53 protein-coding genes and 1 pseudogene (2 of these 54 running past the window's edge) are annotated in these 57,671 nt (G+C 45.5%); 37 read left to right on the plus strand and 17 right to left on the minus strand.

All coding sequences use genetic code 11. The features are described from left to right. On the minus strand, positions 1-710 hold the 5' portion of the coding sequence (locus tag NX903_RS01055; protein ID WP_003234750.1) for a DUF4352 domain-containing protein. Its footprint begins 355 nt before the window's first position; only the first 710 of its 1,065 coding nucleotides appear in the window; its start codon is at positions 708-710; the stop codon falls past the left edge of the window. After that, positions 711-863: a hypothetical protein gene (locus NX903_RS01060; RefSeq protein ID WP_021481864.1), complete on the minus strand. Its 153-nt coding sequence runs from the start codon at positions 861-863 to the stop codon at positions 711-713. 173 nt (positions 864-1,036) lie between these two features. On the opposite strand from NX903_RS01060, the gene NX903_RS01065 reads away from it, so the two are divergent. Together NX903_RS01065 and NX903_RS01070 are read left to right on the plus strand one after the other, a co-directional pair. Next, on the plus strand, positions 1,037-2,455 hold the full coding sequence (locus NX903_RS01065; RefSeq protein ID WP_086343414.1) for a YcdB/YcdC domain-containing protein: 1,419 nt from the start codon (positions 1,037-1,039) through the stop codon (positions 2,453-2,455). Positions 2,456-2,641: 186 nt separating this feature from the next. After that, a complete protein-coding gene (locus NX903_RS01070) occupies positions 2,642-4,003 on the plus strand; it encodes a YcdB/YcdC domain-containing protein (RefSeq protein WP_086344563.1) in 1,362 nt (453 codons plus the stop codon). 7 nt (positions 4,004-4,010) lie between these two features. On the opposite strand, the gene cwlK is transcribed toward NX903_RS01070, so the two are convergent. After that, entirely contained in the window at positions 4,011-4,514 is a 504-nt protein-coding gene (gene cwlK, locus NX903_RS01075; protein WP_042977282.1) for a peptidoglycan L-alanyl-D-glutamate endopeptidase CwlK, read from the minus strand. A 122-nt stretch (positions 4,515-4,636) separates the two neighbouring features. Here cwlK and rapJ point away from each other — a divergent pair, with 122 nt between their 5' ends. The 6 genes from rapJ to znuB all read left to right on the plus strand — a co-directional run bounded on the left by rapJ (position 4,637) and on the right by znuB (position 11,049). Further along, on the plus strand, positions 4,637-5,758 hold the full coding sequence (gene rapJ, locus NX903_RS01080; RefSeq protein ID WP_015715201.1) for a response regulator aspartate phosphatase RapJ: 1,122 nt from the start codon (positions 4,637-4,639) through the stop codon (positions 5,756-5,758). Positions 5,759-5,864: 106 nt separating this feature from the next. Next, positions 5,865-6,641, plus strand: a complete 777-nt coding sequence (locus NX903_RS01085) for an SDR family oxidoreductase (protein ID WP_015382686.1) — start codon at positions 5,865-5,867, stop codon at positions 6,639-6,641. Between the two features lie 24 nt (positions 6,642-6,665). Next, positions 6,666-8,351 carry a glycoside hydrolase family 13 protein gene (locus tag NX903_RS01090; RefSeq protein ID WP_086343415.1) on the plus strand — a complete coding sequence of 562 codons (1,686 nt, stop codon included), beginning with the start codon at positions 6,666-6,668 and terminating at the stop codon, positions 8,349-8,351. Positions 8,352-8,538: 187 nt separating this feature from the next. After that, entirely contained in the window at positions 8,539-9,498 is a 960-nt protein-coding gene (locus NX903_RS01095; RefSeq protein WP_086343416.1) for a metal ABC transporter substrate-binding protein, read from the plus strand. A gap of 55 nt (positions 9,499-9,553) precedes the next feature. Continuing rightward, complete coding sequence (gene znuC / locus NX903_RS01100; protein WP_014475714.1) at positions 9,554-10,249, plus strand: zinc ABC transporter ATP-binding protein ZnuC; 696 nt, start codon at positions 9,554-9,556, stop codon at positions 10,247-10,249. Beyond that, positions 10,207-11,049, plus strand: a complete 843-nt coding sequence (gene znuB / locus NX903_RS01105) for a zinc ABC transporter permease ZnuB (RefSeq protein WP_003246340.1) — start codon at positions 10,207-10,209, stop codon at positions 11,047-11,049. The genes znuC and znuB overlap by 43 nt, the downstream gene beginning before the upstream one ends. A gap of 37 nt (positions 11,050-11,086) precedes the next feature. On the opposite strand, the gene NX903_RS01110 is transcribed toward znuB, so the two are convergent. Continuing rightward, the gene (locus tag NX903_RS01110) at positions 11,087-12,082 is read right to left on the minus strand and encodes an LLM class flavin-dependent oxidoreductase (protein ID WP_086343417.1); all 996 of its coding nucleotides are present in this window, start codon (positions 12,080-12,082) and stop codon (positions 11,087-11,089) included. Positions 12,083-12,365: 283 nt separating this feature from the next. On the opposite strand from NX903_RS01110, the gene NX903_RS01115 reads away from it, so the two are divergent. From NX903_RS01115 to niaP, 7 genes are all read left to right on the plus strand, one after another. After that, positions 12,366-12,965 carry a TerD family protein gene (locus NX903_RS01115; protein ID WP_086343418.1) on the plus strand — a complete coding sequence of 200 codons (600 nt, stop codon included), beginning with the start codon at positions 12,366-12,368 and terminating at the stop codon, positions 12,963-12,965. 21 nt (positions 12,966-12,986) lie between these two features. Then, the gene (locus NX903_RS01120) at positions 12,987-13,568 is read left to right on the plus strand and encodes a TerD family protein (RefSeq protein WP_003234723.1); all 582 of its coding nucleotides are present in this window, start codon (positions 12,987-12,989) and stop codon (positions 13,566-13,568) included. A 34-nt stretch (positions 13,569-13,602) separates the two neighbouring features. Next, complete coding sequence (locus NX903_RS01125) at positions 13,603-14,181, plus strand: TerD family protein (RefSeq protein WP_003241242.1); 579 nt, start codon at positions 13,603-13,605, stop codon at positions 14,179-14,181. Positions 14,182-14,232: 51 nt separating this feature from the next. Beyond that, positions 14,233-15,006 (plus strand): TerC family protein, encoded by a 774-nt coding sequence (locus NX903_RS01130; protein ID WP_003246458.1) that lies wholly within the window; start codon positions 14,233-14,235, stop codon positions 15,004-15,006. An 83-nt stretch (positions 15,007-15,089) separates the two neighbouring features. Further along, positions 15,090-16,703 (plus strand): YceG family protein, encoded by a 1,614-nt coding sequence (locus NX903_RS01135; protein ID WP_086343419.1) that lies wholly within the window; start codon positions 15,090-15,092, stop codon positions 16,701-16,703. A 15-nt stretch (positions 16,704-16,718) separates the two neighbouring features. Further along, complete coding sequence (locus NX903_RS01140; RefSeq protein WP_003234715.1) at positions 16,719-17,810, plus strand: toxic anion resistance protein; 1,092 nt, start codon at positions 16,719-16,721, stop codon at positions 17,808-17,810. A 121-nt stretch (positions 17,811-17,931) separates the two neighbouring features. After that, positions 17,932-19,134: a niacin permease NiaP gene (gene niaP / locus NX903_RS01145; RefSeq protein WP_086343420.1), complete on the plus strand. Its 1,203-nt coding sequence runs from the start codon at positions 17,932-17,934 to the stop codon at positions 19,132-19,134. Between the two features lie 286 nt (positions 19,135-19,420). Here niaP and NX903_RS01150 read toward each other — a convergent pair whose 3' ends face one another. After that, a complete protein-coding gene (locus NX903_RS01150) occupies positions 19,421-20,593 on the minus strand; it encodes an MFS transporter (RefSeq protein WP_086343421.1) in 1,173 nt (390 codons plus the stop codon). A 68-nt stretch (positions 20,594-20,661) separates the two neighbouring features. Further along, complete coding sequence (locus NX903_RS01155) at positions 20,662-20,964, minus strand: ArsR/SmtB family transcription factor (RefSeq protein WP_076458377.1); 303 nt, start codon at positions 20,962-20,964, stop codon at positions 20,662-20,664. 289 nt (positions 20,965-21,253) lie between these two features. On the opposite strand from NX903_RS01155, the gene opuAA reads away from it, so the two are divergent. The 3 genes from opuAA to opuAC are packed head-to-tail and all read left to right on the plus strand — an operon-like array spanning position 21,254 to position 24,241. Next, entirely contained in the window at positions 21,254-22,510 is a 1,257-nt protein-coding gene (opuAA, locus tag NX903_RS01160) for a glycine/proline betaine ABC transporter ATP-binding protein OpuAA (RefSeq protein ID WP_024571578.1), read from the plus strand. A gap of 1 nt (position 22,511) precedes the next feature. After that, entirely contained in the window at positions 22,512-23,360 is an 849-nt protein-coding gene (gene opuAB / locus NX903_RS01165; protein ID WP_003234703.1) for a glycine/proline betaine ABC transporter permease subunit OpuAB, read from the plus strand. After that, entirely contained in the window at positions 23,360-24,241 is an 882-nt protein-coding gene (gene opuAC, locus NX903_RS01170) for a glycine/proline betaine ABC transporter substrate-binding protein OpuAC (RefSeq protein WP_086343422.1), read from the plus strand. The genes opuAB and opuAC overlap by 1 nt, the downstream gene beginning before the upstream one ends. 37 nt (positions 24,242-24,278) lie before the next feature. Here the strand turns inward: opuAC and NX903_RS01175 are convergent, their stop codons facing one another. Continuing rightward, entirely contained in the window at positions 24,279-25,430 is a 1,152-nt protein-coding gene (locus tag NX903_RS01175) for a M20 peptidase aminoacylase family protein (RefSeq protein WP_032724871.1), read from the minus strand. 149 nt (positions 25,431-25,579) lie between these two features. Between NX903_RS01175 and NX903_RS01180 the strand changes: the two genes are divergently transcribed. The 5 genes and pseudogenes from NX903_RS01180 to NX903_RS01200 all read left to right on the plus strand — a co-directional run bounded on the left by NX903_RS01180 (position 25,580) and on the right by NX903_RS01200 (position 32,657). Beyond that, entirely contained in the window at positions 25,580-27,013 is a 1,434-nt protein-coding gene (locus NX903_RS01180) for a YfcC family protein (protein ID WP_086343423.1), read from the plus strand. Between the two features lie 115 nt (positions 27,014-27,128). Further along, positions 27,129-27,730: pseudogene (locus NX903_RS01185) on the plus strand (DUF6773 family protein). A gap of 148 nt (positions 27,731-27,878) precedes the next feature. After that, positions 27,879-29,858 carry an alpha-amylase gene (gene amyE, locus NX903_RS01190; protein WP_086343425.1) on the plus strand — a complete coding sequence of 660 codons (1,980 nt, stop codon included), beginning with the start codon at positions 27,879-27,881 and terminating at the stop codon, positions 29,856-29,858. Positions 29,859-30,034: 176 nt separating this feature from the next. Next, positions 30,035-31,000 (plus strand): L-lactate dehydrogenase, encoded by a 966-nt coding sequence (locus NX903_RS01195; RefSeq protein ID WP_003234685.1) that lies wholly within the window; start codon positions 30,035-30,037, stop codon positions 30,998-31,000. Positions 31,001-31,031: 31 nt separating this feature from the next. Continuing rightward, positions 31,032-32,657 carry an L-lactate permease gene (locus NX903_RS01200; protein WP_038427334.1) on the plus strand — a complete coding sequence of 542 codons (1,626 nt, stop codon included), beginning with the start codon at positions 31,032-31,034 and terminating at the stop codon, positions 32,655-32,657. Positions 32,658-32,700: 43 nt separating this feature from the next. Here the strand turns inward: NX903_RS01200 and bmr3 are convergent, their stop codons facing one another. Continuing rightward, entirely contained in the window at positions 32,701-34,239 is a 1,539-nt protein-coding gene (bmr3, locus tag NX903_RS01205; protein ID WP_049140249.1) for a multidrug efflux MFS transporter Bmr3, read from the minus strand. Between the two features lie 112 nt (positions 34,240-34,351). Here bmr3 and NX903_RS01210 point away from each other — a divergent pair, with 112 nt between their 5' ends. The 3 genes from NX903_RS01210 to NX903_RS01220 all read left to right on the plus strand — a co-directional run bounded on the left by NX903_RS01210 (position 34,352) and on the right by NX903_RS01220 (position 36,350). Continuing rightward, positions 34,352-34,816, plus strand: a complete 465-nt coding sequence (locus tag NX903_RS01210) for a MarR family transcriptional regulator (RefSeq protein WP_003246360.1) — start codon at positions 34,352-34,354, stop codon at positions 34,814-34,816. A 73-nt stretch (positions 34,817-34,889) separates the two neighbouring features. Beyond that, positions 34,890-35,519, plus strand: coding sequence for a LysE family translocator (locus tag NX903_RS01215; protein WP_003246469.1), 630 nt, complete (start codon positions 34,890-34,892; stop codon positions 35,517-35,519). Between the two features lie 69 nt (positions 35,520-35,588). Continuing rightward, positions 35,589-36,350: a YqcI/YcgG family protein gene (locus NX903_RS01220; protein WP_032724882.1), complete on the plus strand. Its 762-nt coding sequence runs from the start codon at positions 35,589-35,591 to the stop codon at positions 36,348-36,350. A 1-nt stretch (position 36,351) separates the two neighbouring features. On the opposite strand, the gene NX903_RS01225 is transcribed toward NX903_RS01220, so the two are convergent. Further along, positions 36,352-37,692: an amino acid permease gene (locus NX903_RS01225; RefSeq protein ID WP_086343426.1), complete on the minus strand. Its 1,341-nt coding sequence runs from the start codon at positions 37,690-37,692 to the stop codon at positions 36,352-36,354. Between the two features lie 129 nt (positions 37,693-37,821). Between NX903_RS01225 and NX903_RS01230 the strand changes: the two genes are divergently transcribed. Together NX903_RS01230 and nadE are read left to right on the plus strand one after the other, a co-directional pair. Continuing rightward, positions 37,822-38,418 (plus strand): DUF1989 domain-containing protein, encoded by a 597-nt coding sequence (locus NX903_RS01230; protein ID WP_003246345.1) that lies wholly within the window; start codon positions 37,822-37,824, stop codon positions 38,416-38,418. Between the two features lie 129 nt (positions 38,419-38,547). Next, a complete protein-coding gene (gene nadE, locus NX903_RS01235; protein ID WP_003246440.1) occupies positions 38,548-39,366 on the plus strand; it encodes an ammonia-dependent NAD(+) synthetase in 819 nt (272 codons plus the stop codon). Positions 39,367-39,415: 49 nt separating this feature from the next. On the opposite strand, the gene tmrB is transcribed toward nadE, so the two are convergent. Next, on the minus strand, positions 39,416-40,009 hold the full coding sequence (gene tmrB / locus NX903_RS01240; RefSeq protein ID WP_029317205.1) for a tunicamycin resistance ATP-binding TmrB: 594 nt from the start codon (positions 40,007-40,009) through the stop codon (positions 39,416-39,418). Between the two features lie 277 nt (positions 40,010-40,286). Here tmrB and NX903_RS01245 point away from each other — a divergent pair, with 277 nt between their 5' ends. Next, positions 40,287-40,847 (plus strand): shikimate kinase, encoded by a 561-nt coding sequence (locus tag NX903_RS01245; protein WP_019712415.1) that lies wholly within the window; start codon positions 40,287-40,289, stop codon positions 40,845-40,847. A gap of 27 nt (positions 40,848-40,874) precedes the next feature. Here the strand turns inward: NX903_RS01245 and NX903_RS01250 are convergent, their stop codons facing one another. Further along, on the minus strand, positions 40,875-41,636 hold the full coding sequence (locus NX903_RS01250) for a class I SAM-dependent methyltransferase (protein WP_086343427.1): 762 nt from the start codon (positions 41,634-41,636) through the stop codon (positions 40,875-40,877). 117 nt (positions 41,637-41,753) lie between these two features. Here NX903_RS01250 and NX903_RS01255 point away from each other — a divergent pair, with 117 nt between their 5' ends. The 7 genes from NX903_RS01255 to putR all read left to right on the plus strand — a co-directional run bounded on the left by NX903_RS01255 (position 41,754) and on the right by putR (position 50,220). Then, positions 41,754-42,728, plus strand: coding sequence for a LysR family transcriptional regulator (locus NX903_RS01255; protein ID WP_086343428.1), 975 nt, complete (start codon positions 41,754-41,756; stop codon positions 42,726-42,728). A 71-nt stretch (positions 42,729-42,799) separates the two neighbouring features. After that, complete coding sequence (cah, locus tag NX903_RS01260; protein ID WP_024572106.1) at positions 42,800-43,756, plus strand: cephalosporin C deacetylase; 957 nt, start codon at positions 42,800-42,802, stop codon at positions 43,754-43,756. An 83-nt stretch (positions 43,757-43,839) separates the two neighbouring features. Then, the gene (locus NX903_RS01265; protein WP_015252861.1) at positions 43,840-44,622 is read left to right on the plus strand and encodes a nucleotidyltransferase domain-containing protein; all 783 of its coding nucleotides are present in this window, start codon (positions 43,840-43,842) and stop codon (positions 44,620-44,622) included. Positions 44,623-44,811: 189 nt separating this feature from the next. Further along, the gene (gene putB, locus NX903_RS01270) at positions 44,812-45,723 is read left to right on the plus strand and encodes a proline dehydrogenase PutB (protein WP_003246421.1); all 912 of its coding nucleotides are present in this window, start codon (positions 44,812-44,814) and stop codon (positions 45,721-45,723) included. A gap of 16 nt (positions 45,724-45,739) precedes the next feature. Continuing rightward, positions 45,740-47,287 carry an L-glutamate gamma-semialdehyde dehydrogenase gene (gene pruA, locus NX903_RS01275; protein ID WP_086343429.1) on the plus strand — a complete coding sequence of 516 codons (1,548 nt, stop codon included), beginning with the start codon at positions 45,740-45,742 and terminating at the stop codon, positions 47,285-47,287. Between the two features lie 90 nt (positions 47,288-47,377). Then, on the plus strand, positions 47,378-48,832 hold the full coding sequence (gene putP, locus NX903_RS01280) for a sodium/proline symporter PutP (protein ID WP_072173908.1): 1,455 nt from the start codon (positions 47,378-47,380) through the stop codon (positions 48,830-48,832). Positions 48,833-48,984: 152 nt separating this feature from the next. Next, positions 48,985-50,220 (plus strand): proline utilization transcriptional regulator PutR, encoded by a 1,236-nt coding sequence (putR, locus tag NX903_RS01285; RefSeq protein WP_003234651.1) that lies wholly within the window; start codon positions 48,985-48,987, stop codon positions 50,218-50,220. Positions 50,221-50,256: 36 nt separating this feature from the next. Here the strand turns inward: putR and NX903_RS01290 are convergent, their stop codons facing one another. The 3 genes from NX903_RS01290 to NX903_RS01300 form a co-directional block, all read right to left on the minus strand. After that, positions 50,257-51,114: a TIGR03943 family putative permease subunit gene (locus NX903_RS01290; RefSeq protein WP_015252860.1), complete on the minus strand. Its 858-nt coding sequence runs from the start codon at positions 51,112-51,114 to the stop codon at positions 50,257-50,259. 4 nt (positions 51,115-51,118) lie between these two features. Further along, positions 51,119-52,003, minus strand: a complete 885-nt coding sequence (locus NX903_RS01295; RefSeq protein WP_010886400.1) for a permease — start codon at positions 52,001-52,003, stop codon at positions 51,119-51,121. 99 nt (positions 52,004-52,102) lie between these two features. Beyond that, entirely contained in the window at positions 52,103-52,957 is an 855-nt protein-coding gene (locus NX903_RS01300) for an alpha/beta fold hydrolase (protein WP_086343430.1), read from the minus strand. Positions 52,958-53,118: 161 nt separating this feature from the next. Here NX903_RS01300 and ffoR point away from each other — a divergent pair, with 161 nt between their 5' ends. Then, positions 53,119-54,129 carry a ferredoxin--NADP(+) reductase gene (gene ffoR / locus NX903_RS01305; RefSeq protein ID WP_086343431.1) on the plus strand — a complete coding sequence of 337 codons (1,011 nt, stop codon included), beginning with the start codon at positions 53,119-53,121 and terminating at the stop codon, positions 54,127-54,129. 31 nt (positions 54,130-54,160) lie between these two features. Here the strand turns inward: ffoR and cobA are convergent, their stop codons facing one another. The 3 genes in view from cobA to nasD are tightly spaced (at most 60 nt apart) and all read right to left on the minus strand, a layout consistent with a single transcriptional unit that may run on beyond the window. Then, complete coding sequence (cobA, locus tag NX903_RS01310) at positions 54,161-55,612, minus strand: uroporphyrinogen-III C-methyltransferase (RefSeq protein WP_086343432.1); 1,452 nt, start codon at positions 55,610-55,612, stop codon at positions 54,161-54,163. 60 nt (positions 55,613-55,672) lie between these two features. Further along, positions 55,673-55,993, minus strand: a complete 321-nt coding sequence (gene nirD / locus NX903_RS01315) for a nitrite reductase small subunit NirD (RefSeq protein ID WP_003246252.1) — start codon at positions 55,991-55,993, stop codon at positions 55,673-55,675. Positions 55,994-56,023: 30 nt separating this feature from the next. Beyond that, positions 56,024-57,671 carry the 3' portion of an NADPH-nitrite reductase gene (gene nasD / locus NX903_RS01320; protein ID WP_086343433.1) on the minus strand. 770 nt of this gene lie beyond the right edge of the window, so only the last 1,648 of its 2,418 coding nucleotides appear in the window; the start codon falls outside the window, past its right edge; the stop codon is at positions 56,024-56,026.

Raw genomic sequence — 57,671 nt, forward strand, 5'->3', positions numbered from 1 at the left:
ACGATATTATCAAGCGCTTTGCTGTCCGCATATGTGCTGGAAAGGCCGGAAGCTGAGAGATAACCGTCTTTGGCTGATTCATTGAAATCATTTACAATTTCATTTTTGTTAGCGCCGGTGATTTTTTCGAAATCGGCGTTATCTTTGCCGAAAAGAAGGACATCAACATAAGCTGATAACGCTTTTGCAGAATCTTGGAGCTTATCTGCCGTCGCCAGGATTTTTTTGTCTTTTCCGTCAATTTTAAAAGTAACTGATTTTGGCTTTTTATCACCGTAAGATTCCGGCGTATAGTTGAGCTCGTATTGCTTGCCTTTATCTACAACGAAGAAAAGATTTCCTTCAACGGATTTGTCAGCGTTAATCGTGCTGCCTTGAAGCTTTTCGCTATAGTCTTCAGGGTCTGTGTCAGACATTTTGGTATCACCTTGATACAATGTGAAATCCATACTGTCTACATTCAGCGGGTCTTTTCCTGTGTTTTTCACCGCGACATTGACTTTTAACACAAGCTGGTCATCTGAAGTGGACTTATCATATTTAGACGGAAGTGTGTAAGAGACATCCTTGATTTTGACTTGAGCTATATCTGAGCTTTTTTCTGTTTCTGATTCTTTCTTCTCCGCGCTTGTTTTGCTGCCGGAACAAGCAGCTGTAAACATCATCAGCAGAAGAATTAGGAAAACAGCGTACGTTTTTTTCTGAAACATTCATTTTTCCTCCTCAAATGGTTTAGGAAAGGGAGTCTTTTGTCTTTGAGAAATGGATCTTTTTGAATGGATTAGCATCATATAACCAAAAAAATCAGTTCTTTTCTCACGGTTTTCACCGGATTTTCTGGAAACTCCGCCCTCCTTTGTCATGAATGGACCTATAAAAAGTTACAACGGAATTAATTTTAAGATTATTAGCTTTTATATTGAATAGGTTCATCATCCTATTTTTGGTGAAAAATGTTCTGGTAAAACTGGTAAACTCAGAAAACTGTGTATTTTAGACTATTACTTTTTGATTAGTTGAAGGGAACATAAGAAGGATGAAAGGGGCTGCCTTTGTGAAGAAAAAGGAACTGAAACAAAAAGCATTGGAAATCGGCCGGGTGCCGACACACTTAAAACTGGAAATTGAAGATTATGGCGGTGATGATAAAAGAGCTCATTTTTGTTGGGCAGATCCTCAGGATGAGAATATCGGCATTATCGTGGAACTTGGACCGGACGGGGAGCTGGAATCCCTTTCCCGTGATATTGAGCCTGAAAGCGGAGAAAGGCTGTCTGAGGAGAAACTAGAGGATATCATGCGCCAATTTGTCGAGACTCATCATCCGGGGGCACTCTCTGCCTTTGTTCGTGAAGAAAATGACCGTGCATACGGCGATAAAGTGAGATTTTCATATGTTCAAATGGAGGCTGGGCTTCCTCTCCCCATGAGCGGATTTATGGCTGATGTTTCCTTATCAGGTGAGATTGTTTACTTCCGTTATTACGGCGAAGCGGGCAGCATCATCAAGCCAAAGCGGGTCGCGGATGTTGAAGAGGCACTTGCCTTTATCAAGAAGGACGTGGAGTTCGACCTTTTGTTTCAGGTTCTCCATCGTTCTGTTTACAAAAACGGAGATGATCAGCCGCATTTGGTGTACGAGCCTGAATGTAGGGCGATTACCGTACCTGCGGATTTGGTTCAAGAAGAACAAGCAGTTGATGATGACGATGATTACAGGGAGCCGGAGAGCTTTCCTCTCCCTTTATTCGAGGGCATCCGCGAAAAGGCCGATCCTGACAGCATGATTGGTATTGAAAAAGGGTTTGTCAAAGAGCGGGAAGCGGATTTGGGAAATGGGAGAATCGGAATCGTTTGGCGGAATCCGGATGACCCTGTTTATCAGCCGGCGGATAAAAGCATGGACAGCTGGTTTAAGGGACGGACTCATCAAGTGCTGAAAACCATCTATCACAAAGAAACCGGAAAACTCGAAGGCGTCATGTCATTTATGGAGAAAAAAGGGCCGCTGACAGTAACTGAGGCAGAGTGCGAAAAAATAGCGCTTCGCTTTCTGTTTGCTTTATTTCCGAATGCCGATCAATATTTTAGGATCAGATACGATGAAAAGGATGAAGAAGAAAACGCAGTCGCTGGTTTTACGTTTGAAGCGCATTGTCACGGAGTTCCGATCCGATTTGGGCAGATCAGAATTTGTGTCAGCCGCCAGACAGGGGATATCACCGTTTATATGGGACCGGATATTGACCCAAATAAGCTGGCAGCCATTGATCCCATTCCGGCCATTTCAGTTGAACAAGCCAAGTCTATCTTTTGGCAGCATTTTAAAGTTGAGCTTGGCTGGGAAAGAGAGTACGGAGATGATGAAGAACACAGCTACCGGCTCGTCTATAAGCCGGTGTATCCGCGTTTTATCGATGCACATACAGGAGAGCCTGTCTTCAGCTCATGGTAAAACAGCCAAAAGTCACGCAATTACCTCAGGTATAGAAGAGAGTACGTGATGAAAGTAACAGAAAGAATCTCGAAAAACAATGACAATAATAGAAAAGGACCTTTCTTCACTTTAAAAGAAGAAAGGTCTTTTTATATAATAAACAGGATTCTCTTTGTCGTAGACTCTTTGAAAGGGATGACTTCATTGGTTAATAAACAGCTGAAAAAGAAGGCGCAGGAGATCGGAAATGTACCGACACATTATGAGCTTGAGATAGAAGATTACGACCAAAAGCAAAAGAAGAACGGGCAGGCATATTTTATCTGGAAGGACCCTAAAGATCCGGAAAAGCACATTACAGTTGAACTTAGAAATGACGGCGCTTTGCTCACCTTTTCAACAACTGTCCGCTCCGAGACAGACAAACAACTTCCAGATGCCGAGCTGAAGCTGACGGCTCTTCAGTTTGCCGCTGCCAATCATCCCGGCACATTTATGAATTTTCATTTTCAAGGCAAGGAAGAACGGGGGCAGCACATCCGGTTTGTCTATACCAAAATGGAGCTGGGGCTTCCGATTCCCAATTCAGGCTTTTTAATTGATATGACACGAAGCGGTCAGATTGTCCACTTTCTATATTACGGGGAAGGGTATAAAGCCGAAGTTCCGACGGAATTTGTAGCAAAAGAGAAGGTTGTGTCCCATTACTTAAACACAATGTCTTTTGAGCTGATGTACGATGTCATTGATGGCGAGCAGGAACCAAGGCTTGTTTATGAACCGATTCTCCCGGGATACAGCTATCCCGCAGATGTAGACGAAATTGTGCCCGACCAGCATATCACAGATGAAAGAATAGAAAACACGGCGCCACTGCCGCCGCTTCAGAACAAGGAAGAAGTTGATATATTTGCCTTGCTGGGTTTTACCTCTGATATGCAGAAAGTCAGTGAAAGAGACTTTGGGGAACAAATTGGAAGCACGTGGCGCAGAGGCGCTGCGCCGGAGCGTAAGGATTTAAGCATAGGAAGCTATTTTGAAACGAGAAATAAAAACACAATCAAAATGAAGACGGATAAAAGAACAGGAAAATTAAAAGCAGCGCTTTCTTTTATGGAGCGGCTGAACAACCGCCAACGCTCCACGGAAGAATGCCAAGAGATAGCGCTTCAATTTTTGTATGCCCTCTATCCGAGAGCGGCTGAGTTTTTCAGGGTGAATCCCGTCCGAATTGATGAAAGAGGGAGAGTCCGCAACCATTTTTCTGTCTGGTATAAAGGAGTGCCGCTGCGGTTCGGCGCTGCCCGCATCATTGTCAATCCGGAAACTGGGTTGATTGACGCTTTTATGGCGCCTGATATTGAACCTGAACAATTGGAAGCGATAAATCACAGGCCGGATGTTTCCGCTGAAGAAGCGAGAGAAGCGTTTTTAGCCGCTTTTGATGTGAAGCTGGAATGGCAGCCTGACTTTACTGCAGGCAGAGACCAGCACTACAAACTTGTCTATAAGCCGGTTTACCCTTCCTATATTGATGCGCACATAAGGAAAAAGAAAAGGCTGTGAGGGGTGTCTAGTTAGGAATCATCTCCAAGTGGGGGTAGTCCTTGAATCGTTTCCAATCCCCGCCCCATTCAAAACCGAGTGTCTTAGCGATCTCGACAACCTCCAGCCAATCTGATTTTCCGTTTTGATTGCCGTCATATTCCATATCCCATATGATGCTTCCATCCTTTTTTTGAAGGGCGAAATCAATCGCTAAACCATAGTTATGATACGATTCCCCTCCTCTTGCATAGGTGACAATATTCCCTTTTTTTGTACGACCCTGTTTATATAATTCATCTTGTTCCTTAAAGGACCTGAATCCTTCAGTAATGACGACGGTAATGCCTTTATTCGCTGCAGCGCCTTTGAGTGCATCGGCATTCTGCTTCACAATCGGATGAAGATCCGAGGGGACAGGCATGTCCTGCAGGGCGTTTTGAGAATGCCATTCATGCCGAATATAACTAAAACAAAGATCTAGAAGAAATAGAATACATAAGATGACAAATGTTTTTGCGGGTAACTTCATATCGGTCTCACTTTCTCAAGATGTGCTGAATGTTAGCGCTTTTAAGTGATTGACTCTCTCTAAAAGCGAACAGCTATGATAAAATATAACATAAATAGTAGCAGGAGGAAGGAGGCAGACCGATGAGAGCAAAGATTCCATCAGAAGAAGTAGCAGTAAAGCTGAATGAATGGTACAAGCTCATTCGCGCATTTGAAGCAGATCAAGCAGAAGCGTTAAAGCAGGAGATTGAATACGATTTAGAAGATATGGAAGAGAACCAGGACTTGCTTTTATATTTTTCTTTGATGGAATTCCGGCATCGAATCATGCTTGATAAGCTGATGCCGGTGAAAGACAGCGACACCAAGCCTCCGTTCTCTGATATGCTGAACGAAATTGAAAGCAATCAGCAAAAACTCACGGGCTTATTGGAATACTACTTTTATTATTTCAGAGGAATGTACGAATTCAAGCAGAAAAATTTCATATTAGCGATCGACCATTATAAACATGCCGAGGAGAAGCTCGAGTATGTCGAGGATGAGATCGAAAAAGCTGAGTTTCTTTTTAAAGTCGCAGAAGTGTATTATCACATCAAACAAACGTATTTTTCCATGAATTATGCGAGCCAGGCGCTTGATATCTATACGAAATATGAACTGTACGGTCGCCGCCGGGTTCAGTGTGAATTTATCATCGCCGGAAATTTGACCGATGTGTATCATCATGAAAAAGCACTGACCCACTTGTGCAGCGCTTTAGATCATGCCAGGCAGCTTGAAGAAGCATACATGATCGCCGCTGCCTATTATAATGTCGGACACTGTAAGTACAGTCTGGGTGATTACAAAGAAGCGGAGGGCTATTTCAAAACAGCCGCCGCCATTTTTGAGGAGCACAACTTTCAGCAAGCTGTTCAAGCTGTATTTTCACTGACCCATATCTACTGTAAAGAGGGAAAATACGACAAGGCAGTAGAGGCGTATGACCGCGGGATAAAGAGCGCGGCTGAATGGGAGGATGACATGTACTTGACGAAATTCCGCCTCATTCATGAGCTGTATCTTGGAAGCGGCGACCTGAACGTGCTTACAGAATGCTTTGACCTGCTGGAATCCAGGCAGCTTCTTGCCGACGCCGAAGATCTGCTGCATGATACAGCGGAACGTTTCAATCAGCTGGAACATTACGAGTCCGCCGCTTTCTTTTACCGCAGGCTGATGAATATTAAAAAGAAGCTTGCTGAGCAGCGTTTTCAATAGGAAATGGCAGAGAACTACAGGTTCTCTGCTTTTTTTGTGCTGTTTTCAACTCGGAAAAACAGGGTATTTTCCACTGCATAGTGAGAAACAGAGGAGGATATCAAGTATGTACAAAGATTTAACCGGAAAAACAGCGATTGTGACAGGGTCTTCAAAAGGAATCGGGAAAGCCATTGCGGAACGGTTCGGACAGGAGAAAATGAATGTTGTTGTAAATTACCACAGCGACCCGTCTGGAGCCGATGAAACTCTGGAAATCATTAAGCAGAACGGAGGGAAAGCCGTCGCAGTTGAGGCGGACGTGTCAAAAGAAGAGGGGATTCAGGCGCTCTTGGACACAGCCTTAGAGCATTTCGGCACGCTCGATGTGATGGTAAACAACTCCGGTTTTAACGGTGTTGAGGCGATGCCGCATGAGATGAGTCTTGAAGATTGGCAGAGAGTGATTGATGTCAATGTTACCGGAACCTTTCTGGGAGCGAAAGCAGCACTTAACCACATGATGAAAAACAATATCAAGGGCAATGTGCTGAATATCTCAAGTGTTCATCAGCAGATTCCGCGCCCTGTCAACGTTCAGTATTCCACATCCAAAGGCGGCATCAAGATGATGACGGAAACGCTGGCGCTCAATTATGCGGATAAGGGAATCCGCGTCAATGCGATAGCGCCCGGCACCATTGCCACAGAATCAAATGTTGATACGAAAAAGGAAGAGAGCAGGCAAAAACAATTGAAAAAAATCCCGATGAAAGCCTTCGGAAAGCCTGAAGAAGTGGCGGCAGCAGCGGCTTGGCTCGTATCTGAGGAAGCAAGCTATGTGACCGGCACAACACTTTTCGTCGATGGCGGGATGACACTTTATCCGTCTCAGCTTGAATAGAACACAAAACAGGGGGATTGCGGGATGAAAACAGACTGGTGGAAGGATGCAGTGGTGTACCAAATTTACCCGAGAAGCTTTCAGGACAGCAATCGAGACGGAATTGGGGATTTGCGGGGGATTATTTCCCGTCTTGACTACATAAAGGAGCTCGGGGCAGATGTGATTTGGATTTGCCCGATCTATCCTTCTCCGAATGTTGATTACGGCTATGATGTGACAAACCATAAGGCGATTATGGATTCTTACGGAACAATGGACGATTTTCACGAGCTGCTGGACCAGGTGCATCAGCGGGGATTAAAGCTGGTGATGGACTTTGTGTTAAATCACACCTCGGTCGAGCATCCGTGGTTTAAAGAAGCGGAGCTGGACAAAAACAGCAAATACCGCAGCTATTATTATTGGCGTCCCGGCACAAAGAACGGCCCGCCGACGGACTGGCTCTCAAACTATGGGTGCCCGGTCTGGCAATACGAGGAGCACACCGGAGAATACTATCTCCATATGAATGCCGTCAAACAAGCTGATTTAAACTGGGAAAATCCCGAAGTTCGCCAGGCGGTGTATGACATGATGAAATTTTGGCTCGATAAAGGGGTCGACGGTTTGCGAATTGATCAGCTCCATCTCATTTCTAAGAAAGAATATCTTCCTTCGTATGAGGACTATATCAATCAGCAGGCAGAGCCGAAGCCCTTTCAGCCAAATGGCGAACGAATCCATGACTATTTAAAAGAAATGACAGATGAAGTGTTTTCCCAATATGATGTCATGTCTGTCGGAGAGGTCGGCAGTGTCACACCGGAAGAAGGCCTGAAATATACGGGAACAGATAAGCATGAGCTGAATATGATTTTTCACTTTCAGCATATGGAGCTTGATCAGCAGCCCGGAAAAGAACATTGGGATTTGAAGCCCCTTGAGCTTTCTGATTTAAAATCGGTTTTGACAAAATGGCAAAAGAAGCTTGAACATCAAGGCTGGAATACATTGTTTTGGTGCAACCACGACCAGCCCCGGATTGTGTCCAGATTCGGAGACGATGGGGAATACCGCAAAGCATCAGCGAAAATGCTGGCAGCCGTACTTTATTTTATGAAGGGCACGCCGTATATTTATCAGGGAGAAGAAATCGGGATGACAAACGCGCCGTTTACCCGGATTGAAGACTACAAAGATATCCAAACGATCAATATGTATCATAAACGGGTGTTTGAAAAAGGCTATGATCCAAATGATGTGATGAGATCGATCTTAGCCAAAAGCCGGGATCACGCCCGGACCCCGATGCAGTGGAACAGCGGCAAAAATGCCGGATTTACTGACGGCACGCCTTGGCTGAAGGTCAATCCGAACTTCACCGCAATCAATGTGGAGGAAGCGCAGGGAGATCCTGATTCTGTCTTAATTTATTACAAAAAGCTGATCAGCCTGAGAAAGCAGTACGCTGACCTCGTGAAAGGGAGCTTTGATCTTTTGCTTCCGGACGATCCGCAGTTGTTTGTATACATGAGAGAAAACAGTAAACAGCAGCTTTTGTCGGTCAATAATTTTTCAAAAGAGCAAGCTGTTTTTCAGTGGCCTAAGAACTGCGGCAAAGCTCAGGCCTCTCTGCTTCTCAGCAATTATAACAACAATGATCTTGCTGACGAAATGGTGTTCCGGCCTTATGAGAGCAGGGTCTATCTTCTGGACAAAACAAACTAATGATTGAAGTAGCCCGGCATTCTTAGCCGGGTTTTTTTAGTACATATATCCGCTCTGCAGGCGGGAAGAATAAATGAAAATGAAATTTATTCTTGCAAAACGTAATGACTTCGGTTTATTATGATATAGGATTACAAAATCGTTATCATTTTGATTTAAAGTTACTGAAAAAGAGGGGATATACGATATGTCTAAAAAATGGAGCGGTTTGTTTGTGATTGCAGCGTGCTTTTTATTAGTTGCAGCATGCGGCAACTCATCAACAAAAGGGTCGGCGGATTCAAAGGGTGATAAACTGCACGTTGTCACAACGTTCTACCCGATGTATGAATTCACAAAACAAATTGTAAAAGACAAAGGCGATGTGGATCTGTTAATCCCATCTTCCGTTGAACCGCATGATTGGGAACCGACGCCGAAAGACATTGCCAACATTCAGGATGCTGATTTGTTCGTTTATAATAGTGAATACATGGAGACATGGGTTCCGTCAGCTGAAAAAAGCATGGGCCAAGGCCATGCCGTTTTCGTTAATGCAAGCAAAGGCATTGATTTAATGGAAGGCTCTGAAGAAGAACACGAAGAGCATGATCATGGGGAGCATGAGCACAGTCATGCAATGGATCCTCACGTATGGCTCAGCCCTGTTCTGGCACAGAAGGAAGTTAAAAATATTACGGCGCAAATCGTGAAGCAGGACCCGGATAACAAAGAATACTATGAGAAAAATAGTAAAGAATATATTGCAAAACTGCAGGATCTTGATAAACTATATCGTACAACCGCAAAAAAAGCGGAGAAAAAAGAATTTATCACGCAGCATACAGCTTTTGGCTATCTGGCAAAAGAATACGGCTTGAAGCAGGTTCCGATTGCAGGGCTTTCACCTGACCAAGAACCGAGCGCAGCCAGCTTGGCAAAGCTGAAAACATATGCCAAAGAACATAATGTAAAAGTCATTTACTTTGAAGAAATTGCATCCTCAAAGGTCGCAGATACGCTCGCCAGTGAAATCGGCGCGAAGACAGAAGTGCTGAATACACTGGAAGGCTTGAGCAAAGAAGAACAGGATAAAGGTTTAGGGTATATCGACATTATGAAACAAAACCTCGATGCCCTGAAAGATTCACTATTGGTTAAATCATAAGATAGTGTGCGCCGGAGGGGTGCACACTATTTCTTTGTGAGAAAGGAAGATTAACATGAATCTCGTCTCATTGAAAGATATCGTTTTCGGCTATTCCCATACGCCTGTTTTAGATAAAGTATCACTTGATATTGAAAGCGGTGAGTTCGTCGGCATCACTGGACCAAACGGCGCCTCTAAATCGACGCTCATAAAGGTAATGCTCGGCATGCTGAAACCGTGGGAAGGCACAGTGACGATCAGTAAAAGGAATACAGAAGGGAAACGCCTGACCATAGGGTACGTCCCGCAGCAAATTTCTTCATTTAATGCCGGCTTTCCGAGCACGGTGCTGGAGCTTGTTCAGTCAGGCCGCTATACAAAAGGGAAATGGTTTAAACGTTTAAATGAAGAAGATCATCTTGAAGTAGAAAAAGCACTGAAAATGGTGGAAATGTGGGAGCTCCGTCATCGTAAAATCGGTGATTTATCAGGCGGACAGAAACAGAAAATCTGTATCGCCAGAATGCTCGCCAGCAACCCGGATCTGCTGATGCTGGACGAACCGACGACAGCTGTTGATTACGACAGCAGAAAAGGATTTTACGAATTTATGCATCACCTTGTGAAAAATCACAACCGCACAGTTGTGATGGTTACTCACGAACAAAACGAAGTACAGCAATTTTTAGATAAAGTGATTCGATTAGAGAGAGGAGAAAAAGGCGGATGGAAATGTTTGACTTGGAATTCATGCGACGAGCTTTTCTAGCAGGCGGCATGATCGCCGTCATGGCTCCGATACTAGGAGTGTATCTCGTTCTCAGAAGACAGGCCTTAATGGCTGACACACTTTCACATATCTCATTGTCAGGTGTTGCCATCGGCTTTTTTCTCAGCACCAATATAACCGCAGCAAGCATAGTCGTCGTGACCATCGGCGCGATCGGAATTGAATACATGCGGCGGGCGTATCGGACTTATTCAGAAGTGTCCATTGCCATCTTAATGGCAGCTGGTTTGTCCTTCGCGATGTTTTTAATCAGCCTTTCCAAAGGCACAGCCAATATGAGCATCGATCAATACCTATTTGGATCGCTTGTGACAGTAAACCAGCAGCAGGTCTATATTATCAGTATTATCACACTGCTGATCCTGCTTTATTTTATTGTACTGAGAAGGCCGCTCTACCTGCTGACGTTTGATGAAGCTACAGCCAAAACATCGGGAATCAATACAAACGTTCTCTCGTTGTCATTCAGTATTGTCACAGGCCTTGCGATTTCAGTCATTATTCCGATCATCGGGGTCCTTCTTGTATCGGCCCTGCTCGTATTGCCGGCAGCCTTCGCCATCAGAATTGCAAAAGGCTTTAACATGGTTTTCATTACAGCCATACTCATTTCATTATTCAGCGTATTTACGGGACTGACATCATCCTATCAGCTCGGGACGCCGCCAGGTCCGTCTATTACCCTGCTATTGATCGTTTTGCTATTAATCGGATTTGCAGTTCAGGGAGTTTGGACGTTTATCAAAAAAGAAGCTCAGCGCAAAAAAAGAAGCCGATAACATGAAAAGCAGTTTTCCCTAGGGAAAACTGCTTTTTTTATAGAAACAATTCGGCAAGGCGCTCATAAGATTCTTTTTTCGCCTCAAAATCAAACACATTGCACAGAACCATGATTTCATTTGTTTCGTAGCAGCCTGTGAGGTCTAACAGCTGTTGTTTGACAGTGGTGGGAGAACCGATCACCATCCGCTTTCTGTTTTCTTCTATGAGTTTTTTATCGGACGCTGTATAGGGATGAGCTTTCGCTTCCTCGATGCTTGGCACGCGGCTGTCCAAGCCTTTTCCGACGCGAAGAAGCCACAGATCCTGGCTTAATGCGAGTTCTTCTGCCTCTTCATCTGTTTTTGCGCAAATGACAAAAATCGTAAACAGTGCGGATGGATTCGAAAAATGGGCTGAGGGCCGAAAGCTTTCCCGGTAGATGCGGAATGCATTTTCTCCTCGCTCGGGATTAATGAAATGCCCAAATACATATCCAATCCCCTGGTGCGCCGCGCGTCTTGCGCTGTTTTCACCAAGACCGAGCACCCATAGCTCGGGTGCCGTGTCAATAAGGGGCGCCGCTTTGATTCCGGCATACGGATGGTCGGGAGGAAGGGAATCTGTTAGAAAATAAGAGACATCCTGCAGCTGTCTGTTAAATTCGGTTAAGCTTTTTTTCACCCCGTCCGTTAATGCAAGTCTGGTTTTTGTCGTGCCGCCGGGGGAGCGACCGACGCCGAGGTCAATCCGGTTTGGATACAGGGCCTCAAGCTGGCGAAAGGTTTCAGCCACTTTAAATGGGCTGTATTGGGGCAGAAGCACGCCGCCTGATCCGACACGAATGGTGTTTGTCTGTGCTGCGATGCGGGCGATCATGATTTCAGGCGCTGTGCTTGCCAGTCCTTTCGTGCTGTGATGCTCGGCAAACCAATAACGCTTATAGCCCCACTCTTCGCTAAATCGAGCAAGCTCAACCGAATGCTGAAGAGTTGTCACAGGGCTCTCTCCTTTAGAAACAGGTGCCTGATCAAGTATGCTTAAATGAATCAAAAGGCCGCTTCCTTTCTGTCTGTTTTTAGATGGTGACACAAGAATAGGCAAAATGACTTGCCCGCGTCAAATGGTTTGTTTAAGAAGCGCACTTTATAGCATTTGCAAATCATATATCAAATATGGAAGTTTTTTTTCGAGGTTTTTCGTCAATTATTCTTAACTTTTACGAAACTTTGATATAATAACAAACGTATATATTAGTAATTTACGGCTTATTTTCCTTGTGAGCGTAAAAATAAATGTGACTATCTTCACATTTCGATGAGTAGGAGTGAATCGTGTGGCAATTTCTTTAGAAAAAGGTCAACGAATTGATTTAACAAAAGGAAAAGCCGGTCTGTCAAAATTGATGGTCGGTCTCGGCTGGGACCCAGTGTCCTCAGGCGGAGGATTCTTCAGCAAACTGCTTGGCGGAGGCGGTCCGAATATCGACTGTGACGCTTCAGTGCTGATGCTGGAAAACGGAAAATTCACCGATAAGAAAAACCTGATTTATTTCGGCAACCTGAAAAGCCGCTGCGGCGGTGTACAGCATACAGGCGACAACCTGACGGGTGACGGTGCGGGCGATGACGAGCAAATTATGATAGATTTAGATAAAATGCCTGGAAACATCGATAAGCTTGTATTTGTAGTGAACATTTACGATTGTGTCAGAAGAAAACAAGATTTCGGCATGATTCAAAATGCGTTTATCCGCGTAGTTGATCAATCTAATCACGAGGAAATGCTCAAGTACAATTTGAGAGACAATTACGCCGGCAGAACAAGCCTGATTACAGCAGAAATCTACCGCAGCGGCAGTGAGTGGAAGTTTGCGGCGATTGGTGAAGGCACAAACGATACGAGATTAGAAGATATTATCAGCCGATACGTATAAAAGAAAAGGAGTGGATGAAACATGACAATTTCATTGGCAAAAGGACAAAAAGTAGATTTAACAAAAACAAATCCGGGTCTTTCAAAGGTTGTTGTCGGTTTAGGCTGGGATACGAACAAGTATGACGGCGGGCACGACTTTGATCTTGACTCAAGTGTGTTTCTGTTAGACGCTGCAGGCAAATGCGCGTCACCAAACGACTTTATTTTCTACAACCAACTTGAAGGCGGCAACGGTTCAGTCGTTCATTCAGGCGACAACCTGACTGGTGCTGGCGAAGGCGACGATGAGAATGTAAAAGTAAATCTCAGCGCTGTACCGGCAAACATTGATAAAATCTCATTTGTTATTACCATTCACGATGCAGAAGCGCGCAGCCAAAACTTTGGACAAGTATCAAACGCGTTTGTCCGCATCGTAAATGAAGAAACAAATGAAGAGCTCATCCGTTACGATCTTGCAGAAGATTTCTCTATTGAAACGGCAATCATTGCAGGGGAGCTTTACAGACATAACGGCGAGTGGAAATTCTCCGCAATCGGCTCAGGCTACCAAGGCGGCCTTGCCCGCATTGCAACAGACTACGGTTTGCAAGTCGGTTAAGACAAATACGAAGAGCAGAAAGGAGAGAGGCAGTATGGCCATTCAATTATCAAAAGGACAGCGCATTGATTTAACAAAAACAAATCCGGGACTGACAAAAGCGGTGATCGGCTTAGGCTGGGATACAAACAAGTACTCCGGCGGACACGATTTTGACCTGGATGCTTCGGCCTTTTTAGTTGATGCGCATGATAACTGCGTAAATGATCTCGATTTCGTCTTCTATAATAACCTTGAACATCCGAGCGGCGGTGTCATCCATACGGGTGACAACCGCACGGGTGAGGGCGACGGAGATGATGAGCAGATTATCGTTGATTTCTCAAAAATCCCTGCTCACATTGAGAAAATCGGCATCACAGTGACCATTCACGACGCTGAAGCACGCAGCCAAAACTTTGGACAAGTTTCCAATGCATTTGTCCGCGTTGTGGATGAAGAAACGCAGAATGAGCTTCTTCGCTTCGATTTGGGAGAAGACTTCTCCATTGAAACAGCTGTTGTCGTTTGTGAGCTTTACAGACACGGCGGCGAGTGGAAATTCAATGCGATCGGCAGCGGATTTTCCGGCGGGCTGGCTGCATTGTGCCGGAATTACGGTTTGCAAGTGTAAGCGAGTGACAAATAGAGAAGTCACCGTTTCAAATTAATAGGAGGAAAAAACTTGGACTTTTTACATCATATTTTGTCTACGTATGCTTCATTTTTCGATTGGAAAATGTGGGGGGAAGTTCTGACTGATCCTGTTTCCTGGGGTTTGATCGGTTCCCTTGTTGTTCTGGAAGGTCTTTTATCGGCCGATAACGCGCTTGTTCTTGCGGTCATGGTTAAACACCTGCCGGAAAAACAGCGGAAAAAAGCGTTAACGTATGGTTTGTTTGGAGCTTATATTTTCAGGTTTATTTTCATCGGGCTCGGTATGCTTCTCATTAAATTCTGGTGGATCAAGGTGCTTGGCGCGCTTTACCTGGCTTGGCTCGTCATTAAGCACTTCTGGATAGGCGAAAAAGAAGAGGAAGCGGACGGCATGAAGAAAAACTCTTGGATGGTCCGTACGTTCGGGATCTTCTGGGCGACTGTCATTTCAGTAGAATTAATGGATCTTGCCTTCTCTGTGGACAGCATCCTGGCCGCGTTTGCAGTATCTGAAAAAGTATGGGTGCTTCTGATTGGCGGTATGCTTGGTATTTTAATGATGCGTACAGTGGCAAAAGTGTTCCTTGTGCTGATTGATAAAATTCCTGAGCTGGAAAACACAGCATTCGTCTTAATCGGCATTATCGCGCTGAAAATGGCGGGGAGCGCTTTCCATTACGAAATGCCGCACTCTGTATTCTTCATCATCATTATCGCTGCATTTGCGGTAACATTGATCATTCACTACATCAATAAACAAAAGCAGGTGCGCGAACAAACAGCCGCTTCAAAAGAAGAATAAAACAAAACAAGGAGGGAGGTTCAATGTCCTTCCTTTTTTGTTACCGAAATATCGTTCAATGACAAACCGGAAAGGAGGATATGATGAGACAAGAAGAACTAACCATTCATAAAGCACTTCCGGCTGATGGCGATTGGAAAAGCCTGCTGTTTCAGCCATTGCCGGAGCGGGATCACTATGAAACTGCACAAGGCCTTTCTTTTTCTCGTCTTGCCGGACAGATATTGGGCACGCCTATTGATGAGACGGACTACTATAACGAGCTGTATGAGCTGTCTGTAAACGACCGCATAACGATTTTGAGTGAAACGCTTGATAAAACAATCGAACCGGAAACATTTCAAAAGCTTCAGCATATTCATTCCATCAATCAGAAAGAAAAAGGGCTGTCAGTCAGCCGCTTTGTTGCCTTTCTGGACGGGGAAAAGCTGATTGCGAAGCACTCAAATCCCTTGATGCACCGCCATTTAAGAAAAGCGCTGATGACGCTTTTACATACCTTTGCGGACAGTCATGAAAAGGGGCTGAATCATCCTGATTTTCGCAGAGTGCTGCTTGATGTCTCGAAGTTTTCCTTAAACCATCTGAACCCTTGGCTGGAAAAAACCGATATAGAGCGGGAGATGCCGAAGGTTGTTTGGTATGGAGATGCGACGAAAAGCCAGCTCTATTTCTTATATTATCTGATGCTAGTCGGCTGTGATGTACTACTGTTCCATCCGGCGGGAACGGATCAGCTGGCGCTTGTCGACCCGAAGCAGGAGCTCAGTTTTACGGAAAAGCTCCCGGATGTTTCGGAGCTTCAGCCGTTTCCGAAAGAAAAACCTGACCGGAAATCAACAGTGGCTTACCGCTCAACAAAGGAAATTGAACATGTGCTGAATCACGAGGAATCCATGCTGTATAAGCCGTGGCAGTTCAGAGATCACACACCGGTGTCCGTTACGCTGAAAACGACCTATGATGAATTGTTTTTAATCACGAAAGAACGCGCCTTTATTCGGCCGAATTTCAAAGCAGATAAATATTCCATTGAGATTCCGAATGTATTCGCCAAAATTATGGGCGTGTCGAAAGACAATAAGGAATATTGGAACAGGCTTCATACTCTAGCGGATTATCAGGAAACAGAAATGGTAAGAAGCTTTCCATTTACAGAAGAAATAAAGTCGAACTATCAATTTCACTACAGCCACGCACTTGATCAAGAAGGGAACATTGATCCGGACAAGCTGATGGCAAGCAATGTGTGGCAGTACAAACAGCTGCCGGCAGGCGTTCAGACTGCCATTGCCAAAACGATTTCGAGAATGTGCAGGCACCCGCGGCTTAAGGCTTTGCATCAGGAACAAGTCAAGGATGTTCAAATCTATTTGTTTAAACAAACAACAAACCTGCCTGCTAATCTGCTGAAATTGATTCAAATGTTCGACTATGCGCAAACCGTTCCGAAACTCGTTTTATATCATACGGAAATGAGCGGCGGACTCGCGCGTTCGGATGCTGCCGCCCTGCTGTTCCTGAATGAAATCGGAATCGATATCATCATTTATAATCCGCCCGGACACCAAGATATTGAGCAGTTTATTGAAGAGGACCAGTATGATATCCACTGGCTGGATGACATGGTGTTTCAGCAGGACTACAAAGAGCCTTCGCTTGTGAAAAGGCTCTTCAGAACCATTACCCAAAAATAAGGAGAGAAGAAAAGCATGACAACAGAAAATCAAAATCCGCTTGTTCTCGATAAAAATGAAGAGATTTCCCAGCAAAAAGCTGACGATATCCGTCTTCAGCTCCGTCAGGAACCAGAAGTGAAGCGGCTTGCTCAACAAATTGACGTCAAAAACCAAATGGAGCTGCTTGAGTACGGCAAGGAGCCGGCCGTTGAAATATCCAAGTTCTCTGACCGCATCTTAGGGATGATGAAAACAACAAGCGTGACAGACTCCGGCACAATGCTGACTCAGCTTGGGAAAATCATGGACCGCTTCGACAAAAATGATTTTGATGAGCCAAAGGGATTAATGGCGAAAATTTTTAAACGCGGCGGCAGCATGATTGAAAAAATCTTTAAAAAGTATCAGACACTTGGCGGAGAGATTGAAAAAATCCACGTTGAGATTTCAAAATACAAAGATGAGATGACGAAGACGAACTACACGCTCGATGAAATGTATGAAAACAATATCAAATACTATATGGAGCTTGAAAAATACGTCGTTGCCGGGCAGATGAAACTGGAAGAGATGCAGTCGATCCTTCCTTCATATGAGGAAAAAGCGGCAAGCGGAAACCAGCTGGCGCAAATGCAGCTCGATACATTGCGCAACGGCATTCAGGCGCTTGAGGAACGGGTGTATGATCTTGACATGGCACGGATGGTGGCGCTTCAAACCGCACCTCAAATCCGTCTCCTGCAGCGAGGAAATGCAAAGCTGATCGGGAAAATCAACTCCGCGTTTATCATTACCATTCCGATTTTCAAAAACGGCATTATTCAGGCTGTTACGGTAAAGCGGCAAAAGCTTGTGGCTGATTCCATGAGCGAGCTTGACCGCCGGACAAACGAGATGCTGAAACGAAATGCTGAAAACATCTCGAGCCAAAGTGTTGAAATTGCCAGAATGGCCGGCAGACCGAGCATAGATATTGAAACGATCGAATCGTCTTGGAACACGATTGTCAGCGGCATGCAGGAAACAAAACAAATCGAAGAAGAAAACAAGCGCCTCCGCGAAGACGGCGCGAGACGAATTGCCCAGCTTCAGGATAATATTAAAAAAGCAGCATTGCAGCAATAATAAAAACCCCGCTTGTGGAACATAAGCGGGGTTTTTCAATTACATCATTTAGTTAATGACAATGTGTAAAGACAGGTGTAAACTTAAACGGTAATCATTTTGCATATCAGAGGTGTTGGCAATGGGAAAACAACAGCCTATATCCCAGCGTAAACTGCTGGGCGTCGCCGGTTTGGGGTGGCTGTTTGATGCAATGGATGTCGGAATATTATCGTTTATTATCGCCGCGCTCCATGTAGAGTGGAATCTGTCGCCCGAAGAAATGAAATGGATCGGAAGCGTCAATTCCATCGGCATGGCTGCGGGTGCGTTTTTGTTTGGTTTGCTTGCTGATCGAATCGGCCGCAAAAAAGTGTTTATCATCACCCTTTTATGCTTTTCCATCGGAAGCGGCATTTCCGCTTTTGTGACAAGCTTATCGGCATTTCTAATCCTTCGTTTCGTGATTGGTATGGGACTTGGCGGCGAGCTTCCAGTCGCTTCAACACTCGTTTCGGAAGCGGTTGTGCCTGAAAAGCGGGGCAGAGTGATTGTGCTTTTGGAAAGCTTTTGGGCCGTGGGCTGGCTCGCAGCGGCCTTGATTTCTTACTTTGTGATACCAAGCTTCGGCTGGCAGGCTGCACTTCTGTTAACTGCGCTGACTGCTTTTTATGCGCTGTACCTGCGGACGAGTCTGCCTGATTCGCCGAAATATGAATCGCTTTCTGCCAAAAAGAGGTCGGTGTGGGAGAATGTAAAAAGCATCTGGGCAAGACAGTATATACGGCCGACCGTGATGCTGTCGATCGTTTGGTTCTGTGTGGTGTTTTCTTATTACGGCATGTTCCTATGGCTCCCGAGTGTCATGCTGCTGAAAGGCTTCAGCATGATTCAAAGCTTTGAATATGTCCTGCTGATGACGCTTGCTCAGCTACCTGGCTATTTCTCTGCCGCATGGCTGATTGAAAAAGCGGGCCGGAAGTGGATACTTGTCATTTACTTGATTGGCACAGCAGGAAGCGCCTATTTCTTCGGAACAGCGGATTCCTTAAGTCTTCTGCTTACGGCTGGCATGCTGTTATCGTTTTTCAATCTCGGTGCATGGGGCGTGCTGTATGCTTATACCCCGGAGCAATACCCGACTGCGATTCGGGCAACAGGTTCAGGAACGACAGCAGCGTTTGGAAGAATCGGCGGCATCTTCGGGCCTTTGCTCGTCGGAACTCTGGCAGCCCGTCATATTTCGTTTTCGGTCATCTTTTCAATCTTTTGCATTGCAATCTTACTCGCGGTTGCTTGTATTTTGATTATGGGGAAAGAAACGAAACAAACTGAGCTAGAATAGGAAAAGCACCTCTTGAAAGAGGTGCTTTCAGCGTGTCGACAAACCCTCGCATTCGTTGTCAGGACTGCGCTTCGGTGCTCAATGCGATGTGGATCAACGGCTAAATTCTCAGGCGTCCTGCCTAAACGCCGTCGTCATCACATCCTGTGAATGTCCGCTCCTATGCTCGTCCTTCCTAGACTTCAAGGGTTTTCAATCACGCTGAAAAGATGACAAAATCCTAAAATGAAAACCATTTTAGGATTTTGTCAACAATCTGAGGCACCTCTTGAATGAGGTGCTATTTTTACATTTGCGCCCGGGCTGCGGATTGGCGTTTCCCGGTTTTAGTGATTGCCTGGTAGAGCGTCATAGAAAGTATGAACAAAATGGCAGTAAATCCTGTGACAGCTCCGAAATGCTGTGTGCTTTGATATAAAAAACCTGCAATACTTGTACCGACAGTGGTCCCGGCATACATAGCGGCATTGGAAAGGGAAGCGATGGTTCCTCGCGCATTTGGTGCAATGGATTGAAAGACACCCATCATTAACGGAAAGATGATGCCAGCTGTAAAGAACGTGAGAAAAAAGCCGGCTTCTACTAAAAACAAGTTTGGAAAGAACGGAAGAGCGAAATAGAGAGCGCCCATTAGCAGCATCCCGCTGATCAGTGTTTTAAACATGCCCAGCTTTTCTGAAACCCGGCTGCCGATAAGGCTCCCGAGCATATTTCCCAGTCCGAGTACAAGCATAGCTGCGCCAATTTGTGACACGGTTAAATGATAATCCGCGGAAAGCCAAGTACCCAGAAAGCTGAACGAAGCGAAGTTTCCGGTTTGAAACAGAAAATAGGCAAGCAGAATGACCGATGTTTTCGGCAATGAAAAAAGCTCCCGATAGGGGTTGACAATTGATGGGCGCGCCAATGGTTCAGAAGGCCGGATATCAGGCATGACCGCCGCCAGGATCAATAGAAGAATAAGCGAGCACGCTGACAAAACGAAAAATGGCGTATGCCATGTAAAGGAAGCGAGAAACCCTCCAATAGGAAGTCCGAGCATTTGTGAAGCGGCCAAACCTGCTGTCGCAATCCCCATGCCTTTTATGATCTGAGAAGGGTGGACAATGACTGGGATGGACGCCCAAATTTGAGGCGTCACAAACGCAGCGCTAACGCCTGCGGCAAAACGGAACAGGCACATGGCGGCAAAAGAGGGAGCGATGCCGCATAAAAACGTGGATACGATAAAGCCTGCAAGTCCCCACAGCATGACTGTTTTCCTGTTCAGCCGGTCTGAGATTGGGCCTGCAATGAAAGCGAAGAGCGCATAACCGAGTGCATAAGCACTGACCATCCAGCCTGACAAATCAGTAGAGACATGAAACTGATCCTGTAAAAGGGGGAGAAGCGGCGAAAGCAAAAAGGTATCCGTGCCAATGACAAACATGACACTGAAGAAAAGCCAAATGCGATTCAAATTTTATCACTCCTATTGTTTTATAACTTTGAAACTATGAAACAGATATGTATAGAGAAAACCCTTTGTTAGAGGGTTTCCAAAAAGCCAGGCAGGTATGTGTGAAAGGTGTCTTCACGCAGACTGACGTATTTTGTCCGCGAATCTTTCCGGGTTGCCGTCAATCCCGCTTCACGCAGCGTTTTAAAATGATAAGATGCCGTGGTTTTGACAATATTGCACTTTTCACCTACTTCACCGCAGCTGAGTTCTTTTCCGCTGACATAAAGCGTACGAATAATGGCAAGCCTTGATTCATCAGACAGTGCTTTAAAAATTTGCGCTCTGATTTGATCATCTGATTGTTTCATAGTCATGAAACTATAATACATAATTGATGTTGAAAAAGCAACTTATTTTTCCAGTAAAGGAGAGGGAAGTCATAAGAGGAAGAAGGAATTCAATTCCAATAAAAGCGTTTTCAAATAAAGATAGGCGAAAAATCACCCGTAAAATACAATCATATAGGAGGATTACAGAGCATTTAGAAGCATAAATAAGATCATGTGGTCACATGGATGTTTATAAAGAAATGGTACAGAATAAAAGAGAATATGCTGTTTGTGTGGGAAGTTACATAAATGTTACGGTAATAAAGATTGCTTAATATGGAGGGAAAATATGAGTGTAGATGAGAAACCAATTAAGATAAAAGTCGAGAAAGTCTCTAAGATTTTTGGGAAACAAACAAAGAAGGCAGTTCAAATGCTTGCCAACGGAAAGACAAAAAAAGAGATCCTGAAAGCAACCGGATCAACCGTTGGTGTTAATCAGGCAGATTTTGAAGTATATGATGGTGAGATATTTGTCATCATGGGTCTATCAGGGAGCGGTAAATCAACTTTAGTACGGATGTTAAACCGGCTTATTGAACCGACTGCCGGAAATATTTACATTGATGGTGACATGATAACAAATATGTCTAAAGACCAGCTCCGGGAAGTCCGCCGGAAGAAAATCAGCATGGTCTTCCAAAAGTTCGCTCTGTTCCCGCACAGAACGATACTTGAAAACACAGAATACGGACTGGAACTTCAAGGTGTAGACAAACAAGAGCGGCAGCAAAAAGCGCTTGAGTCTCTTAAGCTCGTCGGGCTCGAAGGATTTGAACACCAATATCCAGACCAGCTTTCCGGCGGGATGCAGCAGCGTGTCGGCCTTGCCCGCGCGTTGACAAATGATCCGGACATCCTTCTGATGGACGAAGCGTTCAGTGCGCTTGATCCACTGATTCGTAAAGATATGCAGGATGAGCTTCTTGATCTTCACGATAATGTCGGAAAAACAATTATCTTTATTACGCATGACTTGGACGAAGCGTTGCGGATCGGCGACAGAATTGTCCTAATGAAGGACGGCAATATCGTTCAAATCGGCACGCCTGAAGAAATCCTGATGAATCCATCTAACGAATATGTTGAGAAATTCGTCGAAGATGTTGATTTGTCTAAAGTCCTCACAGCAGGCCACATTATGAAACGCGCTGAAACAGTGCGGATTGATAAAGGGCCTCGCGTAGCATTGACACTGATGAAAAACCTTGGAATTTCTTCAATTTATGCAGTGGATAAACAAAAGAAATTATTAGGTGTTATCTATGCGTCTGATGCGAAAAAAGCGGCTGAGTCTGATTTGTCACTTCAAGACATCTTGAATACAGAATTTACGACTGTACCAGAGAATACGTATCTGACTGAGATTTTTGACGTTGTGTCCGATGCGAATATTCCAATTGCGGTTGTGGATGAGAAGCAAAGAATGAAAGGAATTGTCGTAAGAGGCGCGCTGATTGGCGCACTTGCCGGCAATAACGAGTATATCAACGCTGAAGGCACTGGCGAACAAACACAAGATCCTTCTGTACAGGAGGTGAAGTAAGATGGATAGACTGCCTAGAATACCTTTAGCAGATATCATTGACCGTTTTGTTGACTGGATTACGATGACGTTTGGCGGATTCTTCGACGGAATTGCAAACGGATTGGCCGCTTTTGTAAATGGAATTGTCACCGGTCTTGGATTTATTCCATCTATTTTGTTAACGATTATTTTCGCCGCACTTGCGTGGTGGATCAGTACAAGGGGAATTGCGTTATTTACGTTGATTGGATTCCTCCTGATCGATTATTTAGGATATTGGGACCCAATGCTGCAAACATTGGCGCTTGTTTTGACATCTGTGATTATTTCGATTGTGGTCGGGGTTCCGATTGGAATTTGGGCGTCTCAGAAAGAAACGGTTCGCCGTATTGTAACGCCAATTCTTGATTTAATGCAGACAATGCCTGCTTTCGTATATCTATTGCCGGCGATTTTCTTCTTTAACATCGGTGTTGTGCCGGGTGTTGTTGCATCTGTTATCTTCGCGATGCCGCCGACAATCCGCATGACTGTTCTCGGTATTAAACAAGTGCCGGCGGATCTGATTGAAGCGACTGAGGCATTCGGTTCTACAACAGCTCAGCGTTTGTTTAAAGTTCAGCTTCCGCTTGCAACAAAAACGATTTTGGCCGGAATTAACCAGAGCATCATGCTTGCGTTATCAATGGTTGTTATCGCCGCAATGGTCGGTGCACCGGGACTTGGTTCTGAAGTATATAGTGCCGTTACACAGCTGAAAACCGGGGTCGGAGTAGAGGCCGGTATCGCCATCGTTATCGTTGCCATTACCTTGGACCGTATTACTCAAAATATTAAAGTGAAGAAGAAAAGCAGGGGGAATGCCTGATGCTTAAAAAAATCATCGGCATCGGCGTTTCCTCCATGCTGGCGCTCTCACTTGCGGCTTGCGGTTCAGAAAACGATGAAAATGCATCCGCAGCAGAACAGGTGAATAAGACCATCATCGGGATTGACCCCGGTTCAGGGATTATGTCCCTGACTGACAAAGCGATGAAGGATTATGACCTGAATGACTGGACATTGATTTCAGCGTCAAGTGCTGCGATGACCGCTACGCTTAAAAAGTCATACGACCGTAAGAAACCGATTATCATTACAGGATGGACACCGCACTGGATGTTCTCCAGATATAAGCTGAAATATCTCGATGATCCGAAACAATCTTATGGCAGCGCAGAGGAAATCCATACGATCACACGCAAAGGCTTCAGCAAAGAGCAGCCGAATGCCGCAAAGCTTCTGAGCCAGTTTAAATGGACGCAAGACGAAATGGGCGAAATCATGATCAAGGTGGAAGAAGGCGAGAAACCTGCCAAAGTTGCTGCTGAGTACGTCAATAAACACAAGGATCAGATTGCCGAATGGACAAAAGGCGTTCAAAAGGTGAAGGGAGACAAAATCAACCTTGCCTATGTGGCGTGGGACAGTGAGATTGCAAGTACAAACGTCATAGGCAAAGTCTTAGAAGACTTGGGCTATGAGGTAACACTTACTCAGGTAGAGGCTGGGCCGATGTGGACTGCAATTGCGACGGGAAGTGCGGATGCATCACTTTCCGCATGGCTGCCGAATACCCATAAAGCATACGCCGCTAAATATAAAGGCAAATATGATGATATTGGCACCAGTATGACTGGTGTGAAGATGGGGCTTGTTGTTCCTCAATATATGAAAAATGTCAACTCAATTGAAGATTTGAAGAAGTAATCAAAAAAGCAGCCTGTGTCAGGCTGCTTTTTTTGCGTTATTTTACGTAAGCGGCAGCGGGTGAATCAGCCTTTTGAAAAGTTTTTAATACGGCATTCGCTAAAATGTGAATGCCGTTGAACATCGCATTTCTGTCAAAGGTCATGTGCGGATGATGGAGCCCCGGCTGGAGCCCGCAGCCTAGTCCGAGCATCGTTGTTTTCAGATTCGGCACCTTCACGGCGTAAAAATGGAAATCCTCTCCGCCGGTAGTGACAAGCGGGTCATCAAGCCGCTCAGCCCCGATGATATCTGTAATGGCTTCTGCCATGATCGCTTCAGCTTCTTTGTTTTGTGTTGCCGCAGGAAGGCTGTGTTCTTTTTGTAGCTCGATTTTTGCGCCGAATGCAGCGGCGGCCGCTTCACAGGCTCTTTCTGTTTCGGCGATTAACGCCTCCATGGCTTCATTGGTCTGTGCGCGCAAATCAAGGCTGAACGATGCTTTTCCTGGAATGATGTTAGAGCTTTCACCGCCGGCTTGAAGTTTTGTCATTTTGACGGTATGCGGGATTTGCGGGTCAATATGAATGAGTCCGAGCTTATGTACAAGAAATGCCGCAATTTCAATGCTGTTTTTCCCGAGGTGCGGACGGGCGCCATGAGCCTCTTCCCCGATGATCGTTCCCTCAATGTGCTGGCTTGATCCGTGCAGAATAGACGGAGCGCAGCGGCCGTTCTGTGTTTCCTGGATCGGACGGACGTGAACGCCATACAAATAGTCGATATCATCAAGCACGCCTTCTTCTATCATTTTCAAGGCGCCGCCGCCTTTTTCTTCTGCCGGCTGAAAGATAAAACGGATTGTGCCCTTCGGAAGCTCTGGTTGTTTTTTGAGCAGCATTAACGTGCCCAATGCCATTGTCATATGTGAATCGTGTCCGCAGGAATGGTTGGCGCGAAATGTGCCGTTAACCTCCTGCCACAGCGCGTCAATATCAGCGCGTACCGCTACAACAGGTGAGCCTGAGCCGATTTCGCCGACAACCCCGGTGCAGTCTGAAAACGTGCGCGTCCGGCATCCTAAATCCTCAAGCTTTTGTTTCAAAAATGAAGTTGTCTCATATTCCTTCCAGCTGACTTCAGGGTTCGCGTGCAGATGCTCGAAGATGTCCATAATGGTTTGTTTCATGTCTTCTGAAAGCTTTTGCATGGTAAGAAATACCTCCTTCTATCAGAATGAATTTTTACCTTCTTTACTTTATTTATATTGAAACAGGAAGATAGGCTGTATATAATATAGCACATATTGCTACTATTCAGAATAATTAATATTTTCAAACAGAGGGGATGGATCGAAATATGAGTATGCCAGCAGCCGAAACACAGCCTAAGAAAAAACGTATGACATTTAAAATGCCTGACGCCTATGTCCTCTTATTTATGATTGCTTTCATTTGCGCAATCGCTTCATATATTGTGCCGGCAGGTGAATTTGACCGCGTGACAAAGGGGGATGTCACGACCGCTGTTCCGGGAAGCTATCATTCCATTGAACAGTCTCCGGTCAGCTTGATCAGCTTTTTTACTTCTCTACAGGATGGAATGGTTGGATCAGCACCCATCATCTTTCTGATCTTATTCACAGGCGGCACCATTGCTATTCTAGAAAAAACGGGTGCCATCAACGGCCTGATTTACAATGTCATCAGCAAATTCCGCACAAAGCAATTATTATTTATTTGTATTGTCGGCGCATTGTTCTCCATTCTCGGAACAACCGGGATTGTCGTGAATTCAGTTATCGGTTTTATCCCCATCGGCCTCATTGTGGCACGATCCTTAAAATGGGACGCAGTCGCGGGAGCCGCTGTTATTTACATCGGCTGCTACGCTGGATTTAACTCCACCATATTATCACCGTCACCGCTCGGTTTATCACAATCAATCGCGGAGCTCCCTCTTTTTTCTGGAATCGGCCTGCGAGTTTTGATATACATATGCTTTTTGCTGTCTTCTATTATTTATATCTATTTGTATACGAGAAAATTAAAAAAATCAAAAGATGCCAGTGTGTTAGGAACAGATTGGTTCCCTGCGGCAGGAATGGGCGAAGCCGGTAAAGAAGAAGATCAGTCAGTGCCGTTTACCGTTCGCCATAAGCTGATTTTGGCTGTGGCGGGACTCTCACTTGTCGGATTTTTATACGGCGCTTTGAAGCTTGGCTGGTCAGATTCCCAAATGGCTGCGACATTTATTTTTATTTCTGTCCTTGCCGGTTTAATAGGCAGGCTTGCGGCGAACGATATTGCCAAAACCTTCATTACGGGCTGCCAAAGTCTTGTATACGGGGCGCTGATTGTCGGGATGGCACGAAGCATTTCCGTTATCCTTGAAAATGGAAAGCTCCTCGATACTGTCGTCAATGCTTTGGCTTCACTTTTGGACGGATTCAGCCCGATTGCCGGGGCAATCGGCATGTATATCGCCAGTGCGCTGCTTCATTTTCTCATCTCTTCAGGGTCTGGCGAAGCCGTTGTATTTATTCCAATCCTGGCGCCGCTCGCTGATTTGATGGGAATCACGAGACAGGTTGCGGTGGAGGCAGTTATGCTTGGAGAAGGGGTCGTCAACTGTGTGAATCCGACATCCGGCGTTCTCATGGCGGTGCTTGCCGCCAGCGGTATTCCGTATGTCAAGTGGCTGCGGTTTATGGTGCCGCTTGCTCTGATTTGGTTCTTGATCGGGCTTGTCTTTATCGTGATCGGCGTCATGATCAATTGGGGGCCGTTTTAACGATTGCTGCCCGCCGGCTTGTACGGCGGGCTTTTGAGTTATTCATTGCAGAAGCGCAGGCTGTTATTGTAACATGTAAGCCATAAGCCATTCGTAAAAGTGCGGGAGGAAGGTCATGAATAATCTGCGTAATAGACTTTCAGGCGTGAATGGGAAAAATAAGAGAGTAAAAGAAAAAGAACAAAAAATCTGGTCGGAGATTGGGATGATAGCGGGAGCATTTGCGCTGCTTGATGTGATCATCCGCGGGATTATGTTTGAATTTCCGTTTAAAGAATGGGCTGCAAGCCTTGTGTTTTTGTTCATCATTATCTTATATTACTGCATCAGGGCTGCGGCATCCGGAATGCTCATGCCGAGAATAGACACCAAAGAAGAACTGCAAAAACGGGTGAAGCAGCAGCGAATAGAATCAATTGCGGTCGCCTTTGCGGTAGTGGTGCTTACGATGTACGACAGGGGGATTCCCCATACATTCTTCGCTTGGCTGAAAATGATTCTTCTTTTTATCGTCTGCGGCGGCGTTCTGTTTCTGCTTCGGTATATGATTGTGAAGCTGGCTTACAGAAGAGCGGTAAAAGAAGAAATAAAAAAGAAATCATCTTGAAAAATAGATGGTTTCTTTTTTTGTTTGGAAAGCGAGGGAAGCGTTCACAGTTACGGGCAGCTTTTTTTATAGGAACATTGATTTGTATTCACTCTGCCAAGTTGTTTTGATAGAGTGATTGTGATAATTTAAAATGTAAGCGTTAACAAAATTCTCCAGTCTTCACATCAGTTTGAAAGGAGGAAGCGGAAGAATGAAGTAAGAGGGATTTTTGACTCCGAAGTAAGTCTTCAAAAAATCAAATAAGGAGTGTCAAGAATGTTTGCAAAACGATTCAAAACCTCTTTACTGCCGTTATTCGCTGGATTTTTATTGCTGTTTCATTTGGTTCTGGCAGGACCGGCGGCTGCGAGTGCTGAAACGGCGAACAAATCGAATGAGCTTACGGCACCGTCGATCAAAAGCGGAACCATTCTTCATGCATGGAATTGGTCGTTCAATACGTTAAAACACAATATGAAGGATATTCATGATGCAGGATATACAGCCATTCAGACATCTCCGATTAACCAAGTAAAGGAAGGGAATCAAGGAGATAAAAGCATGTCGAACTGGTACTGGCTGTATCAGCCGACATCGTATCAAATTGGCAACCGTTACTTAGGTACTGAACAAGAATTTAAAGAAATGTGTGCAGCCGCTGAAGAATATGGCATAAAGGTCATTGTTGACGCGGTCATCAATCATACCACCAGTGATTATGCCGCGATTTCCAATGAGGTTAAGAGTATTCCAAACTGGACACATGGAAACACACAAATTAAAAACTGGTCTGATCGATGGGATGTCACGCAGAATTCATTGCTCGGGCTGTATGACTGGAATACACAAAATACACAAGTACAGTCCTATCTGAAACGGTTCTTAGAAAGGGCATTGAATGACGGGGCAGACGGTTTTCGATTTGATGCCGCCAAACATATAGAACTTCCAGATGATGGGAGTTACGGCAGTCAATTTTGGCCGAATATCACAAATACATCTGCAGAGTTCCAATACGGAGAAATCCTGCAGGATAGTGCCTCCAGAGATGCTGCATATGCGAATTATATGGATGTGACAGCGTCTAACTATGGGCATTCCATAAGGTCCGCTTTAAAGAATCGTAATCTGGGCGTGTCGAATATCTCCCACTATGCATCTGATGTGTCTGCGGACAAGCTAGTGACATGGGTAGAGTCGCATGATACGTATGCCAATGATGATGAAGAGTCGACATGGATGAGCGATGATGATATCCGTTTAGGCTGGGCGGTGATAGCTTCTCGTTCAGGCAGTACGCCTCTTTTCTTTTCCAGACCTGAGGGAGGCGGAAATGGTGTGCGATTCCCGGGGAAAAGCCAAATAGGCGATCGCGGGAGTGCTTTATTTGAAGATCAGGCTATCACTGCGGTCAATAGATTTCACAATGTGATGGCTGGACAGCCTGAGGAGCTCTCGAACCCGAATGGAAACAACCAGATATTTATGAATCAGCGCGGCTCACATGGCGTTGTGCTGGCAAATGCAGGTTCATCCTCTGTTTCTATCAATACGCCAACAAAATTGCCTGATGGCAGGTATGACAATAAAGCTGGGGCAGGTTCATTTCAAGTGAACGATGGTAAACTGACAGGCACGATCAATGCCAGGTCTGTGGCTGTGCTTTATCCTGATGATATTGCAAAAGCGCCTCATGTTTTCCTTGAGAATTACAAAACAGGTGTAACACATTCTTTCAATGATCAACTGACGATTACCTTGCGTGCAGATGCGAATACAACAAAAGCCGTTTATCAAATCAATAATGGACCAGAGACAGCGTTTAAGGATGGAGATCAATTCACAATCGGAAAAGGAGATCCATTTGGCAAAACATACACCATCATGTTAAAAGGAACGAACAGTGATGGTGTAACGAGGACCGAGGAATACAGCTTTGTTAAAAGAGATCCAGCTTCGGCCAAAACCATCGGCTATCAAAATCCGAATCATTGGAGCCAGGTAAATGCTTATATCTATAAACATGATGGGGGCGGGGCAATTGAATTGACCGGATCTTGGCCTGGAAAACCAATGACTAAAAATGCAGACGGAATTTACAGGCTGACGCTGCCTGCGGACACGGATACAACCAACGCCAAAGTGATTTTTAATAATGGCAGCGCCCAAGTGCCCGGCCAGAATCAGCCTGGCTTTGATTACGTGCAAAATGGTTTATATAATGACTCGGGCTTAAGCGGTTCTCTTCCTTATTGAGGACAAGGCTAGACTGGACTTACCGAAAGAAACCATCATAGATGGTTTCTTTTTTGTTCATAAATCAGACAAAACTTTTCTCTTGCAAAAGTTTGTGAAGTGTTGCACAATATAAATGTGAAATACTTCACAAACAAAAAGACATCAAAGAGAAACATACCCTGGAAGGATGATTAATGATGAACAAACATGTAAATAAAGTAGCTTTAATCGGAGCGGGTTTTGTTGGAAGCAGTTATGCATTTGCGTTAATTAACCAAGGGATCACAGATGAGCTTGTGGTCATTGATGTAAATAAAGAAAAAGCAATGGGCGATGTGATGGATTTAAACCACGGAAAGGCGTTTGCGCCACAACCGGTCAAAACATCTTACGGAACATATGAAGACTGCAAGGATGCTGATATTGTCTGCATTTGCGCAGGAGCAAACCAAAAACCTGGTGAGACACGCCTTGAATTAGTAGAAAAGAACTTGAAGATTTTCAAAGGCATCGTTAGTGAAGTCATGGCGAGCGGATTTGACGGCATTTTCTTAGTCGCGACAAATCCGGTTGATATCCTGACTTACGCAACATGGAAATTCAGCGGCCTGCCAAAAGAGCGGGTGATCGGAAGCGGCACAACACTAGATTCTGCGAGATTCCGTTTCATGCTGAGCGAATACTTTGGCGCAGCGCCTCAAAACGTGCACGCGCATATTATCGGAGAGCACGGCGACACAGAGCTTCCTGTTTGGAGTCACGCGAATGTCGGCGGTGTGCCGGTCAGTGAACTCGTTGAGAAAAACGATGCGTACAAACAAGAGGAGCTGGACCAAATTGTAGATGATGTGAAAAACGCAGCTTACCATATCATTGAGAAAAAAGGCGCGACTTATTATGGGGTTGCGATGAGTCTTGCTCGCATTACAAAAGCCATTCTTCATAATGAAAACAGCATATTAACTGTCAGCACATATTTGGACGGGCAATACGGTGCAGATGACGTGTACATCGGTGTGCCGGCTGTCGTGAACCGCGGAGGGATCGCAGGTATCACTGAGCTGAACTTAAATGAGAAAGAAAAAGAACAGTTCCTTCACAGCGCCGGCGTCCTTAAAAACATTTTAAAACCTCATTTTGCAGAACAAAAAGTCAACTAACCGCAACTTTAGAGTAAAGGGCTGATTGTCAATGTGGGAGCAGTTGTATGATCCGTTTGGAAACGAGTATGTGAGCGCACTTGTGGCGCTCACTCCGATTCTCTTTTTTCTTTTGGCTTTAACTGTTTTGAAAATGAAAGGCATTCTTGCGGCATTTCTTACCCTAGCCGTCAGTTTCTTCGTCTCCGTTTTGGCATTTCATATGCCGGTTGAAAAAGCGATTTCTTCTGTTTTGTTAGGAATCGGGAGCGGGCTGTGGCCCATTGGCTACATCGTCCTGATGGCGGTGTGGCTGTATAAAATCGCAGTGAAAACCGGGAAATTTACCATTATTCGGTCCAGCATTGCCGGCATTTCGCCTGACCAACGATTACAGCTATTATTAATTGGTTTTTGTTTTAACGCGTTTTTAGAAGGCGCGGCCGGTTTTGGTGTTCCGATTGCGATTAGTGCGGCGCTGCTCGTCGAACTTGGTTTTAAACCGTTGAAAGCGGCGGCGCTCTGCTTGATTGCAAACGCCGCCTCCGGAGCCTTTGGGGCGATCGGGATTCCTGTCATCACAGGGGCGCAGATTGGTGATTTGTCTGCTCTTGAGCTGTCACGGACATTAATGTGGACACTGCCGATGATCTCATTTTTAATACCATTCCTGCTTGTATTCTTATTAGACCGAATGAAAGGAATCAAACAGACATGGCCCGCTCTTCTGGTTGTGAGCGGTGGGTATACAGCGGTTCAGACACTGACAATGGCGGTGCTCGGGCCGGAATTAGCAAACATTTTGGCGGCCTTATTCAGCATGGGCGGGCTTGCCCTCTTCCTCCGCAAATGGCAGCCGAAAGAGATTTACCGCGAGGAAGGGGCCGGCGATGCTGGTGAGAAAAAGGCATACCGTGCCGCTGACATTGCGAAAGCGTGGTCTCCTTTCTACATTTTAACTGCGGCGATCACCATCTGGAGCCTTCCTGCCTTCAAAGCGCTTTTCCAAGAAGGCGGGCTGTTATATCAATCAACGCTCCTGTTCAAAATGCCTTTTCTGCATCAGCAAATTATGAAAATGCCGCCGATTGCGCCATCTGCCATGCCGTTAGATGCAGTCTTTAAAGTTGATCTGCTGTCAGCGACTGGTACAGCGATTTTAGCGGCGGTCATCGTGACAGGGCTGTTCAGCAAAAAGTTCTCCTCCCGGGATGCCTTTGCTTCCCTGAAGGAGACAGGAAAAGAGCTGTGGGTGCCGATTATGACGATCTGCTTCGTGATGGGGTTTGCCAATCTGGCCAACTTCGCAGGGCTCAGCTCTTCAATTGGGTTAGCATTGGCGAAAACAGGAGACCTGTTCCCGTTTGTCAGTCCTGTTCTTGGCTGGATTGGCGTGTTCATCACCGGTTCTGTTGTCAGCAATAACGCTTTGTTCGGCCATTTGCAGGTTGTCACCGGAGCGCAAATCGGTGCGGGTTCAGACTTGCTGTTAGCCGCAAATACGGCGGGCGGTGTCATGGCGAAACTTGTTTCTCCTCAATCTATCGCCATCGCTGCAGCAGCGGTAGGCCAAACAGGCAAGGAATCTAAACTGTTTAAAAGGACAGTGGCGTACAGCCTGATTCTGTTATTGATCATTTGTATATGGACGTTTATTCTTGCAAGGTTAGGAGTGTAATAGAAAAAAGCAGTACATGCCCAGCATGTACTGCTTTTTTATGTTAATTTGCTTTCTTTGTCATTTCGGCTGTTGTTTTCACTCTGGCTTTTCCCATAAATAAAATGGTAACCGCCGCGAGGACAATTGGAATCAAAGCGAGCAAAAAGACATACGTAATACTTGATGACATCGCGTCAATAATGCGATTCAGGATCGCATCAGGAATCTGGGAACGTGTTCCCGCTTGGAATATCTCCTGCGGGTCGCCAATATTTTGCGTAGCACCTGATCCCGCTGAGCCTTTCATACCGCTGAAGGCGTCGCTCAGCTTGTTCGTGAATACGTTTGTTTGCACCGTTCCGAAAATGGTGACGCCTAAGGTCATGCCAAATGATCGCAAAAATGAATTTGTAGAGTTTGCCGTTCCCCGAAAGCGAGGTTCAAGATCATTCATCGATGCCGCCGGCAGCAGGGAGAAGTTAAAGCCTACACCAAAGCCTGAAATCATCATAAAGACTGTCAGCCATACCCGTGCTGTGTCAGGCGTCATATTGGAAAGAAGCAGCATGCCGATAAAGAAAGCTATAACAGATATCAGCATCAAATTGCGGAAGCTTGCCTTCGTTTGGAAGATTCCGCCGATCATGCTTCCGATGACTGATCCAATCATCATCGGCGTCAGAATGAAGCCCGCGCTTGTCGCCGAGCTGCCGTAGACCGCCTGAACGAAAATCGGAATAAATACCGCTAAAATAATAAATGTTCCGCCATACAGGAAAGCGAGAATCTGTGCTGTGGCAAACAAGCGGTTCTTAAACATCCAGAAAGAAATAATCGGTTCTTCTGCTTTTCTCTCCACAATAAAAAAGGCAATGAAGAAAACGGCGAATACAATAAACAGCCCGATGATCTGAATGGAATTCCAATCGTATGTTTTGCCGCCAAGCTCAAGGGCGAACATCAGGCATACAATGGATACGACTAAGGTAATCGCGCCGCCCCAGTCTATTTTCTGCTTTCTGTGCTCCAGAGATTCTTTGTAGTAGCGAATAATGAAAAACAATGACAATGCGCCGATCGGCACATTGATGTAAAACACCCAGTGCCAGCTGATCGAATCTGTAATGATCGCGCCTAAGAGCGGACCAAGAACACTGGATAATCCAAATACAGCACCGAACATGCCGGACATTTTTCCGCGTTTTTCCGGCGGAAACAAATCAAAGATAATGGTAAAGGCAATCGGCAGGAGCGCGCCGCCTCCGATCCCTTGAATGGCCCGGAAGATGATCAGCTGATTCATCGTCTGGGCAATCCCGCATAAAGCAGAACCGATTAAGAAAAAAATAAGTCCAAACAGGAAAAAACGTTTTCGGCCGTACATATCGGAAAGCTTGCCGTAAATCGGCATGCCAGCCATGACCGCCACCATATAGGATGCCGTCACCCAGGCAAATTTATCGAAGCTTCCAAGATCGGCTACGATATTGCCCATCGCGGTGGCAACAATCGTATTGTCCATTGCAGACATCAAGATGCCCAGCAGGAGACCGAGGACCACAAATTTGGTGGAAGCCTGTTTTGCTGTTGTTGTGTCCATTTGTTCTACCTCCTCTTACTTTTCTATGTAAGTTCTGATATCATGATAATAGTTTGATTGTTGAATATCTCGATTATCAAGATAAACTCGATTTTATAGGGAGGACTGTCAGTTGTCAACAAGAAATTCCAGAAGTGAGTTGGAAAAGACTGCTGTTCAGCTTTTTCGAAAACTGGGCACAAGAACGGTTCTGTTTCATCAGGCAGCCGCTCAAGCTCTCGGTCTGTTTCCCACCGATTTGAAATCAGCTGACATCTTAAATGAAGCAGGTCCGATGACGGCCGGAGAGCTGGGGAAAAAAACCGGCCTCAGCACGGGTTCCGTCACGGCGCTTGTTGACCGGCTGGAAAAAGCGGGGTATGTGGCTCGTGAAAAGGACCCGAACGATCGCAGGAGAGTCGTAATCGTCCCTTTGACTGCTTCGAAAAAACATATAAAGGATTTGTTCCGTCCTCTGTCTGAGTCAACGATGGATTTGTGCCGCGAATATACGGAGGAGGAGCTGGAACTCATTTTCAGTTTTGTAGGCAAAGCCGCCGATATTATGGAGGAAGAGCTTGAACGTCTGAAACAGTAAGTGAATTTGTGCATAGCTTGGCCCGTTCCCGAATAAATTGTACAAGTTACATAAGAGAAGGGAGTACGGGCCGGTGAACATTTTTTTGAGCTATATTGTGCTGGGACTGTCCTTGTCTGCGCCTGTGGGGCCAGTGAATGCGGCGCAAATAGACAAAGGAATTAAAAACGGTTTTTGGCATGCATGGATTTTCGGTTTAGGCGCCATGACAGCGGATGGGCTGTACATGCTTTTTATCTATTTCGGGCTGTCGCAGTTCTTGACCGCTCCATTTGTGAAAACGTTTTTGTGGCTGTTCGGCTTTTTTGTCCTGACCTATACCGGAATTGAAACGCTGAAAAACGTCAGAGAACCGATGGATGTGCGAAGCTCGCGGGGGAAACCGTCATACAGGAAAACATTCGCATCGGGTTTTCTCATTTCATTGTCAAACCCATTGAGCATCCTTTTTTGGCTTGGAATTTACGGAAGCATTCTTGCGAAAACAGCAGAGGCCTACAATATGAATCAGCTTCTAATCTATAGCTCCGGCATCATGATCGGCATTTTAATCTGGGATTTCTGCATGGCTATCACAGCCAGTACGTTCAGAAACCTGCTTCATGAAAAGCTATTGAGAGGATTGACCGGAATCGCCGGTGTATCCCTCCTCGTGTTTGGCTTTTACTTTGGTTATCAGGGCATCAAACAGTTATTGGGCTGATTCTTGAAGGACAGTCACCTGCCGCTTCCAGTTTTAATATAGTATCCAGATGATACTGGAGGTGGATCAATGGTGAATGGGATTTACACCAAAAGTTTTCTGGAACGTATTCAGGAAGAGCTTCCTGAATGGCAAAGAATCGCTTTTGAGCTGCTGGCAGAAACTCTGGCGGACGATGCGGATACGTTTCCGTGCATTCCCGGACGCCAGGCGTTTCTGACTGATCAGCTTCGGATTGCTTTTGCCGGAGATCCGCGGGAAAACCGTACAGCGGAGGAACTGGCTCCGTTGCTTGCGGAGTACGGCAAGATATCGCGGGACACGGGAAAATACGCATCCCTCGTTGTGTTGTTTGATACACCGGAAGATTTGGCGGAGCATTATTCGATTGAAGCGTATGAAGAGCTGTTTTGGCGCTTTTTAAATAGACTGAGTCATCAAGACGAAAAAGAATGGCCGGAAGATATTCCGGCCGATCCCGAGCATTATAAATGGGAGTTTTGTTTTGACGGCGAGCCGTATTTCATTCTGTGCGCTACACCGGGGCACGAGGCAAGAAGAAGCCGGAGCTTTCCTTTTTTTATGATCACGTTTCAGCCAAGGTGGGTGTTTGATGACCTAAATGGATCTACTGCATTTGGCCGTAACATGAGCAGGCTGATCCGATCTCGTTTAGAGGCCTATGATCAGGCTCCGATTCACCCGCAATTAGGCTGGTACGGAGGAAAGGATAATCGTGAATGGAAGCAGTATTTCCTCCGTGATGACGAAAAACAGGTATCGAAGTGCCCGTTTTCTTATTTAAAGAACATGTTCAACAAAATGAAATAAATCAAGGACTGGCAGGGCGATCTTTATGACCCTGCTTTTTTTGATAGATCATGGTAACGATGGCGATGATCACGAGAAAACCTATGCTGACGAAAAAACCGGGCCGGCTTGATTTTTCAAATAATGTACCGGACACAGCTACAGCAATCAGAACCATCGCTAAATAAATTTGCGTTTTTCCCATGCCCTCGGGATCAGTCAGCTTTTTGCTGGAGAACAGGATAAACAGCCAAGTGTATAAAAGCATAAGCCCCGCAGCTGTTGTCATATGCTCATAAATGTTTTTAGGCAGCACTAACGACAGAATAATGGAGAGGACAAGCCCCGCAAACGTCAGCCCAAGTGCCGGCCAGCATATTTTTTTGCCTTCCTTTAGAGTAAAGCATTTCGGCGCGTCGCCGTCATCAGCCATTGTACAAAGCAATGTCGTAACGGCAAAAAGCGAAGCGACAAGGGTCGAGAACCCGGCGATGATGAAAATCCCGTTAAATATATCAAGGATGATCTCAAGGTTATATCCTTTTAATGATGTAATGAACGGACTGTCCTGTTCAGTAAACGCGTGTAACGGAACCAAAAGCAGAGCAAGCCCGATTGAAATGATATAAATAATCGCCAGCGTCGCCAGCATCAGTTTCCCTGATTTAGACGCTTCCTCAGGTTTTTTTAAGTGAACCGCCATCAGCCCCATGACCTCAATTCCGCCAAAAGCGTAAAACGCGTAGATTAAACCTGTCCATAGCCCCATGGCGCCGTATGGGAAAAACTCACTCGTCTTATTTGGAACATGTATGCCATGGTTTCCGCCGGACAGGATACCGCATAAAGCCAGGATGGCAATGACAATAAACATAAAAATAGCAGCTGTTTTAATGACTGCCAGCACGTTTTCTGTTTTTTCAAAGACGGACAGGCCGGTGAAAATAATAAGGAGCCCCAGTACTGCGTAGATTGAGGCAAACACCCATAGCGGCACTTGAGGAAACCAATGCTTCGTAAATAGCGAAATGGCTGTCAGCTGGCTTCCGGTAATCAGCATTTCTGATGACCAGTACACCCAGCCGTTGCTGAAGCCTGCCCATTTGCCGAATGCTTTTCGGGCATACGCACAAAACGATCCTTTTTCCGGTTGCTTCGCCGAAAGCTTGGCGAGCTGTTCAAAGACAAAATACGTACCGATCCCTGCGATCAGAAATGAAAGGAGAACGGAAAAACCGCTTTTTACAATTGCGATGCTGGAACCGAGAAAGAAGCCTGTTCCAATCGTGCAGCCGACTCCGATCAGTGACAGCTGCCACCAAGCCAGATTCCCTTTTGGCTGGTCTTTTTTTGTTTGGCTCATTATTTATTCAACCCCTTTTATCTAAGGTTAGATTGTGATCTGTCCGAAGCTTATATACATCGGATTTTTGCCTCTTTTTACATGGAGAAGGAAGCGGACGCTCATACTAATGAAAAAAGGAGCAAACCAATGACACAGCAATATATTGTGGAGCCGAAAAAAGGGCTTGGGCTGAAGCTGAAAAAGGGGCAGATTTTAAAGGTGGTTGATGTAGAAGGGCAGCAGGTGGCTGATTTTGTCGCATACCATGCCAAGGATTTTTATGAACACCTTGATCAGGGAGCGACGATAGACGCCAATCACTCCATTCATGTGAAGGTCAACGACCATCTCTACTCCAACCTGTATAAGCCGATGCTAACCCTGATTGAAGATACGGTCGGCAAGCATGATCTGCTGCTGCCCGCCTGCCGTCCTGATATGAACAGGCTCTTATATGGGAAGCAAAAGGATGAGTTTCAGGATACGTGCTATGACAATATGAACCGTGCGCTTGAGCAGTTTGGCGTACCGAAGCCTCACATGCATTATCCATTTGCGATTTTTATGAATACTGTCCTTGATGAGAAAGGGAATCTGTCTGTGGAAACGCCGCTTTCGAATGCCGGAGATTATGTAAGGCTCAGGGCGGAGATGGATTTAATTGTCGCGTTTTCTTCCTGCCCGATTGAAAAAGGGAAATGCAATGGCGACAGTGTGACATCCATACGGGTTGAAGTCAGCTGATCTCTCTTGTTCACTGTGAATGAAGACCTGTGCTATATTTAATAGGGATACATAACAGTCATGATTCATTTTCATTGATTTGGGGAAATGATCAGTAACAAGGGAAAATGTACAGGAGGAATGATTGGGATGAGCATGCAGGAAAAGATTATGCGTGAGTTACATGTGAAGCCCTCAATTGATCCAAAGCAAGAAATTGAGGACCGAGTCAATTTTTTAAAACAATATGTAAAGAAAACCGGTGCTAAAGGCTTTGTATTGGGAATCAGCGGGGGCCAGGATTCAACACTTGCGGGAAGACTCGCTCAGCTTGCGGTGGAGAGCATTCGCGAAGAGGGCGGAGACGCTCAATTTATCGCGGTCCGTCTTCCGCATGGCACACAGCAGGATGAAGACGATGCCCAGCTTGCTTTGAAGTTTATTAAGCCGGATAAATCATGGAAGTTTGATATTAAATCGACAGTCAGCGCTTTTTCTGATCAGTATCAGCAGGAAACAGGCGATCAGCTGACTGACTTTAATAAAGGAAACGTAAAAGCAAGAACAAGAATGATCGCGCAATACGCGATCGGCGGCCAGGAAGGCCTGCTTGTGTTAGGAACAGACCATGCTGCTGAAGCAGTGACTGGTTTCTTTACGAAGTACGGTGACGGCGGAGCAGACCTCCTGCCGCTGACAGGATTGACGAAGCGCCAGGGAAGAACCCTGCTGAAAGAGCTGGGTGCACCGGAACGCTTATACTTAAAAGAACCGACTGCCGATTTGCTCGACGAAAAACCGCAGCAGTCGGATGAAACAGAGCTTGGCATTTCCTACGACGAGATTGACGATTACCTCGAAGGAAAAGAAGTATCAGCGAAAGTATCAGAAGCGCTGGAAAAACGCTACAGCATGACTGAACATAAACGCCAGGTTCCGGCGTCTATGTTTGATGACTGGTGGAAATAAGTTGAAGAAAGCCCGCTCTCGGAGCGGGCTTTTGTCGTGTACAGAAGCTTTATTTGATGCGGATATGATTCAGCTTTACCATTAATCTGTCGGTGAACCTTCGGAGGCTGCCTCTCGTATCAGGATCTAATGGAAGTTCGGCTCTCGCGGCAATGTTCTCTGCCACATCCTGAATCGACAGGTTGTCTGTTTGAATGTGGTCCTCAAAAATAGGTGATGATAAGCCTTCAACGCAGCGGTCAATTTGTTTGGCGGCCCAGGAGTTTTTTCCTTCTGCTCTGGTGCGCAGTCTTTTTAACAAGGTTTCCTTTGAAGCCATTAATGTAAAGTGGTGAACGATCCTCCCTTCATGTCTGAGCCTGCCGATGATCTCATTGAAGTATTCAGGATGTACAATCGTCATGGGCACAATAATGATGCCGCGGTATGTATCTGTCAGAGAAGCTAGCAAACTGTAATTGAACGCCCGCCATAAAGGATAGCTTTGAAAATCGTCCTTTGCGATCTCCTGCGGCACCATGGAGCGCAGCGCAAAACCCATTTTCTCGGGATCATACACGTAAGATGGTTTCAGCCTTCTGTGCAGTTCGAAAGCTGTTTGTGTTTTTCCGGAACCGAATGCCCCGTTTATCCAAATGATCATCGCCATTTCTCCCTTCCTATTTATCATACAGAAAAAGACCCTTCCATCGAAGAGTCAGCTGGAAAAACAATAAAGGCAGAAGGTTTTAATGCTTTTTTGCGTCGAAGTATTAAAATACCTGCAGAAATGTTGTACAATGAATGTCATTCAGGCAAAAATGGCTAAACAACAAAGCGCACTATAAGCTTGACCGGTAAAGCCGGTATCTATATAAATATTCGCTAAATAAGCATATAATGAATATATAATTTCATTCCTTAGGAGGATTTCGCCGAAGATGAACGCTAAACGAGCCATCCCAGTAAGAGAAAGAAATATCGTCCTGATCGGATTCATGGGTGTAGGAAAAACAACAATCGGCCAATTGGTCGCTAAAAAATTATATAGAGATTTTATTGATATTGACCAAGAGATCGAAAAGGATTTCAATATGACAATTCCTGAGATATTTGAGAAAAAGGGAGAAGACTTTTTCCGGAAAACGGAGAAGGAATATATTTTAGACATCTGCCATCATAAACGATTCAAAATCGTATCTCTGGGCGGGGGCTCTTTTAAACAAGAAGAAATCAGAAATTGCTGTCTGGAAAACTGTCTCGTGCTTCATCTGGACCTGTCATGGGAGAACTGGAAGCAGCGCGCGGATTTATTGATCGAAAGCCGCCCTGTACTGCATAACCGTTCAATGGATGAAATGGAACAGCTGTTTAACGAAAGAAAAGTCATTTATGACAAGCACAATTCAAAAGTGGCAACAGACAACCTTTCCCCGGAAGAGGTTGCCGATTACATTGTTGAGACATTAAAAATTGGCTGGGATCTTTATCAGCCGATGTAAAAAGCCGTGCGCAGCGCACGGCTTTTTTTATCGTTTTATCCCTTGTATCAAAATCGCTTTTAAACAAAAGGAGATGGGCTGTCCGTTTTGGTTCAATGTAATACAGAACGTGTCGCGTGCTTCGTCTGATGCGTGGTTCAAGTGGGCAATGATTTGTTTTTCTCGGTCAGCGGGGGTTCCGCCTCGTTTGATCCAGCTATCGTATTGAATCGGCAAATTCCACTTTTGGATGTCTTGATAGGCCAGTTGATTGGCGCTGAACATCGCCTGCCATTCTGATAATGAGCTTTCTCGAACATGGGAAGGGTCTCGAAGCCGGTTCAAATGATTGACAAACTCATCAAGAATGGGATCTTCAGGCGCGTAATGATCAACTAAGAGAAAACGTCCGTCCTGTTTCAGTACGCGTGCAATCTCGCTGACAGCTTTGCGGACATCTGAAAAATGGTGGGCTGCGTATCGGCAGGTGATGATGTCAAATGAATCGTCGGGGAAGGGGAGTGACTCTGCCGTTCCTTGCTGAAAGCGTACGTTTTCAGCTCCTTTTTCTTGCGCGAAGGAGGACGCAACCTCAACCATCTCTTTCGTCGCATCAACACCGATGCACTCCTGTACATAAGGAGAAAATGCCAGGGCCGTATGGCCGGCGCCCGCTCCTATATCCAGCACTCGATGCTCTGCCCGGCATTCCGCTGTTTTGATCATCAACCCCAAATCTTCCCCCTCGGCAAATACCTTTTCATCCCGATACATCTCGGCGTTTTTAGAAAACGGTGTTTCATTAGTCATTTGAACCAGCTCCTTCTTTTCGTAAATGATGATATGGATTATGTTAGCAATTTCTGTTATGATTCGTCCAAGATATAAAAATGATGAAAATGATAGGTTCAACCTATGGAGGCTGAAATGGATATTAAAGTGATGGAATATGCAGCGGAAATTGCCCGGCGCCAAAGCTTTACAAAGGCGGCGGAACATCTTCATATCGCACAGCCGTCTCTCAGCCAGCAAATCAAAAAGCTTGAGGCTGAGCTGGGGCTTACCCTTTTTCACAGATCCCATAGCTCTGTTACACTGACACCTCACGGCAGGCGTTTCATTGAAAAAGCCGAGGACATCATTCGTTCCAGAGATGATTTGCTTCGGGAAATGCAGGAGCGATCACAGGGAATCGGTCATAAATTATCCATCGGGATTCCTGCTGTAACAGGGAGATATCTCTTTCCCCCGCTGCTGAAGCAGTTTTTGGCGCGCTATCCTCATGTGGAGGTTCAGCTTGTTGAAAAAGATCCGGTTTCATTAGAGGAGATGACGGCAAAGGGAGAAGTTGACCTTTCTGTTTTATCCTTGCCCATCGAGGATGAACGGCTCTCCATTACACCCTTGCTCACGGAACCGGTTGTTCTCGCGGTGCCGAAGGAAAAACAAAGGTGGATGCCGCCGGAATTGGTCGCGCTGATTGAGAAAGCGCTGGAAGAAGATGAGGGACGCCAGCCGTGTGTGCCGATAGACATGGTAAGGAACGTGCCCTTTATTCTGTTAAAAGAAGGCTTCGGCTTTCGCAGGACAGTTCTCGATCTCTGTGCGGAAAGCGGCTTTAAGCCGAATGCTGCCTTTAAGACGAGCCATATTGAAACCGCCCAATCTCTTGTGGCTAACGGATTAGGTGTGACAATGGCACCGAATATGGTCAGAAGGGATAAAGATCCGGGTGTGATCTATTTATCGATTCAATCCGCGCCATCACGAACCCTCGTCTTTGTCTTTTTAAAGAACCGCTATGTCAGTCTGACCGCCCAGGCCTTTATGGAACTAAGCCGGGAAAGTCTTAAACAAACGTTTGATGAATGCTGTCTGGGAAACAAAGATGAAAATATTTAGAAAACAAAGCCGAAACGTGGTAGTATAGGAATACAAACTAAATCTTATAAAACAAAGGGGAATAATCGGAAATGCAACTATTCGATCTGCCGCTCGACCAATTGCAAACATATAAGCCTGAAAAAACAGCACCGAAAGATTTTTCTGAGTTTTGGAAATTGTCTTTGGAGGAACTTGCAAAAGTCCAAGCAGAACCTGATTTACAGCCGGTTGACTATCCTGCTGACGGAGTAAAAGTGTACCGTCTCACATATAAAAGCTTCGAAAACGCCCGGATTACCGGATGGTACGCGGTGCCTGACAAGCAAGGCCCGCATCCGGCGATCGTGAAATATCATGGCTACAATGCAAGCTATGATGGTGAGATTCATGAAATGGTAAACTGGGCACTCCATGGCTACGCCACATTCGGCATGCTTGTCCGCGGCCAGCAGAGCAGCGAGGATACGAGTATTTCACCGCACGGTCACGCTTTGGGCTGGATGACGAAAGGAATTCTTGATAAAGATACATACTATTACCGCGGTGTTTATTTGGACGCCGTCCGCGCGCTTGAGGTCATCAGCAGCTTCGACGAGGTTGACGAAACAAGGATCGGTGTGACAGGAGGAAGCCAAGGCGGAGGTTTAACCATTGCCGCAGCGGCGCTGTCAGACATTCCAAAAGCCGCGGTTGCCGATTATCCTTATTTAAGCAACTTCGAACGGGCCATTGATGTGGCGCTTGAACAGCCGTACCTTGAAATCAATTCCTTCTTCAGAAGAAATGGCAGCCCGGAAACAGAAGTGCAGGCGATGAAGACACTTTCATATTTCGATATTATGAATCTCGCTGACCGAGTGAAGGTGCCTGTCCTGATGTCAATCGGCCTGATTGACAAGGTCACGCCGCCGTCCACCGTGTTTGCCGCCTACAATCATTTGGAAACAGAGAAAGAGCTGAAGGTGTACCGCTACTTCGGACATGAGTATATCCCTGCTTTTCAAACGGAAAAACTTGCTTTCTTTAAGCAGCATCTTAAAGGCTGATAAATGTGAAAAGCCGCCGCATATCATCAGGCGGTTTTTTTCTGCAAACTGCCGGAATGAGAACAGACTGGAGACGAATAGATATGAAGCAAAGAATCATTGATGAATTAAAACGGATCGAGCAGTCATACGGAGTCAAAATCGTGTATGCCGTCGAGTCAGGAAGCCGCGCATGGGGATTTCCCTCGCAGGATAGTGATTACGACGTCCGCTTTATTTATGTGCCGAAAAAGGAGTGGTATTTTTCAATTGAGCAGGAGCGTGATGTCATTGAGGAACCGATTCACGATTTGCTGGATATCAGCGGCTGGGAGCTGAGAAAAACGCTTCGGCTTTTCAAAAAGTCAAACCCTCCGCTCCTCGAATGGCTGTCCTCAGACATTGTGTATTACGAAGCATTTACGACCGCAGAGCAGTTAAGAAAACTGCGCACGGAGGCATTTAAGCCTGAAGCAAGCGTGTATCACTATATCAATATGGCGAGAAGGAACGTCAAGGATTATCTACAAGGACAAGAGGTCAAAATTAAAAAGTACTTCTACGTTCTTCGGCCTATTTTGGCCTGCCAATGGATTGAAAAGCACGGAACCATACCGCCAATGGACTTTACTGTTTTGATGAATGAACTTGTTGCTGAACCCGAGCTGAAGGCTGAAATGGAAACCTTGCTTGAACGGAAAAGAAGAGGAGAAGAGCTTGACCTCGAAGCAAGAATCAATGTTATTCACCAATTCATTGAAACGGAAATCGAAAGAATCATGGAAGCGGCAAAAGAACTGAAGGCAGAGAAAAAAGATATGACACCTGAATTGAACCGTTTGCTTTTGAATACGGTTGAAGAAGTGTGGAAGGATGGAGGAAGCTGATGTTTTTTGTCGCTTCCTTTTCTCCTTTATTCGACAGAATCCCCCCCGACTTTCTAACTATCTGATTGTGGCAAACCCACAAAAATAATCAGAATCTTTGTATTTTGAGAATATTGTGAACGTCGGTTTTGTCCATTTACAATAAACTCATACAAATACTTCTTAGATTGCGGGGTGTTGAGGTTGGAAGTGATCACAAGAGATTTTTTCTTATTTTTATCCAAAAGCGGCTTTCTCAATAAAATGGCGAGGAACTGGGGAAGCCGGGTAGCAGCGGGTAAAATTATCGGCGGGAATGACTTTAACAGTTCAATCCCGACCATTCGACAGCTTAACAGCCAAGGTTTGTCAGTTACTGTCGATCATTTAGGCGAGTTTGTGAACAGCGCCGAGGTCGCACGGGAGCGTACGGAAGAGTGCATTCAAACCATTGCGACCATCGCGGATCAGGAGCTGAACTCACACGTTTCTTTAAAAATGACGTCTTTAGGTTTGGATATAGATATGGATTTGGTGTATGAAAATATGACAAAAATCCTTCAGACGGCCGAGAAACATAAAATCATGGTCACCATTGACATGGAGGACGAAGTCAGATGCCAGAAAACGCTTGATATTTTCAAAGATTTCAGAAAGAAATACGAGCATGTGAGCACAGTGCTGCAAGCCTATCTGTACCGGACGGAAAAAGACATTGACGATTTGGATTCTTTAAACCCGTTCCTTCGCCTTGTAAAAGGAGCTTATAAAGAATCAGAAAAAGTAGCTTTCCCGGAGAAAAGCGATGTCGATGAAAATTACAAAAAAATCATCCGAAAGCAGCTCTTAAACGGTCACTATACAGCGATTGCCACACATGACGACAAAATGATCGACTTTACAAAGCAGCTTGCCAAGGAACATGGCATTGCCAATGACAAGTTTGAATTTCAGATGCTGTACGGCATGCGGTCGCAAACCCAGCTCAGCCTCGTAAAAGAAGGTTATAACATGAGAGTCTACCTGCCATACGGCGAGGATTGGTACGGCTATTTTATGAGACGCCTTGCAGAACGTCCGTCAAACATTGCATTTGCTTTCAAAGGAATGACAAAGAAGTAAAAAAGGAGAGATTATCATGACAACACCTTACAAGCACGAGCCATTCACAAATTTCCAAGATCAAAACAACGTGGAAGCGTTTAAAAAAGCGCTTGCGACAGTAAGCGAATATTTAGGAAAAGACTATCCGCTTGTCATTAACGGCGAGAGAGTGGAAACGGAAGCGAAAATCGTTTCAATCAACCCGGCTGATAAAGAAGAAGTCGTCGGCCGAGTGTCAAAAGCGTCTCAAGAGCACGCTGAGCAAGCGATTCAAGCGGCTGCAAAAGCATTTGAAGAGTGGAGATATACGTCTCCTGAAGAGAGAGCGGCTGTCCTGTTCCGCGCTGCTGCCAAAGTCCGCAGAAGAAAACATGAATTCTCAGCTTTGCTTGTGAAAGAAGCAGGAAAGCCTTGGAACGAGGCGGATGCCGATACGGCTGAAGCGATTGACTTCATGGAGTATTATGCACGCCAAATGATCGAACTGGCAAAAGGCAAACCGGTCAACAGCCGTGAAGGCGAGAAAAACCAATATGTATACACGCCGACTGGAGTGACAGTCGTTATCCCGCCTTGGAACTTCTTGTTTGCGATCATGGCAGGCACAACAGTGGCGCCGATCGTTACTGGAAACACAGTGGTTCTGAAACCTGCGAGTGCTACACCTGTTATTGCAGCAAAATTTGTTGAGGTGCTTGAAGAGTCCGGATTGCCAAAAGGCGTAGTCAACTTTGTTCCGGGAAGCGGAGCGGAAGTAGGCGACTATCTTGTTGACCATCCGAAAACAAGCCTTATCACATTTACGGGATCAAGAGAAGTTGGTACGAGAATTTTCGAACGCGCGGCGAAGGTTCAGCAGGGCCAGCAGCATTTAAAGCGTGTCATCGCTGAAATGGGCGGTAAAGATACGGTTGTTGTTGATGAGGATGCGGACATTGAATTAGCGGCTCAATCGATCTTTACTTCAGCATTCGGCTTTGCGGGACAAAAATGCTCTGCAGGTTCACGTGCAGTTGTTCATGAAAAAGTGTATGATCAAGTATTAGAGCGTGTCATTGAAATTACGGAATCAAAAGTAACAGCTAAACCTGACAGTGCAGATGTTTATATGGGACCTGTCATTGACCAAGGTTCTTATGATAAAATTATGAGCTATATTGAGATTGGAAAACAGGAAGGGCGTTTAGTAAGCGGCGGTACTGGTGATGATTCGAAAGGATACTTCATCAAACCGACGATCTTCGCTGACCTTGATCCGAAAGCAAGACTCATGCAGGAAGAAATTTTCGGACCTGTCGTTGCATTTTGTAAAGTGTCAGACTTTGATGAAGCTTTAGAAGTGGCAAACAATACTGAATATGGTTTGACAGGCGCGGTTATCACAAACAACCGCAAGCACATCGAGCGTGCGAAACAGGAATTCCATGTCGGAAACCTATACTTCAACCGCAACTGTACAGGTGCTATCGTCGGCTACCATCCGTTTGGCGGCTTCAAAATGTCGGGAACGGATTCAAAAGCAGGCGGGCCGGATTACTTGGCTCTGCATATGCAAGCAAAAACAATCAGTGAAATGTTCTAAGCGGGACTAAATGGGCATCCTCCCTGCGGGGGTGTCCATTTCATCCATATACTATAAAAAAGAGGAGGAAGTGCCATAGAAAACACACAGCTGATTATTTCGATTTGTATTTATATGGCGGGAATGCTGCTAATCGGCTACTTTGCTTACAAGCGTACGTCGAATCTGACGGATTACATGCTGGGAGGACGCTCTTTGGGTCCGGCAGTAACCGCTCTCAGTGCCGGCGCTGCCGATATGAGCGGCTGGCTGCTGATGGGGCTTCCGGGTGCCATGTTTTCTACTGGTCTGAGCGGAGTTTGGATTGTGTTCGGACTTTGTCTTGGAGCGTGGGCGAACTGGCTTTACGTCGCACCGCGGCTGAGAACCTATACTGAAAAAGCGGGGAATTCCATTACAATTCCCGGATTCCTGGAAAATCGTTTCGGAGATCAAACAAAGCTTCTCAGACTGTTTTCGGGAATTGTCATTTTAGTCTTTTTCACGTTTTATGTATCGTCCGGCATGGTGTCCGGCGGCGTTTTATTCAACAGCATCTTGGGGATGGATTATCACACCGGCCTGTGGATTGTGACAGGTGTTGTTGTGGCATATACCCTGTTTGGCGGCTTTTTGGCAGTCAGCTGGACAGATTTTGTTCAGGGGATCATTATGTTTGCCGCACTCATTCTTGTGCCGATCGTTACGTTTTTCCACACGGGAGGAGCAGGTGATACAGTTGCTGAAATCCGCTCTGTAGATCCTGATATGTTTAATATTTTCAAAGGAACGAGCGTCCTTGGCATTATTTCTTTGTTTGCCTGGGGGCTGGGATACTTTGGCCAGCCGCATATTATTGTGCGTTTTATGGCGATCACGTCTGTCAAAGAGATCAAAAGAGCGCGCAGAATCGGGATGGGCTGGATGATTTTGTCTGCAGTAGGCGCAGTGCTGACCGGTTTGGGCGGAATCGCTTATTACCATCAGCGGGGCATGACACTGAAGGACCCTGAGACGATTTTTATTCAGTTAGGGAATATCTTGTTCCATCCGATTATCACGGGTTTTCTGATTTCAGCGATTTTGGCCGCGATTATGAGTACAATTTCTTCCCAGCTGCTTGTAACATCAAGCTCTCTGGTAGAAGATTTGTATAAGTCGATGTTCAGACGCTCAGCTTCAGATAAAGAACTGGTGTTTTTAGGCCGTCTGGCTGTTCTGGCTGTTTCAATTGTCGCGTTGGTTCTGGCTTGGGAGAAAAATAACACCATCCTTGGATTGGTCAGCTACGCGTGGGCGGGCTTCGGTGCATCATTCGGGCCGGTTGTACTGCTCAGTCTGTTTTGGAAACGAATGACCAAATGGGGGGCACTCGCCGGCATGATTGTGGGAGCAGCGACTGTAATCATTTGGGCGAATGCCGGTCTTTCGGACTTTCTGTATGAAATGATACCTGGTTTTGCTGCGAGTCTATTATCTGTGTTTTTTGTCAGCATATTGACGCAGGCTCCGTCACAAGCTGTCACAGACCAGTTCAACGACTACCAAGATACAATGTCACAATAAAGATCGAAAGGAGGAGGAAGGGGCTGTCCCTTTTTCCTCTTTTCTCCTTTTAAGCGGCCATTTTTTTCTTTTGGAAACAAACGTATTTTTTTCTATACAAAAAGACCCCGTATGGATATGATTAAAGTAAAAAAAGTATAGGAGAAAAAGGTATGGAAGAGCTTTTAGAGAGAGTTTTTTCATTTTCAGATGTTGATAAACTGATTGATTTTATTAGCTATGAGCTGCAAAAGCCAGTGATACTGGAAAGCGCGGATTTCTTTTTGTTAGCCTATAATTCTTACTATATTAACCATTTTGATTCTGCCAACCAGCAGACTATTTTTTCGAAAAAGTGTCCGGTCCAGATTTTTGAGAGGTTTCTGAAGGACGGAATTATTGAAAAATTGAAAACAGAGCCTGAGCCTTTTCGCGTCAATAAAATTGAAAGCATTGGGTTAAACCAGAGGGTGGTCGTGAGTGCAAAGCACAAAGGGGAAGTCATGGGCTACATCTGGATTCAGGAGCTGGACCAAAATCTGACGGATGAAGAGCTCGACTTTTTGTACGAGACCTCCTTCCATGTCGGGAAAATCATTTATAAAACGAATAAATTGAAACAGGAAAAGGAAGAAAAAGCAGAGGATCTCATCAAACGGGCGATCTATCAGCAATTTACCTCTGAGAAGGAACTCAGACGGGAAGCTGAAAGGATCAACACCGTGCTGCCTTCCATGTTTTCAGTTGTTATCCTGCACGCCGCAAATGGGGATGGGGAAGCGGTAGAGGATTTAAAGGAAAATATCAGGTCGTACCTGAATTTACGGGATAAGGTCAGTCATGTCTTAACGATCGAATCAAATATTGTCATCGTCGTAGCGAGTTTTTCCCAAAAAAGCTCCGTCTCCTCAGCAGCTTCTGAGTTTATTAACAAGCTGTTAACACATTTTCACTTTCAAAAAATACCTACCCCTATTTATATCGGTATCGGAAACGAATATAATCACCTATTAAAACTTGGCAAGAGCTACACAGAAGCACTTGAAGTCATCAAAGCCGCAGAAATCACCGGCAATCAGGAAAACATTCCATATGAATATGCCAAACTCGGCATTTACCGCTATTTAGAAAGCATCGAACAGAAAAATGAATTTTTAGAATACGAGAATAAAGATTTAGCTTTATTAAAAGCGAAAGACGAAGAAAGCAGCACTGAGCTGCTCAAAACCTTGGAAATCTATCTCCTCAACAACTGCAAAACAAAACCAGCGGCAGAACAGCTGTTTATTCACCAAAATACATTGAATTACCGCATCAAACAGATTACTGAGATGACGTCGATCGATTTAAGCGATTTCAGAACGCGGTGCCAGCTCTATCTCGATTTGATGCTGATGAAAAAGAAATAAAAAAGAAACCAGTACTTGTACTGGTTTCGTCTTCACTTAAAATCCTCTGTAAACATACGGATCATCAGGTTTTTTAATGGTATTCCAGTCAGTTACTTTGACGACAGGGAGAGTTGACTTGAATGGCTGGTAATATTCTGAGGCCAGAGTGCCCTTAATGTGAATCCATTCATCATCCTTGATGTCCATGTCCTTCGGAAATTCCACAAGCATCCCGTACACGCCGGAATCAGCGATACAGTGAATGATGCCAAACCTTAATACGAACAGCTGATTTTTGTTAATTGCGTTTCCTTTGTAAGCAAATCCATGGAATTCTATCGTCCGTCCGAGAAATTCACCCGGATAGTTATAGATGGTTTCCATTCCTTTTAGGAAATCGTCATCGGTCAGAGAAATCTCTTTTTTGCTGGAATACTTATTAAACAGCTGTTTCATTTGTTTGTCATAGCTGTCTTGCGCGTAATACAAGCTGGCATCAGGCCGCAAATACTGTGTTTGGGAGTAGTGATCTCCGCTCTCCATCGCCTTAAACGAGAACCCTTTTGTTTTGACAATGGATGAGTCAAGCGTTGCAATCGGGAAGAAGATGCCTGACACCAAAGGAAAAAGAAAAACAACATAAATCAAATAACGCTGATAAAATGGCTTGTTTTGTTCATGGTCATGCTCGTGATCATGGCCGCACCCGCAATCATGGTCATGGTGATGCCCGCTTTTTTCAGGCGACTTGATAAATAGATACGCTTGGACGGCGGTCAGAATAGCCAGCAGGAAGATCGCAATAAAGGACAGATAGGAATATTTCATATTGATATATTTTGTTAGATTTCCTGAGGCATGCAGATGATAAAAGAAAAACGTAAATCCCATCAGCACCAATAGACGAAACACCCAATCACCCCTTTACCAGTAGTGATCCCGCTAAAACAATCACGACAATGTATGTAATCAGCAGGAAAACAAATCGTTTTTTGAAGGCCGCAAGCATCATCAATAGATTCTTAATATCCACCATTGCGCCAAAGACGAGAAAGGCGATTAACGATCCTAATGAAAATGTGCTGCTGAAGGAAGACGCGATGAACGCATCAACTTCTGAACAAAGCGACAGGACAAACGCCAGACCCATCATCACGAGGGAAGAGGATACATCATTCTGCCCGATCGCAAGCAGAGTGGATGTTTTGACATACGTCTGCATAGCGGCTGCGATAAAGGCGCCGATGATTAAATATTTTCCCACGGAGAAAAATTCATCAATGGCATGCCGCAAGGTCCCGCCCAGTTTTTGGAGCAAGGTGCCGTGATGATGATGGTGGTGCCCGGGTTCATCAGGCTTTAAAAGCTGGTTATCCTTAAATTGATAGGATAAGATGACCCCGATGATCAGCGAAACGGCGAGAGCCAGTCCGCCTCTGTAAAAGACAACGCTCCATCTATTCCCGAACGCAATATAAGTAGAAAATAAAACGATAGGATTAATGATAGGCGCGGTCAGCATGAAAGCAACGCCCGCATGCAGAGGAACTCCCTTTAACAGAAGCCGCCTCGTAATCGGGATGATGCCGCATTCGCAGGCGGGAAATAAAACGCCGGCCAGCGCACCGAATAAAACGGCGAGAAAACGGTTTTTCGGCATGATTCTTGCAATCATTTCTTCAGAAACAAACATTTGAATGATTCCGGAAAGTATGACGCCAATCAGAATAAACGGAATGGCTTCTATTAAAATGCTGATAAAAATAGAATTCAGCTGAAGAAAAGATGATTGTGCTGTCACAATAAAACCTCCGCTCATGTTAAGCTGCCTTTCTTATGATACCAGAAAAAAAGGCACTGCTTGTTTGACGGAGGAGGGGAAAGGATCGTTTCACTTTGGTTAGGATTCCAAAAAGCCGAGTAAGATACTGTCTGTTTCTGCAGCTTCTTTTCCGAGCCAAATCAGGTGTCCCCATGAGTGAAGCAAACAGAGAGCAGCGCCACGAATGTGCTCTTTTGCATGATGTGCATGTGACAAGTCAACCAATCCATCATAAACACTTTGCATAATCAGCACGGGAGATATGATGGCTTGCAGGTCTTTTAAAGAGACAGCGGCGGTTTGTGACAAGTCAATCAGAAATCCTTCACCCGAGCGCTGCCGGCTGTTCATTTTCCGAAATGCTTCTATGTCTTTTTCATCCATTAAGGACTTGATTCGCTGAAACGGAATCGTGCTGAATTGGGGGCTCATAGCTCGAAACATCAAACGCGGGAAAGCGTTATTCAAAGAAGAAATCAGCTTCCATATCCACTTTTCCACCGGCGGGCGGAAGAGAATTCTCCCCAATTTATATTCAGTGTCTTTTGGGGTGAGCCACTCTTTGGTGACCGCGGATTGCAGGGTCAATGTATTTACTCTTTCTGGATAATGTGAGGCAAAGCATATGCCGCTCGGCCCTCCTGCTGAGATGGCGATCACATGGACACTGTCGATTTGTAAATGATCTAATAATTTCACATAGAAACGGCAGGCGTTGGCAAGACTTTTTCCAATTTCTTTTGACGTTCGTCCATAGCCGGGTCTTGAAGGCGTAATGATGGAATACCCTTGTTCAATCAACGCTGTGTATCCGAATTCCTCGTAACAATTTGAATGCCCGCCATGCATGACAAGGATCGGAGTTCCCTTGCCTGTCACAGAATATTCTAGTGTACTGCCATCGAAGGTGATCGTTTCGACTCGTCTTTTCATCTGTTTCACCCAATTGGTTTTTGCCTATTATAGAGTTTTCAGCAATTGACCACAAGGTAGAAGAAATGAATAAACAAAGGCCCTTGAAATATGATATACTTTGTATTGATATTCATTCTCAATTAAAACTTTGATATAGATGTGAACGGGAGGCAGGACGGATGGCTGAGAATCAAGAGGTATATGACGTTACGATTATAGGCGGGGGGCCGATTGGGCTGTTTACTGCTTTTTACTGCGGGATGCGGGAGCTAAAAACAAAGGTAATCGAATTTTTGCCGAAGCTCGGAGGGAAGGTGTCTTTATTCTTTCCTGAGAAAATCATTCGCGATATCGGCGGCATACCGGGGATTGCGGGAAAGCAGCTGATCGAGCAGCTGAAGGAGCAGGCGGCAACGTTTGATCCTGATATCGTATTGAATCAGCGTGTGACCGGGTTTGAACGCCTAGATGAAGGCACCATTGTTCTGACGGGTTCTGAAGGGGAAAAGCACTATACAAGAACTGTGATTTTGGCTTGCGGCATGGGTACACTTGAGGTCAATGAGTTTGACAGCGAGGATGCGGCCCGATATGCGGGCAAAAATCTTCATTATGGAGTGGAGAAGCTCGATGCGTTTAAAGATAAGCGCGTGGTGATATCAGGCGGCGGAGATACTGCGGTTGATTGGGCTAATGAGCTTGAACCGATTGCGGCGTCTGTGACTGTCGTTCATCGCCGCGAGGAATTCGGAGGAATGGAAAGCAGCGTGACGAAAATGAAACAATCATCGGTGCGGGTGCTTACTCCTTATTGTCTAGAGCAGCTGAGCGGCGATGAAGAGCGCATCAAAAGCGTGACGATTTGTCATGCTGAATCAGGCCAAAGGGAAGATATAGAGGTTGATGAGCTGATCATTAATCATGGCTTCAAAATTGATCTAGGGCCGATGATGGAGTGGGGGCTGGAGATTGAAGAAGGAAGGGTGAAAGCTGACAGACATATGCGAACGAATCTTCCGGGCGTGTTTGTGGCGGGCGATGCGGCTTTTTATGAAAGCAAGCTGAGATTAATTGCCGGCGGCTTTACCGAAGGCCCGACAGCAGTCAACAGCGCAAAGGCTTATTTGGATCCTAAGGCTGAGAATATGGCGATGTATTCAACCCATCATAAAAAATTGGTACATAAATAAAACAGCCCTTGGGGGAAAGGGCTGTTTGCCATCAGCTGTGAAGGAGTTTTCTTTCCGCTTGTTGATTTTGGATGAAAGCAAATAATTCATCCTGTTCTTGGATGGCTGTGAATCCATAAGCCCCGGCAGCTGAGTCATCGCCTATACAGACGATAGGGGGCCGGCTTGCTGACGGTTCCGGCGAAATGCCAATTTGTTCGCCACCATTGATCAATTGCTGAACGGACAGCTTGTTCGGGCAAATGACCATGTGCAGCTGGGATTCACTGATGGTACGCTGAATCATGTGGGTGAACCGGTCATCTATGACGTTTTCATGAGTGATATAAAACGAACAGGATTCTTGCTTTTGCATGAATTCCACTGCATGGCGGCTCCCGACAACAAGACGTTTTTCTGAATCAGGCTGAATGGCGGTGACAAGAAAGCCCCGTTTTTCAAGCTCCGTCTTTGCTTGCTCAGATGCTGCACTCAGTTTGGCTGTCAGCTGGCGGATGTCGATTTTCTGAGAAGCCAGTGCTCTGAAAAATTCACAAACCGCCCGGCGCGATGTGAAAAAAACGTCTTCAAAGGTGCCAATCTTTCGAAGAATTTCTTCATTGACAGGCATGTTTTCGGTCCGCCATTTCGGCCACTCGATGAGATCGGCGCCGGAATCGCGCAGCTTGTCTGCAAGCGGGTCTTCATCTTCGCCATGAGTCACAACCATCAAATGCCGTCCGATGAGCGGTTTGCTTTCAAACCAGCTGTGTGTTTGAAAGTTGACGATGTCTCCGATGACGATAATCGCAGGGTTTGTAATCTGGTGTTCCTGCACTTTTTGCTGAATGTTCTCAAGTGTTCCTTTCACACTCCGCTGGCGGCCCCACGTTCCCCATTGGATGACAATGACAGGGACAGAAGGCGATTTCCCGTATGAAATAAGCTGCTGGCAAATATAAGACAAGTTCTTGACACCCATGTAAAAAACAAGGGTTTGTACGCTTCGGGCTAGCCCTTCCCAGTCAAGGTTCGGCGTGCCTTTTAATGATTTATCATGCGCTGTAATCATGGCAAAAGACGATGCAAAATCCCGATGCGTGACGGGGATGCCCGCATATAGCGGCGCTGCAATTCCAGAGGTGATTCCCGGCACCATTTCATAGCGAATGCCGTGCTCATGAAGAGCATCTGCTTCCTCGCCGACTCTGCCGAATACGCTCGGATCTCCGCCCTTCAAGCGAACGACGGTTAATCCATTTAATGCTTTTTCAACCAGCAGGGCGTTAATTTCTTTTTGTTTCATAAAATGGCGGTTTGGCAGTTTTCCGCAATAAATAAACTGGCAGTCCGGTGATGCAAATTCGAGCAGCTTCGGGTTGGCGAGCCGGTCATATAAAATCACATCTGCTTCCTCGAGCGCCTGTTTTCCTTTGATGGTGAGCAGGCCTGGGTCGCCGGGTCCGGCTCCCACGAAATATACGATTCCGTTCTTCATGATCATGTCATCCTTCCGTCACTGTAAAAAATGAAGGACCACTAGAAAAGTGATCCGGTCTTTTGATCAATATACGAGATAAACATGTTCTCCTTCGATCAGCGTTTCATATGTTTTGACGCATCCGTGGTCAGGTTCTTGGACGATTCCGTCTTCTAAGGAAATTTTCCAGTCATGCATCGGGCAGAAAACATATTGACCGCTGACGATGCCTTCTGCCAGGACGCCGCCCTTATGCGGACAGCGGTTTTCGATGGCGCGGATGCTTCCGTCTGAAAGCTTGAAAACCGCGAGCTCCTTATCTTCAATATACACTGTTTTGCCTAATTGTTCAGGCAATTCTTCAATTTTTCCGATACATACTTTTGTTACGTCTTTGTTTACCATGTCCATTCCTCCTCAATGATTTTTTTGTCATTATGATGTGGTCACGACATTTTCAAATAATTCTTTAGAGGTTTGTTTATCCTCTAAAAAGTCTTTCCACGGATCCTTGTGGACAGAGAGTGTTTCATTCATTCGGCCGTTCAGCTCCTGCCGCTTTTCCGGATCGTTTAACACGGATTGGACATGGGATAAACCGACGCGCTCAAGCCATGCGGACGTACGCTCCAGATAGTTTGCGGTTTCCCTGTAATATTGCAGGTAAGCGCCTGCGTATTCTAAGACTTCTTCATTTGTTTTCACCTTCATCAGCAAATCGCCGGCACGCAAATGGGTTCCGCCGTTTCCGCCGACATAAAGCTCCCAGCCTCCGTCAATGCCGACAACGCCAAGGTCCTTAATGCCGGATTCCGCACAGTTTCGCGGGCAGGCAGACACGGCCATTTTGACTTTGTGAGGCGTGTTCAGCCCTTCGAATTTTTTCTCAAGCGCAATGCCCAGTGCCATGGAGTCTTGTGTGCCGAAGCGGCAGAATTGCTCGCCTACACATGTTTTCACTGTGCGGAGCGTTTTTCCGTACGCGTAGCCCGACGGCATATCAAGATCTTCCCATACCTTCGGAAGGTCTTCTTTTTTCACGCCGATAAGATCAATTCGCTGGCCGCCTGTCATTTTCACGAGCGGGATCTCATATTTGTCAACGACATCGGCGATCTTGCGCAAGTCTGTGGAGTTGGTCACGCCGCCGTACATCCGAGGAACGACTGAGTATGTTCCGTCTTTTTGAATATTGGCGTGCATTCGTTCATTAACAAAGCGGGATGTCCGGTCATCCTCGTATTTGGTTGGATTGATCATGCCTAAGTAGTAGTTCAGAGCGGGCCGGCATTTAGAACAGCCTTCTGGCGTTTTCCAGCCGAGCACATTCATGACTTCTCTTGTATGTGACAGCCCTTTGGCTTTGATTTCTTCTACGACTTCATCTCTCGACAATGTGGTGCAGCCGCAAATGGCTTCTTTTTGCGCTGACGCATCAAAGTCTGATCCGAGCGTATGCTGGAGGATTTCTTCTACGAGCGGCTTACAGCCTCCGCATGAGCGGGATGCACCGGTGCATGCTTTGATTTCGTCCGTTGACGAGCAGCCCTTTTCCTGTATGGCTTGAATAATCGCACCTTTTGACACGCCGTTGCAGCCGCAGATGATTTCATCGTCGCTCATCGCTGCGGTTATGCTTGTGCCTGCTTCTTGGCTGAGAGGCTGTAAGATTGATATTTTAGAGGTTTCAGAGATATCGGCTTCTTTTTGAATCATAGAAAACAGGCGATTGCCTTCGCTGCTGTCGCCGAATAAAACAGCACCGACAATTTGATTGCCTCTCAGGACGATTTTTTTATAGATGCCGTCCTGCTCATCGAAGACTTTAATCGCTTTTTTCTCCTCTGATTCGTTAAAGTCACCGGCAGAGAAGACCTCGACGCCTGATACCTTTAACTGTGTGGAGAGAACGGAGCCCTCATACGGTTTTGTTTCGATGCCGCAAATATGCTTTGCCAGCACTTTTGCCTGTTCATACAGCGGCGCCACAAGCCCGTAGGCGATTCCTCGGTGCTCGGCACATTCGCCGACCGCGTAAATGTGCGGGATTTCAGTCTGCATATAATCGTTGACGATGATGCCG

The sequence above is a fragment of the Bacillus sp. FSL R5-0576 genome (genome assembly GCF_038004765.1).
Lineage (GTDB): Bacteria > Bacillota > Bacilli > Bacillales > Bacillaceae > Bacillus > Bacillus subtilis.

What these genes read in the sequence shown, in the direction of transcription:
- NX903_RS01225 (WP_086343426.1), bottom strand. Translation starts at nt 37,692, where the DNA reads ATGAGCCAAACAAAAAAAGACCAGCCAAAAGGGAATCTGGCTTGGTGG.
- NX903_RS01090 (WP_086343415.1), top strand. Translation starts at nt 6,666, where the DNA reads ATGAAAACAGACTGGTGGAAGGATGCAGTGGTGTACCAAATTTACCCG.
- NX903_RS01155 (WP_076458377.1), bottom strand. Translation starts at nt 20,964, where the DNA reads ATGTATTATAGTTTCATGACTATGAAACAATCAGATGATCAAATCAGA.
- NX903_RS01180 (WP_086343423.1), top strand. Translation starts at nt 25,580, where the DNA reads ATGAGTATGCCAGCAGCCGAAACACAGCCTAAGAAAAAACGTATGACA.
- NX903_RS01095 (WP_086343416.1), top strand. Translation starts at nt 8,539, where the DNA reads ATGTCTAAAAAATGGAGCGGTTTGTTTGTGATTGCAGCGTGCTTTTTA.
- opuAC (WP_086343422.1), top strand. Translation starts at nt 23,360, where the DNA reads ATGCTTAAAAAAATCATCGGCATCGGCGTTTCCTCCATGCTGGCGCTC.
- NX903_RS01300 (WP_086343430.1), bottom strand. Translation starts at nt 52,957, where the DNA reads ATGAAAAGACGAGTCGAAACGATCACCTTCGATGGCAGTACACTAGAA.
- cah (WP_024572106.1), top strand. Translation starts at nt 42,800, where the DNA reads ATGCAACTATTCGATCTGCCGCTCGACCAATTGCAAACATATAAGCCT.
- NX903_RS01265 (WP_015252861.1), top strand. Translation starts at nt 43,840, where the DNA reads ATGAAGCAAAGAATCATTGATGAATTAAAACGGATCGAGCAGTCATAC.
- nadE (WP_003246440.1), top strand. Translation starts at nt 38,548, where the DNA reads ATGAGCATGCAGGAAAAGATTATGCGTGAGTTACATGTGAAGCCCTCA.
- NX903_RS01140 (WP_003234715.1), top strand. Translation starts at nt 16,719, where the DNA reads ATGACAACAGAAAATCAAAATCCGCTTGTTCTCGATAAAAATGAAGAG.
- NX903_RS01175 (WP_032724871.1), bottom strand. Translation starts at nt 25,430, where the DNA reads ATGCAAAAGCTTTCAGAAGACATGAAACAAACCATTATGGACATCTTC.
- bmr3 (WP_049140249.1), bottom strand. Translation starts at nt 34,239, where the DNA reads ATGGACACAACAACAGCAAAACAGGCTTCCACCAAATTTGTGGTCCTC.
- cwlK (WP_042977282.1), bottom strand. Translation starts at nt 4,514, where the DNA reads ATGAAGTTACCCGCAAAAACATTTGTCATCTTATGTATTCTATTTCTT.
- amyE (WP_086343425.1), top strand. Translation starts at nt 27,879, where the DNA reads ATGTTTGCAAAACGATTCAAAACCTCTTTACTGCCGTTATTCGCTGGA.
- nirD (WP_003246252.1), bottom strand. Translation starts at nt 55,993, where the DNA reads ATGGTAAACAAAGACGTAACAAAAGTATGTATCGGAAAAATTGAAGAA.
- NX903_RS01250 (WP_086343427.1), bottom strand. Translation starts at nt 41,636, where the DNA reads ATGACTAATGAAACACCGTTTTCTAAAAACGCCGAGATGTATCGGGAT.
- NX903_RS01220 (WP_032724882.1), top strand. Translation starts at nt 35,589, where the DNA reads ATGGTGAATGGGATTTACACCAAAAGTTTTCTGGAACGTATTCAGGAA.
- NX903_RS01065 (WP_086343414.1), top strand. Translation starts at nt 1,037, where the DNA reads ATGAAAGGGGCTGCCTTTGTGAAGAAAAAGGAACTGAAACAAAAAGCA.
- NX903_RS01120 (WP_003234723.1), top strand. Translation starts at nt 12,987, where the DNA reads ATGACAATTTCATTGGCAAAAGGACAAAAAGTAGATTTAACAAAAACA.
- NX903_RS01200 (WP_038427334.1), top strand. Translation starts at nt 31,032, where the DNA reads ATGTGGGAGCAGTTGTATGATCCGTTTGGAAACGAGTATGTGAGCGCA.
- putR (WP_003234651.1), top strand. Translation starts at nt 48,985, where the DNA reads ATGGAAGAGCTTTTAGAGAGAGTTTTTTCATTTTCAGATGTTGATAAA.
- rapJ (WP_015715201.1), top strand. Translation starts at nt 4,637, where the DNA reads ATGAGAGCAAAGATTCCATCAGAAGAAGTAGCAGTAAAGCTGAATGAA.
- ffoR (WP_086343431.1), top strand. Translation starts at nt 53,119, where the DNA reads ATGGCTGAGAATCAAGAGGTATATGACGTTACGATTATAGGCGGGGGG.
- opuAB (WP_003234703.1), top strand. Translation starts at nt 22,512, where the DNA reads ATGGATAGACTGCCTAGAATACCTTTAGCAGATATCATTGACCGTTTT.
- NX903_RS01245 (WP_019712415.1), top strand. Translation starts at nt 40,287, where the DNA reads ATGAACGCTAAACGAGCCATCCCAGTAAGAGAAAGAAATATCGTCCTG.
- znuC (WP_014475714.1), top strand. Translation starts at nt 9,554, where the DNA reads ATGAATCTCGTCTCATTGAAAGATATCGTTTTCGGCTATTCCCATACG.
- opuAA (WP_024571578.1), top strand. Translation starts at nt 21,254, where the DNA reads ATGAGTGTAGATGAGAAACCAATTAAGATAAAAGTCGAGAAAGTCTCT.
- NX903_RS01255 (WP_086343428.1), top strand. Translation starts at nt 41,754, where the DNA reads ATGGATATTAAAGTGATGGAATATGCAGCGGAAATTGCCCGGCGCCAA.
- niaP (WP_086343420.1), top strand. Translation starts at nt 17,932, where the DNA reads ATGGGAAAACAACAGCCTATATCCCAGCGTAAACTGCTGGGCGTCGCC.
- NX903_RS01060 (WP_021481864.1), bottom strand. Translation starts at nt 863, where the DNA reads ATGACAAAGGAGGGCGGAGTTTCCAGAAAATCCGGTGAAAACCGTGAG.
- znuB (WP_003246340.1), top strand. Translation starts at nt 10,207, where the DNA reads ATGGAAATGTTTGACTTGGAATTCATGCGACGAGCTTTTCTAGCAGGC.
- NX903_RS01085 (WP_015382686.1), top strand. Translation starts at nt 5,865, where the DNA reads ATGTACAAAGATTTAACCGGAAAAACAGCGATTGTGACAGGGTCTTCA.
- tmrB (WP_029317205.1), bottom strand. Translation starts at nt 40,009, where the DNA reads ATGATCATTTGGATAAACGGGGCATTCGGTTCCGGAAAAACACAAACA.
- NX903_RS01195 (WP_003234685.1), top strand. Translation starts at nt 30,035, where the DNA reads ATGATGAACAAACATGTAAATAAAGTAGCTTTAATCGGAGCGGGTTTT.
- NX903_RS01230 (WP_003246345.1), top strand. Translation starts at nt 37,822, where the DNA reads ATGACACAGCAATATATTGTGGAGCCGAAAAAAGGGCTTGGGCTGAAG.
- cobA (WP_086343432.1), bottom strand. Translation starts at nt 55,612, where the DNA reads ATGATCATGAAGAACGGAATCGTATATTTCGTGGGAGCCGGACCCGGC.
- NX903_RS01135 (WP_086343419.1), top strand. Translation starts at nt 15,090, where the DNA reads ATGAGACAAGAAGAACTAACCATTCATAAAGCACTTCCGGCTGATGGC.
- pruA (WP_086343429.1), top strand. Translation starts at nt 45,740, where the DNA reads ATGACAACACCTTACAAGCACGAGCCATTCACAAATTTCCAAGATCAA.
- NX903_RS01125 (WP_003241242.1), top strand. Translation starts at nt 13,603, where the DNA reads ATGGCCATTCAATTATCAAAAGGACAGCGCATTGATTTAACAAAAACA.